The following is a 56509-nucleotide window of genomic DNA, read 5'->3' as shown; positions in this document are numbered from 1 at the left end:
TGCGCTGGCCGGCCTCGCCAACGGCACCCTGGTCTGCTGTCTGCCGGGCTCCACCAACGCCTGCCGCACCGCTTGGGACGGTATTCTCGGCGAGCAGCTTGACGCCAGCCACCGCCCTTGCAATTTCGCTCCGCACCTGAAAAAGGCGGCGCCCTGCGAGAGCCGCGGATGAGCGGCTGCGACAAGCCGGGACTGCTGCCGGTCGAGGACGCCCTGGCGCGCCTGCTGAGCCTGGCGGAGCAGGCGCCGATCCTCGATACCGAGACCCTGTCGCTGAGCGAGGCTGACGGCCGCGTGCTCGCCGAGCCCCTGTTGGCCGGACTGGACTTGCCGCCGTGGCCGAACAGCGCCATGGACGGCTATGCGCTGCGCCAGGCCGACTGGCAGGGCGAGGCGCTGCCGGTCAGCCAGAAGATCTTCGCCGGGCAGGCGGGCGAACCGCTGGTGCCGGGCACCTGCGTGCGCATCTTCACCGGTGCGCCGGTACCCGAGGGCGCCGATTGCGTCGAGATGCAGGAAAACGTCGAAGTGCTGGAGGACGGCCGCGTGCGTTTCCTCGAGGCACTCAAGGCCGGACAGCACGTACGCCCGCAGGGCCAGGAAACCCGCAAGGGGGACTGTGTGCTGCCCGCCGGCACGCGCCTGGGGCCGATCGAGATCGGTCTGGCGGCATCGCTAGGTCATGCCGAATTGAGTGTGCGTCGCCGCCCGCGCGTGGCGCTGCTGTCCACCGGCGATGAATTGGTCGAACCGGGCCAGCCGCTGGCGCTCGGGCAGATCTACAACAGCAACCGGCACCTGCTGCGCACCTGGCTGCAGCGCTTTGGTTGCGAAGTGGTGGACGCCGGCATCCTTCCGGACGACTTGGAGCGCACACGCGCGGCCCTGGCCGGGTTGTCGAATGTTGACCTGATCCTTTCCACCGGCGGCGTTTCCGTCGGCGAGGCGGATTTTCTCGGTGCGGCCCTGCGTGAAGCGGGCGAGCTGGCGCTGTGGAAACTGGCGATCAAGCCGGGCAAGCCACTGACCGTGGGCCAGTATCAGCAGGTGCCGGTGATCGGGCTGCCGGGCAACCCGGCGTCCACCCTGGTGACCTTCGCGCTGCTGGCGCGACCCTACCTGATGCGTCGCCTCGGTATGCAGAAGGTCGAGCCTTTACGCCTGCAGGTGCCAGCTGGCTTCAACTGGACCAAGCCAGGCAATCGCCGCGAGTACCTGCGTGCAAGACTGGAGAACGGCCGTGCTGTGCCTTTCGCCAACCAGAGTTCCGGTGTACTGCGCAGCGCCGCCTGGGCCGAGGGACTGGCAGAAGTGCGCGAGGGAACGACGCTGGTTGAAGGCGATTGGCTGGTCTTCATCCCGTTCAGCGAGTTGCTCGACTAACCGGCCGACCGGTATCAGCCGGAAACAAACGGGGCCGCAGAACGCGGCCCCGTTTGTTCTTGCGGGTTCCTCCACCAGGGCTCAGGCGATATCGGTCGTTGCAAACCCAGTTGCCGTGTTCACCCCGGTCAGCACGATCAAGCTGTCGCCACTGTCCACCGAGTTGCTGTGGTTCTCGTCGATGACCAGCCACCCATTGCCCGTGCCCGCAGCGTTCCAGGCCATGTAAGAACCGCTGGTTGCCGTGCCCGTCGCCATCGATGCGTTTGCGGCGGCGACGAAGGCATTGAAGTCGGACAACGAGGAACCATTGGCAATGGTGACGTTGCCCGCAGCCAGCGAGGTGACGATGGTGTCGTTCGCCGAGTTGAAGTCGCCAATGGTATCCGCGGTTGCCAGGGTGATGCCGGTGTTGCCGGTGGAAAACACGAAAGAGTCGTTGTCCTTGCCGCCGAACAGCAGGTCGATGCCGGTGCCGCCATGGATCTCGTCGTTGCCGTCCTGGCCGAACACGGTGTCGTCGCCCGAACCGGCAAGGATGATGTCGACGTTCTGCCGGCCGTAGATGACATCGTCGCCCGAGCTGAAGTCGTACCCCCCGCCGGGTAGGGTTTCCGTCCCGGCGTTGGTGCCAGTGACGACGCTGAAGGTCTCGTTGTAGGTGGCAAGCGTCGCACCGGAACCCTGGCTTGCCTGGACCGTCACCTCGTAGATGGTGCCCGACGCCAGCCCCGTTGTGCTGCTGAGCGCTCCCGCGCTGCTGACGGCGAACAGCCCGCTGGCATCGGTGCTGATGCTTGCCGCGCCCAGGGCGCCGGACTTGGCGCTGAAGAGGCTGAAGGAATAACTGCCACCCGCGTCCGGGTCGGAGCCGGCGGTCACGCTGATGGTGCCGATAGCTCCGTTGTTGCCGGGCACGCCATTGCCCGTGATGAAGGCGTTGGAGGTGTCCGCCGTCAGCGTCAGGTCGCGCGGCGCATCGTTGCCGCCGGTAATGCCGAGGGTGATGGATTGGCTGGCCGAGGTCGCGCCGTCAGCGGAGGCTGTGACGGCATACACCAGGCTTGGATTGCTGCCGGGCTGCAGCGCTTCAATGGCTGCGTCGTTGGCCACGAACTTGTAGGCGCCGCTGGTGCTGTTGAGGTACAGCGTGCCGAAGATGCTGCTGGTGTTCTGCAGGTCATAGTCCAGTTGTCCCGTCGCGCTACTGCCAGCCAGAGCGAAGGTGAAGCTGGAATCGCCATCGCGGCTGGTGACGCTTAGGGTGCCGGTCTTGTCGGTGAAGGTGTCGTCGGCGGCCGTGTCGGTGTAGCTCGCCACCACGGGAGCCACCACCGGTGCATCTTCGGCGCCGTTGAGGTTGATGGTGATGGTCTGGTCGGACGAGGTCGCGTTGTCCGCTGCAGCGGTAACGTGATAGATCGCGCTCGGGTTGTTGCCACTTTCCAGGCCTTCGATGGCCGCGTCGTTCGCAACGAACTTGTACGCGCCCGTGCTGCTGTTCAGGTACAGGGTGCCGTAACCACTGCTGGCGTTCTTCAGGTCATAGTCCAGTTGTCCCGTCGCGCTACTGCCAGCCAGTGCGAAGGTGAAGCTGGAGTCGCCGTCGCGGCTGGTGACGTCCAGGGTGCCGGTCTTGTCGGCGAAGGTGTCGTCGGCGGCCGTATCGAGATAGGACTCCAGCACGGGCGCCACGAGCGGGGCGTCTTCGGCGCCTGCAAAGGTGATGGTGATGGTCTGGTCCGCCGAAGTCACACCGTCGGCAGCAGCGGTGACGTGATAAACCGCGTTGGGAATGCTGCCGCTTTCGAGCGCTTCGATGGCTGCGTCATTGGCGATGAACTTGTAGGCGCCACTGGTGCTGTTCAGGTAGAGCGTGCCGAAGGCACTGCTGGTGTCCTGTCGGTCGTAACCCGATAGCACCGAGTCACTGCTGCCCGACAGGGTGAAGGTGAAGCTGGTGTCACCGTCGCGGCTACTGACGTTGAGCGTACCGGTGGTATCGGCGAAGGTGTCGTCGGCCTCTGTGTCGGCATAACCCGCAACTACCGCCGTCACCTCCGGCGCATCTTCGGCCCCGGTCAGGTTGATGGTCAGGGTCTTGGTGGCGGTTGCATTCGAGTCATCGGTCACCTTGAGCGTGAAGCTTTCGCTGGTGCTTGCCTCCAGCGCTTCGACGGCGGAGTCGTTGGGGACGTACTCGTAGGCGCCACTGGTGTCCAGGTAGAGCGTGCCAAAGTTGCCGACCAGTTTCTGTTGATAGACGTGGCCGTTCACATCGAAGGACCCGGTCGCAGCACTGCTGTCATCGATGGCATAGCTCGCCGTATCGCCGACGTCGCGGTCCGTGCTGGTCAGTTGGCCAGTCACGCTGGTGAAGCTGTCGTTCCCCGAGGTGTCGATGAAGGTGAAGGCGGTCAGCGAGGCGTTGAGCTCGGGGGTATCGTTGACGCCGTTCAGGCTGATGCTGATGGTCTGGGTGGCGCTATCGGCGACGCCATCGGTCGCGCTGACCGTGAAGTCTGCGGTCTGGGTGGTCTTCAGGCCCTCCACCGCGGCATCGTTGGCGACGAACTTGTAGGCCCCGCTGGCGGTATTCAGGTAGAAGGTTCCGTAGTCCGAACTCTTCTGCACGTTGAAGCCGGCACTGTCCCCGGTGCCGCTCGAGGCGCTGGAATCCGCCAGTTTGTAACTCACCGGGTTGCCGTCGGCATCGCTGCCGTGCAGGGTCCCGCTCACGTTCGCAAAGCTGTCGTCCCCCGCGGTATCGGTGACCGTGCCATTGCTGACGGTGGCCAGGGTCGGCGCATGGTTGACGCTCGAGATCAGCGTGCCGCTGGTGTCGACATACTTGCCCTCGCCACTGGTCGAGCTGTCGCTGGTGACCCGCACGCCAATGGTCAGCAGTGTGGGATTGGCCAGCAGTGCGCTGATGGATTCCGGCAGGTCGAGCGTCGCCAGGGAGAACGACATCGACTCGCCGGCGGTGAGGAAGCTGGCCTTGTTCGTGCCCGTAGAGCCAAGCCCGGTGCTGGAAACCTTGTAGACGTCATCCCAGGTAATACCGGTGCCGTTCATGTTGAGGCTGTTATCGGATTTGGCCAGGGTAACCGTCCCCTCGGCACTCTTGTCGCCGTCCGAGAACCAGAGGGCGTTGAGATCCAGATAGCCGGATGTGCAGGTCACCGTGAAGCCGGTGCCGTCGAAAACGATCTTGAATTGCAGGCCGGATGCAACCGAACCGAAATCCCACTGATACGACTCGCCCATGATTTATCCCTCAGTTCAGAGCTGACACGCCTCGGACAACCTCTATATCAAGCTCGCGGTCAATCAGTCCCTGAGTCGGGAGCCTGCGGGTTCTGGGGCAGGAGCCTTTGATGCCGCCAGAGGGCGGCAGGCGTGTCGAGCGATGGCGCCAGTGCAGGGCGACCTTGCGTCACCCGGAGTTCCGTGCACCGAACGATGCCAAGGCTCGTTGAAACCTCCCATCCATGCATCCATCAGGTCGTTGTTATCTTGATTCTCCGCTCGCTCCAGACCTTCTGGGAGGCACGGGATGTTCGAAGTCCCGAACCTGAACAGGTCTGTACTGACTTCAGACGGTAGCTCAATGCCATCAGGGTGCTCGTCGTTTCGACAGGGATTTGACGAAAGCGAGGGGGGAATCCGACAGATGGTGAAAAGCGTCAATATCCAAACGCCATGTGCTTTGGCGCGGGCAGCTGCGCAGTGAAAAACGCCGGTCTCAGACCGGCGTTTTCTTGTGCTGCTGGCGATATTCGCCGGGCGTCTGGTCCGTCCAGCCCTTGAAGCTGCGATGGAAGGAGCGCGACTCGGTGAAGCCCAGGTACTGGGCGATGTCCTGGATCGGCAGGTCGCTGTGCACCAGGTAGTGTTTGGCGAGTTCCTGGCGCAGTTCGTCGAGGATCTGCTGGTAACTGGCGCCGGCCTGCTGCAGGTGGCGTTGCAGGGTGCGCACGGTCATGTCGAAGCGTTCGGCGACGCGCTCCTTGCGCGGCAGGCCGTCCTTGAGCAGCAGTCGCAGGGCGTTCTTCACCCGCAGCGGCAGCGGCTCGTCGTCGTCCAGTTCGGCCATCAGCGCCAGGGCGTGTTCTTCCAGGGTGCGCAGCAGATTGGCGTCGGCCTGGCGCAGCGGGTAGCTGAGCAACTGCAGGGGTACCAGCAGGGCGCTGAAGGGTTGCTCGAAACGCACCGGGCAGCCGAACAGTTGCTCGTACTCGGCAACATCGGCGCCCTCGGGCTGCGCGTGCTCGAACCAGACTTCCTGCGGCGAGCCATCGGTGTCGGCGATCCAGCGCGCATAGAGCAGCCAGGATGCCAGCACGTTTTCCACCATGTGCCGGCGGATCTGCGCCGCCTCGTGACGGCAGTTCCAGATCAGCTTGATGTGGTCCGTGCCCGGTTCCAGGCGGCTGACGCCCATGTCGCCGACCAGCTTCTCGTAGGGAATGATGCGGCCCATGGCTTCGCCCAGGTTGGCGCAGTTCATGGTGATGTAGCCCAGCACGCTCCAGGAGCCTGGCTGCACGAAGCGTGCGGAGTGCAGGCCGAACAACGGATCGCCGGAGTGCGCGCAAAGGTGCTGCAGCAGGCGTTCGTGGGCCTCGCTCGGCAGACGCTGGCTGTTGTCGCTCAGTTGCGAGCGTTCCAGGCCGGCAGCCTTGAGGGCAGCGTCCTGGTCCATGCCGAGGGACTCGGCGTGGCGCAGGTATTTCAGCAGTGCGGGGACGGAGGTGTAGCCCAGGGAATGCATGGCGTGAGTTCTTGTTCTTCGGTGTCTCGATCGGCAACTGCGCCTGTCTTGATCCGACAGTGACAGGGCAGGGCGGCTGGCTAGTATAGGCAGCCATCAAGCGGCACCGGAATAGCTATCGAAATGGCAGACAGAGACCTGGATAAAAGGAGCGGGCATGCGACGCTGGAACGGCTGGGGTGAAGAAACGACGGTGGTCGAACTGCCCGATAACGGGCGTGGGTTCCTCGCCGAACTGGTGGGCCCGGGCCTGACGCTGCCGGACGCGACGCTGGAGCAGGTACTGGCCAAGGTGCCGGCCTCGCGCCTGCCCGAGCATCCGCTGGTGGTGCGCGAAGCCCGGGACCGCCTGCTGCACGCTCGCGGCCAGAGCCTGCCGGACTGGCTGGCGATGCGCGAAGGCGACTTCGGCGTGTTCCCCGACGGCGTGGCCTACCCGCAGACCGCCGAGCAGATCCGTGAGCTACTGAAGTTCGCCGAGCTCTGGGACTGCCTGGTGATCCCCTATGGCGGCGGCACCTCGGTGGCCGGTCACATCAACCCGCCGGTGTCCGACAAGGCGGTGCTCACGGTTTCCCTGGAGCACATGAACCGCCTGCTGGAATTGGACGAGCAGAGCCTGATCGCCACCTTCGGCCCCGGCGCCAACGGGCCGCAAGTAGAAAGCCAGCTGCGCGCCCGGGGCTATACCCTCGGTCACTTCCCGCAGTCCTGGGAGCTCTCCACCCTCGGTGGCTGGGTCGCCAGCCGTTCCAGTGGCCAGCAGTCGCTGCGCTACGGGCGCATCGAGCAGCTGTTCGCCGGCGGTTCGCTGGAAACCTTCGCCGGTACCCTGGAAATTCCGACCTTCCCGGCCTCCTCGGCGGGGCCTGATCTGCGCGAGATGGTGATGGGCTCCGAAGGTCGTTTCGGCATTCTCTCGTCGGTGAAGGTGCGGGTCACGCGCATCGCCGAGGACGAGCGTTTCTACGCGGTTTTCCTGCCGTCCTGGGAGCAGGCGCTGGAAGGCATCCGCACCCTGGTGCAGGCGCGCGTACCGCTCTCCATGCTGCGCCTGTCCAATGCCGTGGAAACCACCACCCAGCTTGCACTGGCAGGTCATCCGGGGCAGATCGCCTGGCTGGAGCGCTACCTGAAACTGCGCGGCGCGGCCGAGGGCAAATGCATGCTGACCTTCGGCGTCACCGGCGACCGCGCCCAGAACGCGACCTCGCTGCGTGCTGCGCGGCGCCTTCTCAAGGCCTTTGGCGGCGTGTTCACCGGCACCCTGTTGGGCAGGAAATGGGCGCAGAACCGCTTCCGCTTTCCTTACCTGCGCGAAGCGCTGTGGGAGAACGGCTACGTGGTCGACACCCTGGAAACCGCCACCGACTGGTCCAACGTCGACAACCTGCTGAACCGTATCGAAGCCAGCCTGCGTGAGGGCCTGGCCGCCGAAGGCGAGCGCGTGCATGTGTTCACCCACCTGTCGCATGTCTATGGCGAAGGCTCGAGCATCTATACCACCTATGTGTTCCGCCCGGCGGCCAGCTATGCGCAGACGCACGAGCGCTGGCGCAAGCTCAAGCACGCTGCCAGCCAGACCATCGCCAACCACCGCGGAACCATCAGCCACCAGCACGGCGTGGGCAAGGACCACGCGCCCTATCTGCCGGTGGAGAAGGGCCCGCTGGGCATGGCGGCGATCCAGGCGCTGGCCGGGCATTTCGACCCGTCCGGCCGGCTGAACCCCGGCACGCTGCTGCAGGACTGAGACGATGCCTGCCTGGAATGCAGCCTGGCGTGCCGAGGCGTTGCCGGAACTGGCGGCGCGCGACTGGGACCTGATCGTGGTCGGCGGCGGCATCACTGGCGCCGGCATCCTGCGCGAGGCGGCGCGGCGCGGCTGGCGCTGCCTGCTGATCGAGCAGCGCGACTTCGCCTGGGGTACCTCCAGCCGCTCGTCGAAGATGGTCCACGGCGGCTTGCGCTACATCGCCAAGGGCCAGTTCGGCCTGACCCGCGACTCGGTGCGCGAGCGCCAGCGCCTGCTGGGCGAGGCACCGGGGCTGGTCGATCCGCTGAGCTTCATCATGCCGCACTACCAGGGCGGCTTCCCCGGCCCGCGGGTGTTCGGCGCCCTGCTCTGGCTCTACGACGCGCTCGCGGGGCGGCGAAACCATCTGTTCCATCGCCTGGAAGAATTGCGCTACCTGGCGCCGGGGCTGAAGGAAAACCGCCTGCTGGGCGGCACCCGTTTCGAGGACGCGGTCACCGACGATGCACGCCTGGTGATGCGTGTGCTGGGCGAAGCGCGTGCCGAAGGCGGCGAAGCCCTGAACGGCTTGAAAGTGATCGAACTGGACCGCCGCGATGGTCGCATTCAGGGACTGGTCGCCGAGGACAGCGAGAGCGGCCAGCGCTTCAGTATCCGCGCCCGCGCCGTGGCCCTGGCCACCGGCGCCTGGGCCGATGCCTTGCGGCAGAAGCAAGGCAGCGAGCACATCCGCCCGCTGCGCGGCAGCCACCTGTTGCTGCCGGCCTGGCGCTTGCCGGTCGCCCACGCCTTCAGCTTCATGCACGGTCAGGACAAGCGTCCGGTGTTCGTCTTCCCCTGGGAGGGCGCGACCGTGGTCGGCACCACCGACCTCGACCATCGCGACACGCTGGACGATGATGCCGCCATCAGCCGCGAGGAAGTGGACTACCTGCTGGCGGCCTGCGCGCAGCAGTTCCCGTCTGCCCGGATCAGCTCGGCAGATGTGCTCTCCACCTGGGCCGGGGTGCGTCCGGTGGTCAGCGATGGCGCCCCAGTGCTCAGGCCGTCGGACGAGAAGCGCGAACATGCGCTGTGGGTCGAGCCCGGCTGCGTGACCCTGGCCGGCGGCAAGCTGACCACCTTCCGCCTGCTGGCGCTGGAAGTCCTGGCGGCCTGCGCGCCGATGCTGGAGCGCCCGCTGGAACCCGCCGGCGAGCAGGTCTTCGAACCGGTGGCAGACATCGACTTGCCAGGACTCACTGCGCCACAGAAGCGACGCCTGAGCGGTCGCCATGGCCGCGCGCTGCCGGAGCTGGCGAGGGCAATCAGAACCCTGGGCAGCGCATGCATCGGCAACACCGATTGTCTCTGGGCCGAGCTGGCTAGGGCGGCGGAAGGCGAACTGGTGTTGCACCTGGACGACCTGTTGCTGCGCCGTACCCGTATCGGCCTGCTGCTGGCCGATGGCGCAGCCGCCGAGCTGCCGAAGATCCGCGCACTGTGCCAGCCACGCCTGGGCTGGGACGACACGCGCTGGAAACGTGAGGAACAGGACTATCTGGCCTTGTGGCGTCGCTGCTACAGCCTGCCGCACTGACCGCGGCCCCATTGAACGAGAGCCCCATGGATAACAACAACTACCTGCTGGCCATCGACAACGGCACCCAGAGCGTGCGCGCGCTGCTCTTCGATCTCCAGGGCAACCTGGTGGGCAAGGGCAAGGTCGAGCTGGAAGCCTATTTCTCCTCGCAGCCCGGTTGGGCCGAGCAGCACCCGGAGTACTACTGGGAGCAGCTGGGCGAGGCCTGCAAGCGCCTGTGGGCCAGCGTGGACATCGACCGCAGGCGCATCCGTGGCGTCTCGCTGACGACCCAGCGCGGTACCGTGATCCACGTCGACGAAGCGGGTCGGGCCCTGCGCCCGGCGATCATCTGGCTGGACCAGCGCCGCGCCGAGCCGGGCGAATCGATCAAGGGCCCCTGGGGGTGGCTGTTCAAGCTGGTGGGCGCGCAGGGCGCGGTGGATTACTTCCGTACCCAGGCCGAAGTGAACTGGATCGCCCAGCAGCAGCCGGACATCCACCAGCGCACGCACAAGGTGCTGCTGCTCTCCGGCTTCCTCACCCAGCGTCTGTGCGGACGCTACGTGGATTCGGTGGCCTGCAGCGTTGCCTACCTGCCGTTCGACTACAAGAAGCTGCAATGGGCCGCGCCGCGCGACTGGAAGTGGCAGGCGCTGGACGTGCGCCGCGAGCAGCTGCCGGAGCTGTTCAAGCCCGGCGAGAAACTGGGCGAGATCACTGCCCAAGCCAGCCGCCTGACCGGCATTCCCGAAGGCCTGCCGCTGATCGCCGCCGGCGCCGACAAAGCCTGCGAAGTGCTCGGCGCCGGCGCCATCGATCCGACCGTGGCCTGCCTGTCCTACGGCACCACCGCGACCATCAACACCACCCGTTCACGCTATCTGGAGACCATCCCGCTGATCCCGCCGTACCCCGCGGCGATCCCCGATCACTTCAACACCGAGGTGATGATCTACCGCGGTTTCTGGATGGTCAGCTGGTTCAAGCGCGAGTTCGGCCTGCGCGAGATGCAACGCGCGCAGGAACTCGGCGTCGAGCCGGAAAAACTCTTTGACGAACTGGTCGACAGCGTGCCCGCCGGCTCCATGGGCCTGATGCTGCAACCCTACTGGACGCCGGGCATCCGCGAGCCGGGGCTGGAAGCCAAGGGCTCGATCATCGGCTTCGGTGACGTGCACACCCGCGCGCACATCTACCGCGCCATCCTCGAAGGCCTGGCCTACGCGTTGCGCCAGGGCAAGGAGCGTATCGAGAAGCGCTCCGGCACCCGCATCCAGCGCCTGCGCGTGGCCGGTGGCGGCTCGCAGAGCGATGCGGCGATGCAGCTCACCGCCGACATCTTCGGCCTGCCGGCAGAGCGTCCGCATGTCTACGAAGCTTCCGGCCTGGGTGCAGCCATCGATTGTGCGGTGGGGCTCGGCCTCTATCCGGACTTTACCCACGCCATCGCCGCCATGACCCGCGTCGGCGATGTCTTCCATCCGCGCCCCGAGGCGCAGCGCACCTACGAGCGGCTGTACAGCGAGGTCTACCAGCGCATGTACAAGCAGCTCAAGCCGCTGTACCAGAGCATTCGCGAGATCACCGGCTACCCGGCCTGATCCGCCGTTGAAGGTTGGCGAAATTTTCCCGCGCTACTCTGGGTCCATTAGTTGACGCTCAATGGATCACTCGCGAGGAAGCCGACCATGATGCAACCCAAGGCCCTATTGATCCTGCATGGCAAGCAAGCCGCCAACGAGGAGGTGCGCGCCGCTGTGCTGGCTGCGCGCGAGGCGGGGCAAACGCTCGACGTGAGGGTGACCTGGGAGGCGGGCGACGCCCGGCGCCTGGTGGAGGAGGGCTTGGCAGCGGGCTATACGACGCTGATTGCCGGCGGTGGAGACGGCACCGTGCGCGATGTCGCCGAGGCGTTGGCCCAGGCCGGTGGCAAGGCCAGCCTGGCGATCCTGCCGCTGGGCACCGCCAACGACTTCGCCCGTGCCGCCGGCGTGCCGCTGGAGCCAGCCGCTGCGCTGGCCCTGCTGGAGGTGCCGGCGCGGCCCATCGACCTGGGCGAGGTGGACGGGCAGATGTTCCTCAACATGGCCACCGGCGGCTTCGGCTCCAAGGTCACGGCCAATACTCCGGAAGACCTGAAGAAGCTGCTCGGCGGCGCGGCCTACCTGCTCACCGGCCTGACGCGCTTCTCCGAGGTGCATGCAGCGCAGGGCCGCTTCAGCGGCCCGGATTTCAGCTGGGAAGGGGAATTCCTCGCGCTGGGCATCGGCAACGGACGGCAGGCGGGCGGCGGACATGTGCTCTGTCCCCAGGCGGCAGCGGACGATGGATTGCTCGATGTGAGCATCCTGCCGACGCCGCAGGACATGGTCGGCACCCTCGGCGCGCTGCTGGGCGGTGGGCTTGGTACCCAGGACCTGTTCGTCCGTGCGCGCCTGCCGTGGATAGAGGTCGAGGCGCACGAGGGCCTGGACGTCAATCTCGACGGCGAGCCGCTGGAGGGGCCCAGGCTGCGCTTCGAGGTGCGCCCTGCGGCGATTTCCATGCATCTGCCAGCGGACTCGCCCTTGCTCTCGTCGACCCAGCGGCTCATGGGCGCGAACAGCTGATCGGCCTGGCCGTGACAGAGTAAGTCGTGCATGATGGCTCCGGGCCGGTATCTTGTTTCCAAACGGATGGCCGATAGCTTTCCCGCACGACTCATTCCGAATCTGGAGCAGGCATGGCCGGTATTCTCGACACTGTCGATCAACGCACCCAACTGGTAGGCGAGAACCGCCTGGAAATCCTGGTCTTCCGCCTGGCCGGGCGGCAGCAGTTCGCGATCAACGTGTTCAAGGTGCAGGAAGTGCTGCAACTGCCGCGCCTGACACTGATCCCGCAGCGCCACCCGATGATCTGCGGGGTGATCAACCTGCGCGGCCAGACCCTGCCGGTGATCGACCTGTCCCGCGCCATCGGCATGCGTGCGCTGACTCCGGATGCCAACAGCACCATCATCGTCACCGAGTACAACCGTTCGGTGCAGGCCTTCCTGGTGGGCGGGGTAGAGCGCATCCTCAACCTCAACTGGGAGTCGATCCAGCCGCCGCCCGGTGGCGCGGGCCGCCAGCACTACCTGACCGCGATCACCAAGGTGGAAGACCGCCTGGTGGAAATCATCGACGTGGAAAAGGTGCTCGCCGAGATCGTGCCGATGAACACCCGCGTCTCCAGCGACCGCCTGGACGACAAGCTGCTCAGCCAGACCCGTGGCCGCGAAGTGCTGGTGGTGGATGACTCCAGCGTGGCCATCTCCCAACTGCGCGACACACTCGGCCAGCTTGGCTTGCGTCTGCATGTTGCGACTGACGGCCTGCGCGCGCTGCAGCAGCTCAAGCGCTGGGCGGACGAAGGCAACGACATGGAAGAGAAGCTGCTGATGGTCTTCACCGACGCCGAGATGCCGGAAATGGACGGCTACCGGCTGACCACCGAGATCCGCAGCGACCCGCGCCTGCGAGACCTCTACGTGGTGCTGCACACCTCGCTGTCGGGCAGCTTCAACGATGCCATGGTGAAGAAGGTCGGCTGCGACGACTTCCTCTCCAAGTTCCAGCCGGACCAGTTGGTGGAAGTGGTGCGTCGGCGGTTGCAGAAAGTCCCCGCCTGATCCTCGCTCCTACAGGGAACAGCCGCTCCCGCTCTTGTAGGGGCAAGTCTCTTCTTCTGAAAGTTCGTGCCTGTATTCCCTCTCCCTGAAGGGAGAGGGAATGGGATCGCGGCCGGCTGAAACTGCAGCGTCACCCCGCTCGGACGGCTCCCTCTCCCTTCAGGGAGAGGGCGGGGGAGAGGGGCTCCCAGCGCAGATGTTTCCAGATTGGAGCGGAGCTTCTCCGCGAAGTCCCTTCTTCCTGCTCCGTCAGTGTCAGGCGTCTGTCTGGGCGACCCATGCCCGCCACCGCAATGCCCATTGCTAGTCGCACGTCCCACGCCGTATAAGGTCGCTTTCGCCTGCATGAAAGGACGCTTCCCATGTACAGCCTGAGCGCGCTCTACCGCTACCCGGTCAAATCCACCGCTTACGAGCCGCTGGAGTCCGTCCGCCTGGACGCGCTGGGCCTGGCAGGGGACCGACGCTGGCTGGTGGTAGAGGCCTCCAATGGCCGCTTCCTCACTCAGCGCCTGCTGCCGCAGATGGGCCGCATCGAGGCGCGCTGGCAGGACGATTTCGCCGCCCTGCGCCTGCGCGCGCCCGGCATGGATGACCTGCTGGTGAATGTGCCCGGCCGCGACGACAACCTGCGCGGCGTACTCATCTGGCGCGACATGCTGCAGGTGCCGGATGCCGGCGAAGCCGCCGCCCAGTGGCTGAGCACCTTCCTCGGTCGCGACGTGCGCCTGGTGCAGATGCCCGAGCAGCGCGCCCGGCAGGTCGACACCGCCTACGCCGAGCCCGGCGAGCGTGTGCATTTCGCCGACGGCTTCCCGCTGTTGCTGATCGGCCAGGGTTCGCTGGATGACCTGTCGGCCAAGGTCGGACGCCCGCTGGAGATGCTGCGCTTCCGCCCCAATCTGGTGGTCACTGGCGCCGAGCCTTTCGCCGAAGATGGCTGGAAGCGTATCCGCATCGGCGACGTCACCTTCAAGGTGGCCAAGCCCTGCTCGCGCTGCATCCTCACCACCATCGACCCGCATACCGGCGAGCGCGATGCCGCCCGCGAGCCGCTGGCGACCCTGCTGGGCTATCGCAACGTCAATGGCGAAGCGCTGTTCGGCCAGAACCTCATTGCCCTGAACAGCGGCGAGCTGAGTGTGGGCATGGACGTGGAAGTCCTGGAGTAGGTCCCGCCATCGGGACGCTACAGGTACTCAAGGCATACACCGTTCGTGAGTGTATGCCCTCTGCGCTTTACAGCTTGGCGTCGACGCAACCGGTGCTCTGGCACTCGCGCTCACGCTCGCGCAGGACCGCCAGGCGCTCATTGGTCTTGTCCACCGCGCACTGCAGGTTGACGAAGTAACCGCCGTCGCGCTCGTAGCTGCACTGGGCGTCGCGGTCCTTGATCCAGGCGATCTGGCTCTTCTTCAGCGCAGCCTTCTGGCCGTCGTTGAGCATCTTGCGCAGGGTGCCGAATTCATTGTTCAGCTCGCGGTCCACCTGGGCGTATTCGGTGCTCAGGCAGTACACGCTGTCGAAGGCGTTGCGCGGCTTCTCGCAGGCGGCCAGAACGAGGTCGGTGCTCAGCAGGCCGGCGGCGAGGACGGTGACGGAAAGCAGGGTCTTGCGCATGGGAATTTCCTTTTCCTTGAAGGGATGAAGACCGTCCGGCGGGTGCCGGGCGGGGGAGTGGATCAGAGTTCGTCGAAGAAGCGTTCGTGCCAGTCGACGATGGGCTGCGGTGCGTTGAGCTTCTGCCCGTAGATCACCGCGTAGGACAGCACATTCTGCACGTAGGAGCGGGTCTCATCGAACGGAATGGTCTCGACCCAGACGTCGAAGGCCAGGTGACGCGCATCCTTCAGCCACTGCCGTACGCGGCCGGGACCGGCGTTGTAGGCGGCGGTGGCGAGCACGCGGTTGCCGTTGAACTGGCCGTGCACCTGGCTCAGGTACGCGGCGCCGAGCTGGATGTTCACATCCGGCACGATCAATTGCTGCGGCGAGGCCAACGGGATACCGAATTTCTTCGAGGTTTCCTTGGCGGTGGCCGGCATCAGTTGCATCAGGCCGGTGGCGCCAACGCCGGAGCGCGCGTCGGACATGAAGGCGCTTTCCTGGCGGGTGATGGCGAATACCCAGCTGGAGTGCAGGCCTCGGTTGCGCGCCTCGCGCACCAGGGTGTTGCGGTAGGCCATGGGGAAGCGAATATCCAGGTCGTCCCAGTACTTGGCCTGGCTGATCGCGCGGATGGCCGGGAAGTACCACTGCATGTCGTAGGCGATCTTCGCCTGGGCCAGCAGCTCGTCGTGGCTCAGGTGGCGGGCAGCGTGGTACCACTCGCGGCGGGCGTTGATGATCTCGCCGCGGGCGTAGAACTCCAGGGCGCGGCGGGTGCTCGGCGCATTGCGCACGCGCTGCATCGTCGCCGCGTCCAGCGATACCGGGCGATTGTTCAGCTGGTAGGGGGCGTTGATCCGGTCGGCGGCAAGGAAACCATAGAAATCACGTTCGCCGGCCACCGGCTGGTACAGGTTGATGGCCTGCTTGTTCTGCGGCTGCGCCAGTTGCAGCGAGCGCGCCTGCCAGTATTTCCAGCGGTTGGTCTCGGCCAGCGACGGTGGCAGGGCGCGGGTCAGCTCATAGGCGTCTTCCCAACGGCCCAGCCGCAGCAACAGGCGCAGGCGCCATTCGGTGACGGTGTCGTCGCGCAGTTGCGGGTCGTACTTGACCATCATCGGCAGTGCGCGTGGGTCGTAGCGGCGCGCCAGACTCAGGCCGATCTCGCGGGCGATGGAGACTTTCTCGTCGCTGGAGAAGGGCAGCACCGAGCTGTAGTAGTCCAGCAGGTTGATGGCTTTTTCCGGGTCCTGCTTGGCCAGGCGGCGCAGACCGAGGCCGACCACGTCGGCGGTGGCGTGGTCGCGGGCGCCGAAACGCGTGGCCTGGCTCAGCTGCGAAGGGTTCTGCGCGACGTTGACCATCAACGCGCCCTGGCTGCCGAGGGTCGGCAGGCGCTTGGAGAGTACCGTGGCGAGGCTGTAGTTGCCTTTTTCGGCAGCCAGCTTCAGGCGTTTCCAGACCTTCTCCTCGGTAAGTTGGCCGTCGGCCTGCCACAGGGCGAAGGTAGTGTCGCAGGCATCGGGCTGCGGCTTGCCCACCAGCCAGAGCTTCTCGGCGGTGGCGTAGCCGTCGGCCTTGTTGCCATGGCCCAACAGATACTGGCCGTAGAGGCAGTCCAGTTCGGTGAAGTTCATCTTCGGGTCGTAATAACGGACGAAGGTGTTCCAGTCACCGCGGTCGGCGAGCTGGCGCATCCAGCGCAGCTTCAGCCAGTTGATCTGCGGCAGGTCGCCGTGTTGCTCGATGAACCGCTCGATCTCGGCGTTGCTGGCGCTTTTCAAACGGCTGGTCAGTTCGTCGTAGGCCAGGTACGGCTGCAGGGGATAATCGGCCAACGCCGACTGGTAGCTGAAGTACGGGCCGCTGTCGCCGCGCGCAAGGGCCTTCTGCGCCTCGTCGTACATCTGGCGCTGCTGGGGCAGGGACGCTGCGTTGGCTGTCGAGGCGGACAGGCTGAGGATCAGGCAGGAAAACAGGGAGAAAAGGCGACCGCGCATGGCTCTTCCGGGAAGATGATCGGTGGGCGCTGGAGGGCGCGCGCCCGCTGCCGGGTAGCTTAGCCTGTTGCGCGCAGGGGGTGAAAGCGCCACCAGGGCTGCCCGGCTCAAAGAGGGACGAATGTCTCGCCCTGGCACTTTGTCTGCACCCCTCTGACTTTTCCGCGCTTTCCCTTAAACTGCGCGCCCTGTTTGTGGAGATACCCAATGACCCTGCTCAAGTTAACCGACGTGTCCCTTGCCTTTGGCACCACTCCGCTGCTGGATAAGGTGTCCTGGCAGATCGGTCGCGGTGAGCGGGTCTGCATCATCGGCCGCAACGGCACCGGCAAGTCGAGCATGCTCAAGCTGGTCAAGGGCGAGCAGAAGCCCGATGACGGCGACATCTGGCGCGCGCCCTCGCTGAAGATCGGCGAGTTGCCGCAGGAATTGCCGCGCGCCGACGACCGTACCGTCTACGACGTGGTCGCCGAGGGCCTTGCCGAAGTCGGCGAGCTGCTGGCGCAGTACCACCACCTGAGCATGCACATCGAAAGCGAAGAGGACCTGAACAAGCTGGCGCGCGTCCAGCAGGACCTCGAAGCCCGCGACGGCTGGCGCCTCGGCCAGCTGGTGGATACCACCCTGAGCCGCCTGCAGCTGCCGGCGGACAAGACCCTCGCCGAGCTCTCCGGTGGCTGGCGCCGCCGCGTGCTGCTGGCCCAGGCGCTGGTGGCCGAGCCCGACCTGCTGCTGCTGGACGAACCGACCAACCACCTGGACATCGGTGCCATCGCCTGGCTGGAAAACGCTCTGGCGGATTTCCCCGGTGCCGTGCTGTTCATCACCCACGACCGCTCCTTCCTGCAGGCCGTGGCCACCCGCATCCTCGAACTGGACCGCGGCCACCTGATCGACTGGAACGGCGACTACGCCAGCTTCCTCGTGCATAAAGAGCAGGAGCTGGCGGCGGAAGAAGCGGCCAACGCACTGTTCGACAAGCGTCTTGCCCAGGAGGAAGTGTGGATTCGCCAGGGCATCAAGGCCCGTCGTACCCGTAACGAAGGCCGGGTGCGCGCGCTGAAGGCGATGCGTAACGAGCGTGCCGAACGCCGTGAGCGCCAGGGCAAGGCCAGCTTCCAGATGGAGACGGCCGAGAAGTCCGGCAAGCAGGTGATAGTCGTCGAGAAAGCCGGCTTCGCCCATCCGGGCGGCCCGGCGCTGATCCGTGATTTCTCCCTGGTGCTGCAGCGCGGTGACCGCATCGGCCTGCTCGGCGCCAACGGCACCGGCAAGACCACGCTGCTCAAACTGCTGCTGGGCGACCTGCAGCCGACTTCCGGCAGCGTCAAGGAAGGCACCCGACTGGAAGTGGCTTATTTCGACCAGCTGCGTCACCAGCTGGAGCCGGAAAAGACCGTTATCGACAACATTTCCGAAGGTCGCGAATTCATCACCATCAACGGGCAGAATCGCCACGTCCTCAGCTACCTGGGCGACTTCCTGTTCTCGCCGCAGCGCGCCCGTACCCCGGTGAAAGCGCTCTCCGGTGGCGAGCGGGCACGCCTGTTGCTGGCTAAGTTGTTCAGCAAGCCGGCCAACCTGCTGGTGCTGGACGAACCGACCAACGACCTGGACGTGGAAACCCTGGAGCTGCTGGAAGAGGTGCTGCTGACCTTCGACGGCACCGTACTGATGGTCAGCCACGACCGGGCCTTCCTCGACAACGTGGTGACCAGCACCCTGGTGTTCGAAGGCGAGGGGCGCGTGCGCGAATTCGTCGGCGGTTACCAGGACTGGCTGCGTCAGGGCGGCTCGCCCAAGTTGCTGGGCGTGGGTGAGGAGAAGGCCGACAAGCCTGCTGCTGCCCCCGCTCCCGAACAACCGGCGGTTGTGAGTGCGCCGGTGGAAGCCGCGCCGAAGAAGAAACTGAGCTACAAGCTGCAACGTGAACTGGAAGCCATCCCCGGGCAGATCGACGCACTGGAGGCAGAAATGGCCGCGCTGCAGGCAGAAACAGCGGCGCCGAATTTCTACCAGCGTCCGCCAAGCGAGGCGCAGGCGGTTCTGGATCGCCTGGGGTCGCTGCAAGGGGAGTTGGACCAACTGATCGAGCGCTGGGCCGAACTGGAAGAGTGATCCGTTCGGTCCGGTGATGTGCCCGTGCGTATCGCTGATCAAAGACTGTTGGGGACGGCCGAATGGCAATCGAGTACCGCATCACCCTGGATGATGAGCACGAGTTCAGTTACCGCATCGAGCTGGAGCGTCAGTACGACGCCCAGATAGCCGCCCAGACGCCACGCTGGACGCGCCTGGAGAACAACCGTTGCAGCAATTGCCCGCTGAACCCGGCGCAGCATAGCCACTGCCCGGCGGCGGTGGATCTGCACCGGGTGATCGAGGACTTCCGTGGTTTGCCGGCCTTCAAGAAGGTCACGGTGCAGGTGCGCACGCCTGAGCGCGAATACATCAAGCATGCGGGGCTGGAAGAGGGGCTGCGCGCGCTGCTCGGCGTGATCATGGCCACCAGCGCCTGCCCGCTGCTGGGCCGGCTCAAGCCGATGGCGCAGCAGCACCTGCCGTTCGCCAGCAACCAGGAGTTCATCCTGCGCGCGGTGTCGCTTTACCTGATGCGGCAGTATTTCAATTTCCGCGAGGGACGCCATGCGGACTGGGAGCTGAAGGGACTGGTAAAACAATTCCAGCAGTTGCAGCTGGTGAACCAGGCGTTCTGGCAGCGGATTCACGAGACCTGCGACGGAGACTCGAACCTGAAGGCCTTCCTCAGCTTCTTCTCCATGGCGTCGAGCATGAGCTATTCGCTGGAGGCGCAGTTGCAGAAGGTGCGGCCGTTGCTGATGAGCGGGGACATGCTCGGCGCCTGAAACGAAGCGGGCCCCTCGGGGCCCGCTGTCTGCTTGGGTTGGCTCAGCCGGTTTTCTGCAGGCGTACGGCGAGGACATCGCAGGGCGCACCGTGCAGCACGTCGTTGGCGGTGGAGCCCAGCAACAGGGCGAGACCGTGGCGGCCGTGGCTGCCGACGACGATCAGGTCGCAGTCCTGCTCATCGGCGAGACGGTGGATTTCCTGGCGCGGCTGGCCATAGACCAGGTGGCACTGGGAGCTGGTGATCTCGGCGTAGGTGAGGGTGAACTGGTGCAGGCGCTCCTTGGCCTGGTCGAATTGCTGCTGCTGCAACATCGACAGGTCCATCGGCACGTCGCCGCCGAAGGCCATGGCCATGGGCTCGACCACATGCACCGCCGAGAGCCGGGCATCGTTGGCCTTGGCCAGCGCGACCGCCCGTTTCATCACCGGATCGCATTCTTCGGTTAGGTCGACGGCGACCAGAATGTGTTGGTAGGGCATGAGCGTCTCCTCCGGGGGACTCGTTAGTAAACAGTATGGCCCCAATGGCCGTGCTTGACCTGTTTGACCGGTATAACCGATATGACTACCTGGATGGTAATTCTTCTCATCGCTCTGGTGCTAAGCCCGCTGACCTGGCTGATCCCGTCGCGCGGCCAGCGCGGGCAAATGAACCTGCGCCTGCAGGCGCGCCGCCTGGGTCTGGCCATGCAGATGGCGCAGCAGGAATGGCCGCACTGGCTGGAACGGCAGCCGCCGCGCCAGTGCGCGCAATACCATCGCGCCCGCGGCAAGAGCCGCGATGTCTGGTGCTACTGGCAGAGCGAACCAGGCGTCTGGCTGGACCGCTGGCGAGAAGCGAGCGCACCCGCCGAGCTGGCGCAGGCGCTGGCCCGCCTGCCGAAGGATGTCTACCTGGTCGAGGCGACGCCGCAGTTTCTCGCGCTGTACTGGGGCGAGCGCGGCGACAGTAGCGACCTCGAGCGGGTCGCCAGCTTCCTCAAGCAGCATGCGTGAGGCGATCAGCTCTGTTGCGCGGCATAGAGCCCGGAGACTTTCTCCAGGTCTTCGATGATGCGGTCGGAGTATTTGTTGATCAGGAAGGGCACGCTGTTCTGGTTGTAGTTCTGCAGCGACTTCTCGATGTAGCGCCACTTGATCGCCACGCCGCGTAGTTCCTGACCGATCTCCGGCGTGGTCTGCGGCGCCTGTTGCAGCTTCACCAGGTTGATCGCGAAGCGGTTGGCCAGGTCGTCCAGCGGGCGCTCCTCGCCGCCGCCGAAGAAGCTCGCGCCCACCGAAGCATTGCGCGAGGCGTAGTCCACCGCGATGTCCTGCATCAACAGGCTCTGCTCGCGGGTCTGCTGGGTCAGCGGCGGAACCTTGCTGCCGCTTTCCTCCTGAATCTTCATGTAGAGCTGCTCGGCGGTCTCCAGCAGCTTGCGGTTCTGCGCCGCGAGGTCGGCCACCGGCTGCAGATCGGTATAGCCGCTGCTGTCCAGCGCGCCGGTAAGCGTATGCAACTGGGTCGCATAGGCCTTCCACTCATCCTGCAACTCGGCTTTGAGCTTCTTCGATTCGTTGCCGGGCATTTCCCCGAGCTTGCCCAAGGCGCCGGCGGCGCTCTGCGACGAGGCCTCGACCATCTTGGCGTACTTCTGGTCGCCCTCCATCGCGTTGAACATGAAGAAGTCGCCGAGGCTGCGCTGGGCGGCGAGGCGCGTCTGGTGGACGTTGAGCAGGTCGCTGGCGGCGTCGGCGACAGCGATGAGGGGCAGGGCGGTGAGCGCGAGCGCAGACAGCAGACGCACGAGCGGACGGCTGGGCATCGTTCCAACTCCTTGGAGCCATGGGCTTCTTGTTGTTTTGTATTGCACAGGTTCCAGGCGTCTGCCGGCGTTGGCAGAAGGCAGATCGCCATTGCGCCCGACTCTAGCGCGGGCCATGGGGTTTGAACAGAGGGATTCAGGACGGCGGTGCCAGATGACAATTGTCACGATAGGCGTGGTGAATAGGGCATCAGGGCTGCGCTGAATGCTCCGGGCCAGACGCCCCGGCCGCTTTGCGACTGTTACGTCTCGCCGATTGACAAGCATTGGCTTTTGCTAGAAGGTGGGCGCACCCAAATCAAACGGGCGTATGAATCGATCATTTGCCACGTGCGAAGGATCCAACATAACGCCCCGGCTATCGCGTCGGCGGGTGTGCCGCAAGCTTTGGGACTAACCTCGGCACTGCCGAACGGTCCCGATACACGGTGTCCGACGTGTGATTTCAAGCTTCCCTAGCGTGGAGATCAGTTGATGATTTACCAAGGTAAAGCCATCACGGTTAAGGCTCTTGAGAGCGGCATCGTCGAACTGAATTTCGACCTCAAGGGCGAGTCCGTCAACAAGTTCAACCGACTCACCCTGAATGAACTGCGCCAAGCAGTCGATACCATCAAGGCCGATGCGTCCGTCAAGGGCGTGATCGTGACCAGCGGCAAGGGCGTGTTCATCGTCGGCGCCGACATCACCGAGTTCGTCGACAACTTCAAGCTGCCTGACGAAGAGCTGCTGGCCGGCAACCTCGAAGCCAACAAGATCTTCAGCGACTTCGAAGACCTGAACGTTCCGACCGTAGCCGCGATCAATGGCATCGCCCTGGGCGGCGGTCTGGAAATGTGCCTGGCTGCCGACTTCCGTGTCATGAGTGCCACCGCCAAGGTCGGCCTGCCGGAAGTGAAACTGGGCATCTACCCGGGCTTTGGCGGCACCGTGCGCCTGCCGCGTATCATCGGCTGCGACAACGCCGTCGAGTGGATCGCCTCGGGCAAGGAAAACAAGGCTGAAGACGCGCTGAAAGTCGGCGCCGTCGACGCCGTCGTGGCGCCGGAGCAGCTGCAAGCCGCCGCCCTGGACCTGGTCAAGCGCGCCATCGCCGGCGAGCTGGACCACAAGGCCCGCCGTCAGCCGAAGCTGGAAAAGCTCAAACTGAATGCCATCGAGCAGATGATGGCCTTCGAAACCGCCAAGGGCTTCGTTGCTGGCCAGGCCGGCCCGAACTACCCGGCTCCGGTCGAAGCCATCAAGTCGATCCAGAAAGCCGCCAACTTCGGCCGTGACAAGGCGCTGGAAATCGAAGCCCAGGGCTTCGTGAAACTGGCCAAGACCTCGGTTGCGCAGAGCCTGATCGGCCTGTTCCTCAACGACCAGGACCTGAAGAAGAAGGCCAAGCAGTACGACGAGATCGCCAAGGATGTGAAACTGGCGGCCGTTCTGGGCGCTGGCATCATGGGTGGCGGCATCGCCTACCAGTCCGCCTCCAAGGGCACTCCGATCCTGATGAAGGATATCCGCGAAGAGGGTATCCAGATGGGTCTGAACGAAGCCGCGAAGCTGCTGGGCAAGCGCGTCGAAAAAGGCCGCATGACCCCGGCCAAGATGGCCGAGGCGCTGAACGCCATTCGCCCGACCATGTCCTACGGCGACTTCGGCAACGTCGACATCGTCGTCGAAGCCGTGGTCGAGAACCCGAAGGTCAAGCAGATCGTTCTGGCCGAAGTTGAGGGCGTGGTGAAGGAAGATGCGATCCTCGCGTCCAACACCTCCACCATTTCCATCAGCCTGCTGGCCAAGGCCCTGAAGCGTCCGCAGAACTTCGTCGGCATGCACTTCTTCAACCCGGTGCACATGATGCCGCTGGTGGAAGTCATCCGTGGCGAGAAGTCCAGCGAAGAAGCCGTCGCCACCACCGTGGCCTACGCCAAGAAGATGGGCAAGAACCCCATCGTGGTGAATGACTGCCCCGGCTTCCTGGTCAACCGTGTGCTGTTCCCGTACTTCGGCGGCTTCTCCAAGCTGCTGGGCTTCGGTGTGGACTTCGTACGCATCGACAAGATCATGGAGAAGTTCGGCTGGCCCATGGGCCCGGCCTACCTGTCCGACGTGGTCGGCATAGACACCGGCCACCATGGCCGCGACGTGATGGCTGAAGGCTTCCCGGACCGCATGGCCGTGGAAGGCAAGACCGCTGTTGACGTGATGTACGACGCCAACCGCCTGGGCCAGAAGAACGGCAAGGGCTTCTACGCCTACGAGACCGACAAGCGCGGCAAGCCGAAGAAAGTCACCGATCCGCAGGCTTATGAGCTGCTGAAGTCCATCGTCACCGAGCAGCGCGAGCTGACTGACGAGGACATCATCAACTACATGATGATCCCGCTGTGCCTGGAAACCGTGCGCTGCCTGGAAGACGGCATCGTCGAGACCGCTGCCGAGGCCGACATGGGCCTGATCTACGGCATCGGCTTCCCTCCCTTCCGTGGCGGTGCCCTGCGTTACATCGACTCCATCGGTGTGGCCGAATTCGTCGCCCTGGCCGACAAGTACGCCGACCTGGGTGCGCTGTACCACCCGACCGCGAAGCTGCGTGAAATGGCCAAGAACGGCCAGAAGTTCTTCGGTTGAGTGCGCAACGAATAGAGCGAGAGTGAATTTATGAGCCTGAATCCGAGAGACGCCGTCATTGTCGACTTCGGCCGCACCCCGATGGGCCGTTCGAAGGGTGGCATGCACCGCAACACCCGCGCGGAGACCATGTCCGCGCACCTGATCAGCAAAGTCCTGGAGCGCAACCCGAAGATCGACCCGGCGGAAGTCGAGGACGTGATCTGGGGCTGCGTGAACCAGACCCTGGAGCAGGGCTGGAACATCGCGCGCATGGCGTCGCTGATGACCCAGATTCCGCACACCAGCGCCGGCCAGACCGTCAGCCGTCTGTGCGGCTCGTCCATGAGCGCCCTGCACACCGCCGTGCAGGCGATCCAGACCGGCAACGGCGACGTCTTCGTCATCGGCGGCGTGGAGCACATGGGCCACGTCGGCATGATGCACGGCGTCGATCCGAACCCGCACCTGTCGCTGTACGCCGCCAAGGCGTCCGGCATGATGGGCCTGACCGCCGAAATGCTGGGCAAGATGCATGGCATCACCCGCGAGGCGCAGGACAAGTTCGGCGTGCGCTCGCACCAGCTGGCCTGGAAAGCCACCCAGGAAGGCAAATTCAAAGACGAAATCATCCCGATGGAAGGCTATGACGAGAATGGCTTCCTGAAGGTGTTCGACTTCGACGAAACCATCCGCCCGGACACCACCCTGGAAAGCCTCGCTGCCCTGAAGCCGGCGTTCAACCCGAAAGGCGGCACCGTGACTGCGGGTACTTCCTCGCAGATCACCGACGGCGCTTCCTGCATGATCGTCATGAGCGCCCAGCGCGCCCAGGACCTCGGCGTGCAGCCGATGGCCGTGGTCCGTGCCATGGCCGTTGCGGGCGTTGATCCGGCGATCATGGGCTATGGCCCGGTTCCGTCGACCAACAAGGCGCTCAAGCGTGCCGGCCTGACCATCAACGACATCGACTTCTTCGAGCTCAACGAAGCCTTCGCCGCACAGGCCCTGCCGGTGCTGGAGGACCTCAAGATCCTCGACAAGATGGAAGAGAAGGTCAACCTGCACGGCGGCGCCATCGCCCTGGGTCACCCGTTCGGCTGCTCCGGTGCGCGTATCTCCGGCACCCTGCTGAACGTGATGAAGCAGAACGGCGGTACCCTGGGCGTGTCCACCATGTGCGTGGGTCTCGGCCAGGGCATCACCACCGTCTTCGAACGCGTCTAAGCTTTCGTCGATGGGAGAGCCGGGGCCTTGTGCCCCGGCTTTCGTTTTTGTCGGGTGGGGATTGCCCGACGACCTTGCAATGAGCACAATCGCCGCCTTTTGGCCGGCCAAGGGGAACCGACATGCGCTTGCAGCCCGGACTGTATCGACACTACAAGGGACAGCAGTACCGCGTGCTCGGCGTCGCCCGGCATTCGGAGACCGAGGAAGAGGTGGTGATCTACCAGGCGCTGTATGGTGAATTCGGCCTCTGGGTACGCCCGCTGAGCATGTTCACCGAAGCGGTGGAAGTGAACGGCGAACGGCTTCCGCGCTTCGCCCTGGTGAGCGCCGAAGACGATCCGCTGGGTCTTGCAACCGGCCCGTCCGGCGAAACCCAAGCTTGACCTTGGCGCGACCGCCACTATATATAGCGGTGCCGCTCCTAGCTCCTCCCTCCTTATAAATTCATCTTTTCGACGCAGGAATCTTCCGATCCATGGGTAAATCGCTGGTCATCGTGGAATCACCGGCCAAGGCCAAGACCATCAACAAGTACCTGGGCAACCAGTACGTGGTGAAGTCGAGCATCGGCCACATCCGCGACCTGCCCACCAGTGGCTCGTCCGCGTCGAAGGAGCCTGCGGCGAAAGCGCGCAAGACGGCTTCCGAAGCGCCGGCCCTGTCGCCCAAGGAGAAGGCCAAACGCCAGCTCGTCACCCGCATGGGCGTCGACCCGGAGCATGGCTGGAAGGCCAAGTACGAGATCCTGCCCGGAAAGGAAAAGGTGATCGAGGAACTGCGCCGCCTGGCCAAGGATGCCGACACCATCTATCTCGCAACCGACTTGGACCGCGAAGGGGAGGCCATTGCCTGGCATCTGCGCGAAGCCATCGGCGGCGACGACTCGCGCTACAAGCGCGTGGTCTTCAACGAAATCACCAAGAAGGCCATCCAGGAGGCCTTCTCCCAGCCCGGCGAGCTGGATATCAACCGCGTGAATGCCCAGCAGGCGCGCCGCTTCCTCGACCGCGTGGTGGGCTACATGGTTTCGCCGCTGCTGTGGGCCAAGATCGCCCGCGGCCTGTCCGCCGGCCGCGTGCAGTCGGTGGCGGTGAAGCTGGTGGTCGAGCGCGAGCGCGAAATCCGCGCCTTTATCCCGGAAGAGTACTGGGAAGTCCATGCCGATCTCGGCACGCCGAAAAACGACAAGGTCCGCTTCGAAGTGGTGCGCGAGAAGGGCGAAGCCTTCAAGCCGCTGAATGAGGCCCAGGCCACTGCTGCCCTGGAGAAGCTCAAGGCCTCCAGCTACAGCATCGCCAAGCGCGAAGACAAGCCGACTTCCAGCAAGCCTTCGGCGCCGTTCATCACCTCCACCCTGCAGCAGGCCGCGAGCAACCGCCTGGGCTTCGGCGTGAAGAAGACCATGATGATGGCCCAGCGTCTCTATGAGGCCGGCTACATCACCTATATGCGTACCGACTCGACCAACCTGTCGGCCGACGCCATCGACATGGTGCGCGGCTTCATCGACAGCGAGTTCGGCAAGAAGTACCTGCCGGCCAAGCCGAATTTCTACTCCAGCAAGGAAGGCGCCCAGGAAGCGCACGAAGCGATTCGTCCTTCCGACGTCAACCTGCGTCCGACCCAGCTGTCGGGCATGGAGCGCGACGCCGAGCGCCTGTACGACCTGATCTGGCGCCAGTTCGTAGCCTGCCAGATGCCGCCGGCCGAGTACCTGTCCACCACCGTCAGCGCCGCTGCCGGTGACTTCGAGCTGCGCGCCAAGGGCCGCATCCTCAAGTTCGATGGCTACACCAAGGTGCTGCCGCAGCAGAGCAAGCCGGGCGAGGACGACGTGCTGCCGGAAATGAACCAGGGCGATGCGATGAAGCTGCTCAAGCTCGACCCGAGCCAGCACTTCACCAAGCCGCCGGCGCGCTTCTCCGAAGCCAGCCTGGTCAAGGAGCTGGAAAAGCGCGGCATCGGCCGTCCGTCCACCTACGCGGCGATCATCTCCACCATCCAGGAGCGTGGCTACGTCACCACCCACAACCGCCGTTTCTACGCGGAAAAGATGGGTGACATCGTCACCGACCGCCTCAACGAGAGCTTCTCCAACCTCATGGACTACGGCTTCACCGCCGGCATGGAAGAGAACCTCGATGACGTGGCCCAGGGTGAGCGCGACTGGAAAAACGTGCTGGACGAGTTCTACGGCGACTTCCGCAAGAAGCTCGACCTGGCCGAAGCCTCCAACGATGGCATGCGCGCCAACCAGCCGACCCTGACCGACATCCCCTGCCGCGAGTGCGGCCGGCCGATGATGATCCGTACCGCCTCCACCGGCGTATTCCTCGGCTGCTCGGGCTATAGCCTGCCGCCGAAAGAGCGCTGCAAGGCGACCGTGAACCTGATTCCGGGCGACGAGATCGCCGCGGATGACGAGGGCGAATCCGAATCCCGCGTACTGCGTGGCAAGCACCGCTGCCCGATCTGCAGCACCGCGATGGACGCCTACCTGGTCGACGAAAAGCGCAAGCTGCACATCTGCGGCAACAACCCCGATTGCGCCGGCTACGAGATCGAGGAAGGCCAGTACCGCATCAAGGGTTACGAAGGCCCCAGCCTGGAGTGCGACAAGTGCGGCAGTGAAATGCAGCTCAAGACCGGCCGCTTCGGCAAGTTCTTTGGCTGCACCAACCCGACCTGCAAGAACACCCGCAAGTTGCTGAAGAATGGCGAGCCTGCGCCGCCGAAGATGGACGCCATCCGCATGCCGGAACTCAAGTGCGAGAAGGTGGACGACATCTACGTACTGCGTGACGGCGCTTCCGGCCTGTTCCTGGCCGCCAGCCAGTTCCCGAAGAACCGCGAGACCCGCGCTCCGCTGGTGGCCGAGCTGCTGCCGCACAAGGAGGAGCTGGATCCGAAGTACCATTTCCTGCTGTCCGCTCCGGCGAAAGACCCGGATGGCCGCCCGGCGGTGATCCGCTTCAGCCGCAAGACCAAGGAGCAGTACGTGCAGTCCGAAGTCGACGGCAAGCCCACCGGCTGGCGTGCGTTCTTCGACGGCGGCAAGTGGAAGGTCGAAGACAAGCGCTGATGGAAGGCGCGTCCCGCCAAGGCGGGGCGCGCTTATACTGCCGAAGTCGACTGCAGAGGGCCCGGTCATGGCGAACGAACTCTATACCCGCACCAACCAGAAGCTGTTCTTCGCCGGCCTTGCTCTGGAAGCCTGGCGCAACGCTGAAACCGCGCGTGCGATGAATGCCCAGGCGCGCATCCAGGCCGAGCGCGAAGCGGCGCTGTTCCATCTCTACGGAGCGGTGCTGGGCGTGGCTCATGAGATCGCCGGTTACTACCGCCTACCCCAGGCCGGTGCGCCGCGCGTCGATATGCTGCTCAATGCCGAGGTGCTGGCTGCAGCTCCAAGCCCGGAGCTGGCGGAGATGGTCGAACTGGCGCAATCGCCGGAGGCCTGGTTGGGGCGCCTGCTGGCGGCCTATGCCGCGCTGTTCCAGCCGCCGACCGAGCCGAAGAAAGCCAAGGTCGATCCGACCCAACCGTTGATCCAGGCGGTGAATGTCGACGACGAGGCGCCGGCCGAACTGGGCAATGATGAGCTGGAAGCCTGGCGTAAAGCCCTGAAGGACCTAGTGCTGCGTTTCCGCGCTTCGCTCACCGAGCTCTGATTCGCGCATCACTGTGCGCCGGCCTTCCGGTCGGTCCATGCAAGCTTTGGCTAGGGTGTAGCGGATGTGGCTGTTACACTACGCGTTCTGCTGTGGAGAACGTCGCTATGCCAACCTCATTTCTGGAAATTGTCGAGCTGCCTGACGGGCGTATCGTGCTGCGTCGTGCGGACGAGGAGGAGGCGCTGGTAACCCTGGAGTTTTCCGCCGATGCCAAGGGATTCCTGCAGGGGCAGCACATCGAGATCGCCAAGGCGATGTTCAATGTCGGTGTACAGATGGCCGGTCGTCTTGCAGAAGGCGGCGACATGAGCATGGACGAAGAAGGTCCGCGCGTCCTGCACTGAGTTCTGCTGTTTCGCTTCGCCGCGCTCGCGGCGAAGCTCCTCGATCAGATCATCCCAGACGAATATTCAGGCTCTGCGCCTGGCCGGCAAAGGCGGCGCGGGATAGCTGCGTGCGCGCCTTCGGGCTGAGGTTCAGCCAGCTCACTACGGTGTGGCTGTTGCCCAGGCGAAGCGCCTCGCAGGCCAGGGCCTGGGCGGATGCCTGATCGCGAGCGGGCAGCAGCAGGATGCCCTGACGGTTCAGGCCGGCCTTGCGCAGCCAGTCCGGGGTCAGGCTGGATGGCGGGGCGATCAGTGTCAGCCAGCGCGAGTCGCTTTCCTCGCTCAGTTCGCGGAGCATCGGCGCCAGCAACATCAGGCACTGGCCGGGGAGGCCGCGCAGGGCGATCTCGCTGAATGTGCTTTCGTCGGCGACGGGCTCTTCTTCCAATAGCTCCGGGAGCAAGGGAGCAGTACCGCTTGCCCAGAGTGCTTCCTGGAACAGCGGGAGTTGCGGCAGGTTCTGCGGCTGCGGGTACTGCATGGATGTCTCCTGTTCAGCGGCGGATCACGCCGACGCTCAAGCCTTCGATGACCAGTTCCTGTTCCTTGAGATCGACCTCGATGGGGGCGAACTCCGGGTTCTCGGCGAGCAACCAGACCTTGCTGCCTTCACGCTTGAAGCGCTTCACCGTGACCTCTTCACCCAGGCGGGCAACGACGATCTGGCCATTGCGCGCCTCACGGGTCACATGCACGGCGAGCAGGTCGCCATCCATGATGCCGACATCCTTCATGCTCTGGCCGCGTACGCGCAGCAGGTAGTCGGCCGGCGGGTTGAAGAAGGTGGGGTTGATCCGGCAGGTGTCGTCGACGTTCTGTTCGGCGAGGATCGGCGCGCCGGCGGCGACGCGGCCGATAATCGGCAGTTCGTCGTCATTGGCGGCGGCCTTGGGCTCGAAGCCGGGAATGCGGATGCCGCGGGAGGCGCCTGGGGTCATCTCGATGGCGCCTTTGCGGGCGAGGGCTTTCAGGTGCTCCTCGGCGGCGTTGGGCGACTTGAAGCCGAGTTCCTGGGCGATTTCCGCGCGGGTAGGCGGGTAGCCGTTCGCTTCCAGGCAGCGTTTGATGAAGGCGAGGATCTCGGCTTGGCGCGGCGTGAGCTTCAGCATGTCCATACTCTGGCTTTTTATACAGTGACTGGAATTATATACAGTGATGGCCGGCTGGCAATGCTTTTATTGGTCGCGGCTGTCGGTGGAGCGTTCGCGCATGTAACCTTTTGATCTTGGCAGGCGTCTTGCTGTACAGAAGGTGTCTCGTCGCATTGCCATGATATTGGTAACAATCCATCGCACTTTGCTTGACAATACAAGACGCTGAAACGTATGTTTCAAACAAGTGTTTGTCAGGCGGAGTAGCCATGGCCCAGTCGGAAACCGTCGAACGCATCCTGGATGCTGCGGAACAGCTGTTCGCGGAGAAAGGCTTCGCCGAAACCTCCCTGCGTCTGATCACCAGCAAGGCGGGGGTGAACCTCGCGGCGGTGAACTATCACTTCGGCTCGAAGAAGGCGCTGATCCAGGCGGTCTTCTCGCGCTTCCTCGGTCCGTTCTGCGCCAGCCTCGAAAAGGAGCTGGATCGCCGCCAGGCCAAGCCCGATGCGCCGCGCGCAACCCTCGAAGAGCTGCTGGAGCTGCTCGTGGTCCAGGCCATGGCGGTGAAGCCGCGCAGCGGCAACGACCTGTCCATCTTCATGCGCTTGCTGGGCCTGGCGTTCAGCCAGAGCCAGGGGCACCTGCGCAAATACCTCGAAGAGGTCTACGGCAAGGTATTCCGCCGCTACATGCTGCTGGTCCATGAATCCGCGCCGCGCCTGCCGCCGCTGGAGCTGTTCTGGCGGGTGCACTTCATGCTGGGTACTGCGGTGTTCAGCATGTCCGGCATCAAGGCGCTGCGCGCCATGGCCGAAAACGATTTCGGCGTGAACACTTCCATCGAGCAGGTAATGCGCCTGATGGTGCCGTTCCTTGCTGCCGGCATGCGCGCGGATAGCGGTGTGAGCGATCCATCGCTGGCCGGTGCCCAGCTCAAGCCACGCACCAAGTCGAGCGCCGCACAGGCTCCCGCCAAGGTCTGATGCGGGCCCGGCTTCGCGCTGGGCTGCGCCGGCCCGATCGGCTACAGTAGCCGGCCATGGCCGATCTTGATCTTCTCCATATCTCCCTTGCTGACCAGATGCTCTACGGTTTTGCCGCTGGGCGTCTTGCCGTGCGTGTTCCGGTATCCAGCGCCGCCAACGGCGCGGGGGAGCGCAACGGATCCGGCTGCACGCCGTGCGGTTTGCATCAGGTCCGTGCACGTATTGGCGAGGATTTGCCCAAAGGTGCGGTCCTGAGGGGGCGACGCTGGACCGGCGAGACGTGGACGGCCGAGCTTCACGAGGCCTTTCCCGGCCGCGACTGGATCCTCTCGCGCATCCTCTGGCTCAGCGGCTGCGAGCCGGGGCGCAACCGGATGGGGGAGGTCGATACTTTCCGCCGCTACATCTACCTGCACGGCGCGCCCGACTGCGAGCCCATGGGCGTGCCGCTGTCCCACGGCTGTATCCGCCTGCGCAATGACGACCTGCTGGAACTCTTCCCGCGGGTGCCGCTCCATTGCCGGGTCCGAATCGAAGAGGCCGCCTGTCCCGATTGGCAGGCGGCGCAACTGAATTGAAAGGAATGCACATGCAAGGCTCCCTGATGCTCGACATCGGCGGCACCTGGCTGACCGCCGAGGACCGCCAGATCCTGCGCCACCCGGAAGTCGGTGGCCTGATCATCTTCGCCCGCAACATCGAATCGCCGCGCCAGGTGCGCGAGCTGATGACGTCCATTCGCGCGGTGCGTCCCGACCTGCTGCTGGCGGTGGACCAGGAAGGCGGTCGCGTACAACGCCTGCGCCAGGGTTTTCTGCGCCTGCCGGCGATGCGTGCCATCGCTGACAATGCCAATGCCGAGCGGCTGGCCGAGCAATGTGGCTGGTTGATGGCAACCGAAGTGCTGGCGGTTGGGCTCGACCTGAGCTTTGCCCCGGTGCTGGATCTGGATCATCAACGCAGCGCCGTAGTTGGCAGCCGCGCGTTCGAAGGCAATCCAGAGCGTGCCGTCACACTGGCGGGTGCGTTCATCCGCGGCATGCGCGCCGCCGGCATGGCTTCCACCGGCAAACACTTCCCCGGCCACGGCTGGGCCGAAGTCGATTCCCATGTCGGCATTCCGGAGGACGAGCGTACGCTGGAGCAGATCCGAGCCGTGGACCTGGTGCCGTTCCAGCGCTTGTCCGGCGAGCTGGATGCGCTGATGCCGGCCCATGTGATCTACCCGCAGGTCGATCCGAACCCCGCCGGCTTCTCTCGCCGCTGGTTGCAGGACATCCTGCGCGGCGAGCTGGGCTTCGACGGCGTGATCTTCAGTGATGACCTGTCCATGGCCGGAGCCCACGTGGTCGGGGATGCCGCCAACCGCATCGAGGCCGCGCTGAGCGCCGGTTGCGACATGGGCCTGGTGTGCAACGACCGCGCCTCCGCCGAGCTGGCCCTGGGCGCCCTGCAGCGCCTCAAGGTGACTGCCCCACAGCGCCTGCAGCGCATGCGCGCCAAGGCCTGGCCGGGCACCGAATACAAGCAGCTGCCGCGCTGGCAACAAGCCGTCGGCGAACTGCGCGCCGCTCAACTGATCGACTAAGGATTTGCCATGACTGTCTACGCCATCATCGGCGGCACCGGCCTGACCCAGCTCGAAGGGTTGACCCTGAAGGACGCCATCGAGCTGGACACGCCTTACGGCGCGCCTTCGGCGGCCATCCAGCGCGGCGCGTTCGCTGGCCGCGAGGTGCTCTTCCTTGCCCGTCACGGCCATCCGCATCGCTTCCCGCCGCACCAGGTGAACTATCGCGCCAACCTCTGGGCGCTGAAGCAGGCCGGGGCCGAAGCCATCCTGGCGGTGAACGCGGTGGGTGGCATCCACGCGGCCATGGGTAGCGGCCATCTCTGCGTGCCGCACCAGATCGTGGATTACACCTGGGGCCGCGAGCACACCTATTTCGCCGGTGACATCGAGCATGTCACTCACATCGACTTCAGCCATCCCTATGACGAGGCGCTGCGGGTCAAGCTGATCGCCGCCCTGCAGGGGCTGGGCTATGCGTACAGCAGTCATGGCGTCTATGCCGCGACCCAGGGGCCGCGCCTGGAAACCGTGGCGGAAGTTGCCAAGCTGGAACGCGACGGTTGCGACATCATCGGCATGACCGGCATGCCCGAAGCCGCGCTGGCTCGTGAGCTGGACCTGCCTTATGCCTGTCTGTCGTTGGTGGTGAACCCGGCGGCGGGCAAGTCCAGCGGTATCATCACCATGGCCGAGATCGAGCAGGCGCTGCACGAAGGCATCGGCAAGGTGCGCGAGGTGCTGGGGCGCGTGTTGGTGAGCTGATGGAGGACTTGTAGGAGCGAGCAAGCTCGCTCCTACAAAAAACAAAAGCCCGGCGAGTGCCGGGCTTTTTTCATTATTGCGCGGGCTGCGCCGGCGGCGGGGCGTCGAAACCACCGTCTGCCGGGGCGGCCGGGGCTGGCTGCTGCGACGCGTCCGGGCCGGTGGGCGCTTCGTCTTCCATGCCGGGCGGCGGCGCGGAAGCAGGCTTGGCGTTGAGCGGAGTCACCTTGATCAGCATGCCCAGGCTAGGATGGTCGAGGTAGGTGAGCACGCTGTTCTTCAGGCTGGCCTCCTGGACCATGTGCTGGCTGGCGGCAAGCAGGCCATCCTGGCCGAACTGGTTGATCCAGAAGTCGGTCTGGGTGTTCACGAAGCGTTGCTGGCTGAGGGCGACGGTGCCTTCCACCGGGAAGTGGCCGTCACGCTTGTCGCCTTCACTCAGGGAAACCCGCACCGGGTTGGCATCGATTTCCTGGCGCCAGGCCTTGTGCATCAGGACCTGGAACCCTTCGTTCTGCTTGAGCTTGGCCACCTGGGCGTCCATTGCTGTGGGGCGCGAACTGTCCGGCCCGGGCGGTTGCGCGCCCTTGGCCCAGTCGTCCGGGGCGGGGCGGCTGGCGAACACGGGGTCGCCGGACTGCTGGAAGAGAATCAGCTCCACCTGGTAGGGCTCGGCGAAGGCGGCGGGCGACAGAAGCGCCAGCGACAGCAGCAAGGGTTGGAACAGGCGCATGCACAGGGTCCTTAGTGAGTCTGTGGCGTGAGGCGCTCAAGGAGTGCCTCCAGCGTATTGAACCGTTCTTCCGGGCGCTCCATGGGCACCTGGAACTTGAAGAGGGTGGCCCCTTCGAATTTGTACCGATTGGGTTGGCTCTGGATCATCTTGATCAGCACCAGCGGGTCGACGCAGGTATCGGCGGCGAATTCTACCCGGCCTCCCTGCGGGCCGGCATCTACCTTCACGATCCCGAGCTTCTCTGCCTGCAGTTTCAGCAAAGTCAGACGAATCAGGTTCTTCGCCGGGTCAGGCAGTAGGCCGAAGCGGTCGATCATTTCCACCTGCAGCTCGCGCAGGCCGTCTTCGTCGGCGGCATTGGCGATGCGCTTGTAGAGGATCAGGCGGGCGTGGACGTCCGGCAGGTAATCCTCGGGGATCAGTGCCGGTACGCGCAGATTGATGTCCGGCCCCCCGCCCAGCGGCTGTTCCAGATTCGGCTGCTCGCCCTTGCGGATGGCCTTCACCGCGCGTTCGAGCATTTCCATGTAGAGGGTGAAGCCCACCGCCTGGATCTGCCCGCTCTGGCCGTCGCCGAGCAGTTCGCCGGCGCCGCGGATTTCCAGGTCATGGGTCGCCAGCACGAAGCCGGCACCGAGGTCCTGGGCGTTGGCGATGGCTTCCAGGCGCTTCTCGGCGTCCGGGGTCATCTGCTTGCGCGGCGGGGTGAGCAGGTAGGCGTAGGCCTGGTGGTGGCTGCGGCCGACGCGTCCGCGCAGCTGGTGCAGCTGGGCCAGGCCGAACTTGTCGGCGCGCTCGATGAGGATGGTGTTGGCGCTGGGTACGTCGATGCCGGTCTCGATGATGGTCGAGGCCACCAGCACGTTGAAGCGCTTGTGGTAGAAGTCGCTCATCACCCGTTCCAGGTCGCGCTCGTTCATCTGCCCGTGGCCAATGCCGATGCGCGCCTCGGGAACCAGTTCCGCCAGGTCGCGGGCGCACTTCTCGATGGTCTTCACTTCGTTGTGCAGGAAGTACACCTGGCCGCCGCGCAGCAGTTCGCGCAGCAGGGCTTCCTTGATCACCGATTTCTGTTCTTCCATGACGAAGGTGCGCACGGAGAGACGTCGCGCCGGCGGCGTGGCGATGATCGACAGGTCGCGCATGCCGGCCACGGCCATGTTGAGCGTGCGCGGGATAGGCGTGGCGGTGAGGGTGAGGATGTCCACCTCGCTGCGCAGCGCCTTGAGCTGCTCCTTCTGGCGCACGCCGAAGCGGTGCTCCTCGTCGATGATGACCAGGCCCAGGTTCTTGAACCTGACGTCGTCCTGCAGCAGCTTGTGGGTGCCGATGACGATGTCGACCTTGCCTTCGGCCAGCTGCGCCACGGCGCCTTCGACTTCCTTGGCGGACTTGAAACGGCTCATCACCTCGACGCTCACCGGCCAATCGGCGAAGCGGTCGCGGAAGCTATTGTAGTGCTGTTGGGCGAGGAGGGTGGTCGGCACCAGCACGGCGACCTGCTTGCCGCTGTGCACCGCGACGAAGGCGGCGCGCATGGCGACTTCGGTCTTGCCGAAGCCCACGTCGCCGCAGACCAGCCGGTCCATCGGCTTTTCCGAGAGCATGTCGGCTACCACCGCTTCGATGGCGGTCTGCTGGTCCGGGGTTTCCTCGAAAGGGAAGCCGGCGGAGAAGGTGGCGTAGTCGGCCTGCGGGTCTTTGAACGCGTAGCCCTTGCGCGCGGCGCGGCGGGCGTAGATGTCGAGCAGCTCGGCGGCGACGTCGCGGACCTGTTCGGCGGCCTTGCGCTTGGCTTTCTGCCAGGTTTCCGAGCCCAACTTGTGCAGTGGTGCCAGGGCGTCGTCGCTGCCGGTATAGCGGGCGATCAGGTGCAGGTTGGCCACCGGCACGTAGAGCTTGGCTTCGTCGGCGTATTCCAGGGCGAGGAATTCGGCGTTCTGGCCGTCGATTTCCAGGGTGATCAGGCCCATGTAGCGGCCGACGCCGTGGTCGATGTGCACTACCGGCGCGCCTTCGCGCAGCTCGGTGAGGTTCTTGATGACGTTCTCGCCGCCATCGCGGGTTTTCTCGCGGCGCCGGCGCTGCATGACACGCTGGCCGAACAGTGGGCTTTCGGCCACCAGGGCGATGCCCGGCTGGCCCTTGTCGCCGTTCAGCAGCAGGCCTTCGTCCATCGGTGCGATGGTGATCGCCAGACGGTCCCTGTGGTACAGGAAACCCGGCCAGCCCTCGACTTCCACCGGGCGCAGCTTCAGCCGCGCCAGAAGCTCAAGCAGTACCTCGCGGCGGCCGGCGGACTCGGCGGTGAAGAGGATGCGCCCGTCGAACTGCTCGATGAACTGGCGCAGGCGCGCCAGCGGTTCGCTGGCCTTGGCCTCGATGGCCAGTTCCGGCAGCGCTTCGGCGGGGAAGCGTTCGCGGCCGACACCGGTCTCGATCGGTTCCGGGCTGACCACCACGCGCGGCCAGTTCTTCAGGCGGGCGAAGCAGTCTTCCACCGGCAGGAAGACTTCGGCCGGCGGCAGCAGCGGGCGTTCCGGGTCGTAGCGGCGATCTTCGTAGCGGTTGCGCACGTCCGTCCAGAACTGCTCGGCGGCGGTCTCGATGCCCGGCAGGGAGAACACCTGGGTGTCCTGTGGCAGGTAGTCGAACAGCGTCGAAGTCTCGCCCTCTTCGAAGAACAGCGGGATGTAGTACTCGATACCGGCGGGTGTCAGGCCACTGGCGAGGTCCTGATAGATCGGGCAGCGGCGGTAGTCGACATCGAAACGCTCGCGGAAGCGGCCACGGAAACCGGTCACCGCTTCCTTGCGCAGCGGGAACTCGCGCGCCGGCAGCAGGCGGATGCTCTCCACCTTGTCGATGGAACGCTGGGTTTCCGGATCAAACGTACGAAGGGTCTCGATTTCGTCGTCGAACAGGTCGATGCGGTAGGGCAGTTCGCTGCCCATAGGGAACAGGTCGATCAGCGCTCCGCGCACGGCGAACTCGCCGTGTTCGTAGACGGTGTCCACACAGCGGTAGCCGGCGGCCTCGAAGCGGCTGCGCATCTGCTCGACGTCGAGTTTCTGGCCGACGTCCAATACCAGGCTGCTGCCGAGCAGGAACTTGGCCGGCGCCAGCCGGTGCAGGGCGGTGGTAATGGGCACCACCAGCACGCCGCGGCGCAGTTCGGGCAGTTGATACAGAGTGGCGACGCGCTGGGAGATGATGTCCTGGTGCGGCGAGAAGACGTCGTAGGGCAGGGTTTCCCAGTCGGGCAGCTGCAGCACCGGCAGGTCCGGCGCGAAGAAGCGCAGCTCCTGCTCCAGGCGCTCGGCGCTCTGGCTGTCGGCGGTCAGCAACAGCGTGAAACGCTTCGCCGGCCCAGCCGCTTCGGCGATGGCCAGGCTCAGGGCGGCTCCAGGGAGGTTGCCCCAGGATTGCTTGCCGGCCGCGGTCGGCAAGGTAGGAATACGTAATACGGACACGGGCAGTCGTGGCTCCGGTCGAGGAATTTGACCCATCGGATTGTAACTATCCCGATTGACGGATGTCAGTCATACGACCGCTGCGGATTGCCGGCGATTGTTCGCGCCGTCATAATGTAGCCCCTTTTTTCTTCTCCTACATGTGGAAGGTATTGCCCGTGACCCAGAAGCCCGACCAGTGTCTCGGTGAGTGGATCGATCGTGAAGCCCTCGCGGAAGCCATGATTCCGCTGATCGGTCAGCTGTACCGTAACAACAACGTGGTGACCTCGATCTACGGCCGTGGCCTGATCAACCGTTCGGTGATCGCGATCCTCAAAGCGCACCGCTTCGCCCGTCACCGCCTGGCCGAAGAAGGCGGGCTGTCGGTTCACGACACTTTCCCGATCCTCAAGGCGATGAGCGAGCTCAAGCTGGGCGCCGCCTCGGTAGACCTGGGCAAGATGGTTGCCAAGTTCAAGACCGAAGGTAATGGCCGCAGCATCGAGCAGTTCACCAAGGACGAGCTGGCCGACGTGGTCGGCAAGCAGAACGGCGGGGCCCGCGAAGGCACCGACGTCGTCCTGTACGGCTTCGGTCGGATCGGCCGCCTGCTGGCACGCATCCTCATCGAGAAGACCGGCGGCGGCGACGGCCTGCGCCTGCGCGCCATCGTCGTCCGCAAGGGCGCCGACAACGATCTGGTCAAGCGCGCCAGCCTGCTGCGCCGCGACTCCGTGCACGGTCCGTTCGATGGCACCATCACCATCGATGAAGAGCACAACACGATCACTGCCAACGGCAACCTGATCCAGGTGATCTACTCCAACGACCCGGCGTCGATCGACTACACCCAGTACGGCATCAAGAAAGCCCTGCTGGTCGACAACACTGGCAAGTGGCGTGACGCCGAAGGCCTGGGCCAGCACCTGAAGTGCCCGGGCATCGATCGCGTGATCCTGACCGCTCCGGGCAAGGGTGCGCTGAAGAACGTCGTGCATGGCATCAACCATGGCGACATCACTGCTGACGACAAGATCGTTTCCGCCGCGTCCTGCACCACCAACGCCATCGTGCCGGTGCTGAAGGCGGTCAACGACCAGTACGGCATCGTCAACGGCCACGTCGAAACCGTTCACTCGTTCACCAACGACCAGAACCTGATCGACAACTTCCACAAGGGCAGCCGTCGCGGCCGCGCCGCGCCGCTGAACATGGTCATCACCGAGACTGGCGCCGCTACCGCCGCAGCCAAGGCTCTGCCGGTGCTCAAGGGCAAGCTGACCGGCAACGCCATCCGCGTTCCGACGCCGAACGTCTCTATGGCCATCCTCAACCTGAATCTGGAAAAGGCCACCACCCGCGAAGAGATCAACGAGTACCTGCGCCAGATGGCCATGCACTCGGACCTGCAGAAGCAGATCGACTTCGTCGCTTCCCAGGAAGTGGTTTCCACCGACTTCGTCGGCTCCCGCCATGCGGGCGTGGTTGATGCCGAGGCGACCATCGCCAACGACAACCGCGTCGTCCTCTACGTGTGGTACGACAACGAGTTCGGCTACAGCTGCCAGGTCGTCCGCGTGATGGAAGACATGGCTGGCGTCAACCCGCCGGCTTTCCCGCGCTGATTCAGGCGGATCAGGAAAACGGGAGCTCTCGGGCTCCCGTTTTTCGTTAGTGGCACCCCCATAAAACATCAATAAAATCTGCCAATTCCCGAACCTGGAAAGACTTCAAATGGATGGACAACATCTGCATGAAGGCGAGCTGAAGCGCGGCCTGAAGAACCGCCATATCCAGCTGATCGCCCTCGGCGGCGCCATCGGTACCGGCCTGTTCCTGGGCTCTGCCGGCGTCCTGCAATCCGCCGGCCCGTCGATGATCCTCGGCTACGCCATCGGCGGCTTCATCGCCTTCCTGATCATGCGCCAGCTGGGCGAGATGATCGTCGAGGAGCCCGTTGCCGGCTCCTTCAGCCATTTCGCGCACAAATACTGGGGCGGTTTCGCCGGCTTCATGTCCGGCTGGAACTATTGGGTGCTCTACATTCTGGTGGGCATGTCGGAGCTGACCGCGGTCGGCAAGTACATCCAGTTCTGGTGGCCGAATTTCCCGACCTGGGCGACGGCAGCGGTGTTCTTCGTCCTGATCAACGCCATCAACCTGTTCAACGTGAAGGCGTTCGGCGAGACCGAGTTCTGGTTCGCGATCATCAAGGTCGTTGCCATCATCGGCATGATCCTGCTGGGCGTCTGGCTGCTGGTCAGCGGTGCCGGCGGTCCGCAGGCCTCGGTGAGCAATCTGTGGACCCATGGCGGCTTCTTCCCCAATGGCTGGAAGGGGCTGATCATGGTCCTGGCGATCATCATGTTCTCCTTCGGAGGCCTGGAACTGGTCGGTATCACCGCCGCCGAAGCCGCCGAGCCGAAGAAGGTGATTCCCAAGGCGATCAACCAGGTCATCTACCGGATCCTGATCTTCTATATCGGAGCCCTGGCCGTTCTGCTCTCGCTGTACCCCTGGGATGCCCTGCTGCAGAGCATCAACAGCGCCGGCGATCCCTACAGCGGCAGTCCGTTCGTGAAGGTCTTCTCGTTGCTGGGCAGCGAGTATGCGGCGCACATCCTGAACTTCGTGGTGCTCACCGCCGCGCTGTCGGTCTATAACAGCTGCGTGTACTGCAACAGCCGCATGCTCTTCGGCCTAGCCGAACAGGGCGATGCGCCGCGTGCCTTCGCCAAGGTCGATGACCGTGGCGTGCCGCTGCTGGCCATCGGTGTCTCGGCCTTCATTACCCTGGCCTGCGTGGTGGTCAACTACGTGATCCCGCACCAGGCGCTGGAGCTGCTGATGTCGCTGGTGGTCGCCGCGCTGGTGATCAACTGGGCGATGATCAGCCTGGCCCATATGAAGTTCCGCAAGGCCATGTCGGCCAAGGGTGTGCAGCCGTTCTTCCGCGCGCTGTGGTACCCCTTCGGCAACTGGCTGTGCCTGGCCTTCGTGGTCTTCATCCTCGGCATCATGCTGCAGATCCCGGGCATCGACGTGTCGGTGTACGCCATCCCGGTGTGGATAGTACTGATGGGGGTGTGCTACCTGTTCAAGCGCAAGACCCCGGCCAAGGCCAACGCCTGAGCCGATTGAGAAACGGGAGCTTCGGCTCCCGTTTTATTTGGGTAATGCACCTTTGCCAGAGTGGCAACAGTGGCGCCGGCTGCTTGCGGTAGAATGCCCGGCGCCGCGCACCTGGCGGCTGATGGAGATGACCTTGTCCCGTGCAAGCCTGTTGATAGTGCTGGTTCTGGCAGCCCTGAGCGGCTGCGGGCAATCCGTCGAGCGCTTCGGCGGGCCGACCATGGGCAGCAGCTACACGGTGCAGTTCGTGCCGACTGGCAAGTCGCCGGATTCAGCCAAGCTCAAGGCCGAGGTCGACGCGATCCTGGCGAGCCTGGAAGAGCAGTTCTCCACCTACCGCGACGACTCCGAGGTGTCCCGCTTCAACGCCTTGCCCGCCGGCGCCTGCATGGCCTTGCCGGCGGACATGCTGACGCTCTGGCGCTACGGCGAACAGCTTTCCCTGCAGAGTGGCGGCGCCTTCGACCTCAGCGTCGAGCCGCTGATGAACCTCTGGGGCTTTGGCCCGCAGTCGCGCAGCGAGAAGGTGCCCGATGCCGCTGCGCTGGAGCGCGAGCGAGCCCGCGTCGGCCATCAGCATCTGCGTCTGGACGGTGATCAGTTGTGCAAGGACGTCGACGCGCAGCTGGACTTCGACAGCATCGTCGCCGGCTACGCGGTGGATCAGGTCAGTGCGCGTCTGGCCGATTTGGGCCTGACCGATTACCTGGTGGAAATCACCGGAGAACTCAAGGCCGTGGGCCACAAGCCCGATGGCACGCCCTGGCGCATCGCCCTGGAAGTGCCCAGCGGCGAGCGCGAGCGGCAGGTGGAGCGCTCGGTGGCGCTGGACGGCATCGGCCTGTCCACCTCCGGCGACTACCGCAACTATTTCGAAGAGGGGGGGCAGCGCTATTCGCACACCTTCGATCCGCGCACCGGTGCGCCGGTGCGCCATGCGCTGGCGGCGGTCACCGTGGCGGAAGGCCAGGCGCTGCGCGCCGATGGTCTGTCGACCCTGCTGATGGTGCTGGGGCCGGAGGAGGGCTATACCTTTGCCGAGCGCAATGGGCTGGCGGCGTTCTTTATCGTGCGCCAGGGCGAGGGTTTCGTGACCCGCGCGACGACGCGTTTCGAAGCGCTGTTTCCGTCGCCCGAATGAAAGCTTCGGCGGGCATGATGGCACTCGCAACGGTGGCAACGGCATGTAGTGGCGGCAAAATTCGCCTACCTGCCGACCAAGCGCTAATGTGCAGCCTTTTGCCGCAGGGCTAAGCTGCGCCAATGATTTCGATCCGCCTCGGCGCATGTGGTGCCGGGGTTCTGCCGGGAGCACCAAGCGAGCGTCCCGGCCTGTTCTGAAGGAGTACGCATGGCTGTCTACAACTACGACGTGGTGATTCTCGGCACGGGCCCGGCAGGCGAGGGGGCAGCGATGAACGCCTCCAAGTACGGGCGCAAGCTGGCGGTGGTGGACAGCCGTCGCGTGGTCGGCGGCAACTGCACGCACCTGGGTACCATCCCGTCCAAGGCGCTGCGTCACTCGGTGAAGCAGATCATCGAGTTCAACACCAACCCGATGTTCCGCCAGATCGGCGAGCCGCGCTGGTTCTCCTTCCCGGACGTGCTGAAAAGCGCCGAGCGGGTGATCTCCAAGCAGGTTTCCTCGCGCACCGGCTACTACGCGCGCAACCGCATCGACATGTTCAACGGCACCGCCAGTTTCGTCGATGAACGCACCGTTGAAGTCGTCACCCCCAGCGGCGCCGTCGAGCGCCTGGTGGCCGACCAGTTCGTCATCGCCACCGGTTCGCGCCCGTATCGCCCCTCGGACATCAACTTCAACCACCCGCGCGTCTACGACAGCGACACCATCCTGTCCCTGAGCCACACTCCGCGCCGCCTGATCATCTACGGAGCCGGCGTGATCGGCTGCGAGTACGCCTCGATCTTCAGTGGCTTGGGTGTGCTGGTAGACCTGATCGACACCCGCGACCAACTGCTGAGCTTCCTCGACGACGAAATCTCCGACGCGCTGAGCTACCACCTGCGCAACAACAACGTGCTGATCCGTCACAACGAGGATTACGAGCGCGTCGAGGGCTTGGACAACGGGGTGATCCTGCATCTGAAGTCGGGCAAGAAGATCAAGGCAGACGCCCTGCTGTGGTGCAATGGCCGCACCGGCAACACCGACCGCCTGGGCCTGGAGAACATCGGCATCAAGGTCAACAGCCGTGGCCAGATCGAGACGGATGAGAACTACCGGACCTCGGTGTCGAACATCTACGCCGCGGGTGACGTGATCGGCTGGCCGAGCCTGGCCAGCGCTGCCTACGACCAGGGGCGTTCGGCCGCCGGCAACATCGTCGAGCACGATGGCTGGCGCTTCGTGAACGACGTGCCGACCGGCATCTACACCATTCCGGAGATCAGCTCCATCGGCAAGAACGAGCAGGAGCTGACCGTGGCGAAGATTCCCTACGAAGTGGGCAAGGCCTTCTTCAAGGGCATGGCTCGCGCGCAGATCTCCAACGAGCCGGTGGGCATGCTGAAGATCCTGTTCCACCGCGACACCCTGGAAATCCTCGGGGTGCACTGTTTCGGCGACCAGGCCTCGGAGATCGTCCACATCGGCCAGGCGATCATGAATCAGCCGGGCGAGCTGAACACCCTGAAGTACTTCGTCAACACCACCTTCAACTATCCGACCATGGCCGAAGCCTACCGCGTTGCGGCGTTCGACGGCCTGAACCGGATTTTTTGAAATACCCCGACCGGCGGCCTGAGCCGGTCGGGGGGAACCTGCTCAGCGATTCCCGATCGTGGCAGTGGCCAAACCGGGAAAGTCTGTGATCAGGCTATCCACGCCAAAATCGGCGAGCCGGCGCATCAGTGCCGGCTCGTTGACCGTCCAGACCGACACATGCAGTCCCTGCTTCTGCGCTTTCAGCAAGCGCTCCGGGGTGCACAGCATCCAGTTCAGCGCCAGCAGGTCACAGCCGTAATGCGCGGCGACCTTCAATGGGTCGAGCCAGGCGTATTCCGCCACCAGCCCGCGCGACAGTTCCGGCGCCAGCTCCTCCAGTGCGCGCAGCACGGTGCGTGAACTCGAGGTCACGGTGATCCGGTCGCGCAGGCCGAAACGGCCCACCAATTGGTGGATCGCTTGCACCGTGCGGCTGGCACGATCCTTCGATGCGCTTTTCACCTCCAGCTGCCAGTGCTCGAACTCGCAGCGCTCGAACAGTTCCGCCAGGCGCGGGATGGGGCAGGGGCGCACCCAGCCCGGACCGCCGTCGCGGGCGTCCATGCTCACCAGATCGTCCGCCAGTTGCTCGGATACCTTGCCGCGCCGGCCGGTGGTGCGCTTGAGCGTCGGGTCGTGAATCACCATCAGCTCGCCATCCCTGGACAGGTGCAGGTCCAGTTCACAGCGTTTCACGCCATGTTCCAGGCAGCGCAGGAAGCTGTTCAGGGTGTTTTCCGGTGCTTCGCCTTTGGCGCCGCGATGGCCATAGATCAGAGTCACTGGGGCTCCTTGGGAGTCGGTGGGAGGTCTTTGAGGTATTGCGAGCGGTGCTGGCGGACGGCATCGACCACCACCCCGCTTTCGAAATAGACGCTGAATTCGCGGTAGTCCCAGCGCGAGATAGGCGGTTTGCCCACCGCCGGGTGCTCTTCGTCCGGCAGGCCAAAGCGCTCCAGCACGGCCTTCTGGCTCTCGCCTCGGGCCGGCAGCACGATGTGCGGGTCGCCCTGGGCGCCCACGGGTATCGAGAGGGTATCCGCCAGCAGTGGCAGCGGAGTGACAAGGCTCAACAGGAGCAGCAGATGGCGCATGGATTTCCCTGGGGTCATTCTTCGCGGGCCTTGGCCTGACGACGTTCCGATGCCTGGCGCTGAAGGATGTGGCGGGCCAGCAACTGGCGCGGGGCATCGCCGAGCATCTCGAATTCGGTGCCGATCTCGTAATCCCCCTCGGTCTGCTGCTGGCAGTGGGTGACCTTGGCACGCAGCAGCAGGCCCAGGCCGTGGGGCAGCAGGACGATCTTCATCGCCAGGTCCTGGCCGACAGGCAGTGGCTGCGCGTCGCGGAAATCGATGCCGCCTTCGGACAGCGTCACCTTGCGTGCCGGGCCGATCTCGCTGAGCAGGCTCTGGGTCAGGGCCTGGGCGATCAGGTCGATGCGCTTGTTCATCACCTTCAGGTAGCTGGCCAGCGGGCGGTCGCGCTCATTGATATGCCGCAGCAGGTGTTGCGACTCGAAGTCGGTCAGGTGCAGGTCGCTGAGCAGATTGAACAGCGCGGAATCATCCTGAAGCACTTCTTGCGACTGGATTTCGTCCTCGCGCAGCGGGCGAAATTCCAATGCGAGCGTGTCTTCAATACGATAGTATTCGCGGCGGTCATCCGCGTCTGGAGTGGACATGGCGAACCCACGGCGGCAGTGATGGTCTGAGTGTAAAGCCGCCTGCCGAGCCTCGCCACACGGAAGTCGCACGCCAGATGGAACTGACGCCCGACGCACTCTTCACCTTCTCATTCGGCCCCACATGTTCAGACCCCTTTCCGTCTACATCGGAACGCGCTACACACGCGCCAAACGCCGCAGCCACTTCGTTTCCTTCATCTCGCTCACCTCCATGATCGGCCTCGCGCTGGGCGTCGTGGTGATGATCGTGGTGCTCTCGGTGATGAACGGCTTCGACCACGAGATGCGCACCCGCGTGCTGGGCATGGTGCCCCACGCCACGGTCGAGTCCTACCAGCCCATCTCCGACTGGCAGGGTATCGCCGGGCAGATCAAGACCCAGCACCCCAATGTGCTGGAGGTCGCACCCTTCATCCAGATGCAGGGCCTTCTCAGCGCCGGCGGCACGGTGCAGAAGGTGCTGATCAACGCCGTGGACCCGAACGAGGAGAGCAAGGTCTCGATCATCGACCAGTTCTTCCAGGAGGGCTCGCTCTCGAGCCTCAAGCCTGGCGAGTTCGGCATCCTGATCGGCGACAAGGCGGCGAAGAACCTCGGCGTGAAGCTGGGGGACAAGGTCACCTTCATCGCCCCGGAAGTCTCGGTCACCCCGGCGGGCATGTTCCCGCGCATGAAACGCTTTACCGTTGTGGGAACCTTCCACGTCGGCGCCGGTGAGCTGGACGGCTACGTCGCCATGGTCCACATCGACGACGCAGCCCGCATGCGCCGTCTCAAGGAAGGCCAGGTCGAAGGGCTGCGCCTGAAGCTCGACGATCTGTTCCAGGCACCGCGTACCGCCTGGGAAATCGCCCGAACCCTGAAGGGCAACGACTATTTTGCCCGCGACTGGACCCGCAGCCACGGCAACCTGTACCAGGCGATCCGCATGGAAAAATCCATGATTGGCCTGTTGCTGCTGCTGATTGTCGCGGTCGCCGCGTTCAACATCATTTCCACCCTGGTCATGGTCGTCACCGACAAGAAGGCCGACATCGCCATCCTGCGCACCCTGGGCGCCACGCCGGGGCAGATCATGGCGACATTCATGGTGCAGGGCACGGTGATCGGCGTCATCGGCACCTTCATCGGCGGCGTGCTGGGCATCCTCGCGGCGCTCAACGTCAGCTCCGCCATCGCCCTGCTGGAGCGCCTGCTGGGCCACAAATTCCTCAACGCGGACGTCTATTTCATCGATTACCTGCCTTCGCAACTAATGAGCGAGGACGTGATCCTGGTGTGCAGCGCCGCGCTGATCCTGAGTTTCTTCGCCACCCTGTATCCGGCCTGGCGTGCGGCCCGCACCCAGCCCGCGGAGGCCCTGCGTTATGAGTAAGCCGACCCCCAACGACCAGGCCGTCCTGAGTTGCCGCGACCTCGGCAAGCGCTACGAGGAAGGCCCGCAATCGGTCGAGGTGCTCTCCGGCGTGCAGCTGGAGCTGCTGCCCGGCGAGCGCGTCGCCATCGTCGGAAGCTCCGGCTCGGGCAAAAGTACGTTGCTGAATATGCTCGGCGGCCTCGACACCCCCAGCACCGGCAGCGTCTGGCTGGCCGGTGAGCAACTGTCGGCGCTGAACGAGAAGCAGCGCGGCCTGCTGCGCAACCGCGCGCTGGGCTTCGTCTACCAGTTCCACCACCTGCTGCCCGAGTTCACCGCCCTGGAGAACGTCTGCATGCCGCTGCTGATCGGCAAGACGCCGATCCCCGAGGCGCGTCAGCGTGCCACCGCGCTGCTGGAGCGCGTGGGTCTGGGCCATCGCCTGAGCCACAAGCCGTCCGAGCTGTCCGGTGGTGAGCGCCAGCGCGTGGCCATTGCCCGCGCCCTGGTCAACACGCCGAAGCTGGTACTGCTCGACGAGCCCACCGGCAACCTCGACCAGCACACCGCCCACGGTATCCAGGAGCTGATGCTGGAACTGTCGCAATCCCTGCGTACCGCCTTCCTGGTGGTGACCCACGACACCCACCTCGCCCAGCAGATGGACCGTGTGCTGCGCCTGGAGGAGGGCCGGCTGGTCGCCGCCTGAGGGATAACGGAATGTTCAGACCCCTGTCCGTCTTCATCGGCACCCGCTACACCCGTGCCAAGCGACGCAACCATTACATCTCGTTCATCTCCCTGACCTCGATGATCGGACTTGCCCTGGGCGTGCTGGCGATGATCGTGGTGCTCTCGGTAATGAATGGCTTCCAGAAGGAAATGCGCTCGCGCATCCTCGGCATGGTCCCCCATGCCGTGCTGCAGCAAACCAGCGGCCCGCTGGACGACTGGCAGCGCGTCGCCGAGGTAGCGAAGCAGAACCCGAAGATCGTCGGCGCGGTACCCTACACCGAAGTCGACGGCATGCTCTCCTACAAGGGCATGATGCAGCCCATCGAGGTCGATGGCGTCGATCCGGCGCTGGAAACCCAGGTGTCGATCATCGGCCAGCACATGGTTCGCGGCAGCCTCGATGACCTCAAGGCCACCGAGTTCGGCGTGGTCATCGGTGAGATCACCGCGCGGCGTTTCCACGTCAACGTCGGTGACAGCCTGCTGCTGATCGTTCCAGAGCCGAGCACCGCGCCCGGCGGCATCACCCCGCGCATGCAGCGCCTGAACGTGGTCGGCATCTTCAAGGTCGGTGCCGAACTGGACAGCACCCTCGCGCTGATCCACGTGGACGACGCGGCGAGCCTGATGCGCTGGCAGCCTGGCCAGGTGCAGAGCGTGCGCATCGCCCTGAAGGACCTGTTCCAGGCGCCGGACGTCGGTGCCGCCATCGCCAGGCAACTCGGCGAAGGCTACCGCTCGGTGGACTGGACCCATACCCAGGGCAGCCTGTTCAGCGCGATGAAGATGGAAAAGACCATGATCGGCCTGCTGCTGCTGCTGATCGTCGCGGTTGCCGCCTTCAACATTATCGCCACCCTGATCATGGTGGTGGCCGACAAGCGCGCGGACATCGCCATCCTGCGCACCCTGGGCGCCACGCCGAAACAGATCATGGCGATCTTCATGGTGCAGGGCACGGTGATCGGCCTGATCGGCACCGTCATCGGCTGCGTGCTCGGCGTGCTGGCGGCGTACAACGTCACCGCCATCGTCTCGACCCTGGAGCGCGTCGCCGGCACCCACGTGTTCAACTCGGACATCTACTTCATCAACTACCTGCCTTCCGATCCGCAGGTCAGCGATATCGTGCTGATCTGCGTCGCGGCGCTCTCCATGAGCTTCCTCGCCACGCTCTATCCAGCCTGGCGCGCGGCCTCGACCCAGCCGGCGGAATCGCTGCGTTACGAGTGATCGCCGGCCTAGGAAAAAGCCGCCCCTCGGGGCGGCTTTTTCGTTTCAGAGACCTTGTTGCAGATTGCGTAGCGCCCGGCGACGCCGCCAGCTGCGGCCGATCCACCAGCGCCAGTAACCTTCGGTGGCCAGGTAGCCGAGCAGGCCCACCAGGATGCCGCAGATCACCGAGCCCAGCAGGAAGGGCTGCCAGAGCATCGCCAGTTCGCCGCTGATCCATTCCCAGGTCAGGTGGTCGGGCAGGGCGCGGGCCGGGATGCCCATGACCCAGGCGCCCATCTTGTAGGTGCAATAGAAGACGGGCGGCATGGTGATCGGATTGGTCAGCCAGACCAGCCCCACCGAAATCGGCAGGTTGGCCCTTACCCACACGGCCAGGGAGGCGGCCAGCAGCATCTGCAACGGGATCGGAATGAACGCGGCGAACAGCCCCATGCCCATGGCGCGGGACACGGAGCGGCGATTCAGGTGCCAGAGGTTGGGCGACTGGATCAGCGGTCCGAGAAAGCGCAGGCCCTTGTGGTTCCTGATGCTCTCCGGATCCGGCATGTAGCGCTTGAAGATTCGGCGCGGCATGGAGGAAATCTCTGGCAGACGGACGACGCACCATTATGCCTAGCTAGGTGACAGTCATTCGTTGCCAACTATGTCCGTGTGTAACCGCCGACGCTCAAACGGATCGGCGGTTGTACCGCAGGCCAGGAGTCGCTCCGTTGCCTCGTACAGGGATGTTCGCGCTGGCCCTGGGTTTGCTGGCGCTGCGCTGGATGCCGGTGCTTCCACCTGGCTGCATCTTGCTGGTTCTCGCGTTGTCCGCGTTGCCTCTGTTACTGACTCGCGGCTACTTCATCGGCCTGTTTCTGCTCGGTTTCGCCTGGGCCTGCCTGTCGGCGCAGTGGGCACTGGATGACCGCCTGGCGCCGGAACTGGACGGCCGCACGCTGTGGCTGGAGGGCAGGGTGGAGGGCCTGCCGGATCGCTCCGGCCCCTCGGTGCGCTTCCTGCTCGCCGACGTCTCCAGCCCCCGCGCCAAGGTCCCTGCCACGCTGCGCCTGTCCTGGTTTGGTGGGCCGCCGGTGGAAGGCGGCGAACGCTGGCGATTGGCGGTGAAACTCAAGCGTCCCCACGGCATGGCCAATGGTGCAGGGTTCGATTACGAGGCCTGGCTCACCGCGCAGCGTATCGGTGCCACCGGCAGCATAAAGGACGGGCAGCGTCTGGAGGTCTCGAGTGGCCCCGGCGCCTGGCGTGAGGCTTGGCGACAGCGTTTGCTGGCGGTCGACGCTCACGGCCGCTCAGGTGCACTGGCCGCGCTGGTGCTGGGTGATGCCTCCGGGCTGACCACGGCGGACTGGCAGGTCCTGCAGGACACCGGCACCCTGCACCTGATGGTGATCTCCGGCTCGCACATCTCGCTGCTGGCCGGCCTGCTCTATGCGTTGGTTGCCGGGCTGGCCCGCTTCGGCTGCTGGCCGGTGCGCCTGCCGTGGCTGCCCTGTGCCTGTCTGCTGGCCGCCGCCGGCGCTTGGGCGTACAGCCTGATGGCGGGGTTCGACGTGCCGCTGCAGCGCGCCTGCGTCATGGTGTCCATTGTCCTGTTATGGCGCCTGCGCTATCGCCATCGAGGCCTGTGGGCGCCCTTGCTCGGTGCCTTGCTGGCGGTGCTGGTAGCCGAACCGCTGGTGGTGCTGTTGCCGGGCTTCTGGCTGTCGTATGCGGCGGTGGCGTTGTTGATCTTCGGGTTCTCGGGGCGGCTGGGGCGCTGGAACGGCTGGCGGACCTGGCTGCGCGCGCAATGGCTGATGGCGGTCGGGTTGCTGCCGGCATCCATTGCCCTGGGTTTGCCGCTGAGCGTTTCCGGTGTGGTCGCCAACCTGATCGCGGTGCCCTGGGTGGAATTGATCGTAGTGCCGTTGGCCCTGCTGGGGAGCCTGGCGCTTGGGCTTCCCTGGCTGGGCGAGGCGCTGCTCTGGGTATCGGGCGGTGTGCTGGAACTGCTGTTCCGCCTGCTCGGCTGGATGGCTGAGCTGGCGCCGGCCTGGCAACCGGTAGCGGCGCCGACCTGGGCGGTGGCATTGGCGATGCTGGGGGCGCTCCTGTTGCTTGCTCCGGCTGGCGTGCCCTTGCGGTCGTTGGGGCTGGCGATGTTCCTGCCGGTGTTCTGGCCGACGGTCCTGCTGCCCGCGCCCGGCATGGCTGAGATCCGCGTACTGGACGTGGGGCAGGGGCTTTCGGTGTTGATCCGCACTCGCAGCCAGGTCTGGCTCTACGACACTGGGGCGCGCAATGGCGATTTCGACATCGGCGAGCGCGTCGTCGTGCCGACGCTGCGCAGCCTGGGAATCGGTCGTCTGGACATGTTGATGCTCAGCCATGCGGACAACGACCATGCCGGCGGCGCCATGGCGGTGAAGCGCTCGCTGCGGCCAATGCAAGTCATCAGTGGCGAGCCGGAGCGACTGGCGCCCGAATTGCAAGCACGGCCCTGTCGGATCGAGCAGTGGCAGATTGATGGCGTTCGCCTTGCCAGCTGGGCGTGGGCAAGTGCCAGGGAAAGCAACGACCGCTCCTGCGCGCTGGAAATCCAAGCCAACGGCGAGCGAATCCTGCTCACCGGCGACCTGCCGCAGCCCGCCGAGCTGGCCTGGCTGGCGGCACATCCGGACGAGCACATCGACTGGTTGCTGGCCGGGCACCATGGCAGCCGCAGCTCCTCCGGTCCGGCTTTCCTGCGAGCGATCGGGCCGTCGACGGCGATCATCTCCCGCGGCGCCAACAACCCTTATGGCCATCCGCACCCGTCGGTCGTCGAGCGCTTCCGCGCGCTGGGCATCCGGATTCAGGATACGGCGGAGCAGGGCGCGCTGACCCTGACGCTCGGTGCCTATGGCGAGGTCCGGGGAGTGCGGGAAGGTGCACATTTCTGGCAGGAAAATTGACCCTCGGGCGGTCGGCTCGCCACGGCCCCTGTGCTAGAGTGGCGCCACTTTTTTTCAGGGGATTCACCACTGTGTGGGAACTGGTCAAAGCTGGCGGCTGGATGATGCTGCCGATCTTGCTGAGCTCCGTCGCTGCCATGGCGATCGTCGCCGAACGTCTCTGGACCCTGCGCTTGAGCCGCGTGGCGCCGCCGCAGCTGCTCGGTCAGGTATGGAAGCAGATCAAGGACAAGAAGATGAACAGCCAGGCCCTGAAGGACCTGCGCGCGTCGTCCCCGCTGGGTGAAATCCTCGCCGCCGGCCTGGCCAACTCCAAGCATGGTCGCGAGATCATGAAGGAGTGCATCGAGGAGGCCGCCTCCCGCGTCATCCACGAGTTGGAGCGCTACCTCAACGCCCTGGGCACCATCGCCGCCATGGCGCCGCTGCTCGGCCTGCTGGGGACCGTGTTCGGCATGATTCAGATATTCAGCGCCTTCATGGGCGATGGCATGGCCAACGCGCCGATGCTCGCCGGCGGTATCTCCAAGGCCCTCATCACCACTGCGGCCGGCCTGATCGTGGCGATCCCGGCAGTGTTCTTCCACCGTTACCTGCTGCGCCGCGTCGATGAACTGGTCATCGCCATGGAACAGGAGGCCATCAAGCTGGTGGAAGTGACCCAGGGCGATCGCGAAGTCGACTTCGTCGAGGAAGGCAAAGCGTGAAATTCCGCCGCAGAGCGGGCGGAGCGGCCCGCGAGGACGTCTTCATCAACCTGGCGTCGCTGATCGACGTGATCTTCGTACTGTTGCTGTTCTTCGTGGTCGCCACCTCCTTCACCAAGCCCTCGCAGCTCAAGGTCGAGTTGCCCGAGGCGGTCAGCGGCACGCCGCCGGAAGCGACCGAGATCAAGCAGCTGGAAATCTCCATCAGCGTCGAGGGGCACTACGCGCTCAACGGCCAGAGTCTGGCGCGCGACGACCTGGAAAACCTGATGAATGCCATGCAGCGTGAATCCGCTGGCGACAACAGCCTGCCGGTAGTGATCACTGCCGATGGCAAGGTGGACTACCAGTCCGTGGTCACCGCGATGGATGCTGCCGGCAAGCTGGGCTTCACCCATCTGCGCATCACCACCATCGAGTCCCGGGCGGACAAGAAGACCCCCTGATGGCGTTCTCCGACCGCCTGCTCGACGCCTGGTACAAGGGCCACCCGGCCCTGGCCCTGCTCAGGCCGCTTGAACTGCTCTACCGGCGTGTAGCCCGGCGCCGCCGGCAGGACTTCCTCTCCGGTGCCAAGCCGGCCTACCGCGCTCCGGTACCGATCATCGTGGTGGGCAACATCACCGTGGGCGGCACCGGCAAGACGCCGATGATCCTCTGGCTGATCGAACACTGCCGCGCCCGTGGGCTGAAGGTCGGCGTGGTCAGTCGCGGTTATGGCGCCAGGCCGCCACAGACTCCCTGGCGCGTGCGCGCCGAACAGTCGGCGGCGCAAGCGGGTGATGAGCCGCTGATGATCGTGCGCCGCAGCGGTGTACCACTGATGATCGACCCGGACCGCTCCAGCGCCGTGCGCGCGTTGCTGGCCGAGGAGCCGCTGGACCTGATCCTCTGCGACGATGGCCTGCAACACTACCGCTTGGCCCGTGACCTTGAGCTGGTGCTGATCGACGCTGCCCGTGGCTTGGGCAACCGCCGCTGCCTGCCCGCCGGGCCGCTGCGCGAACCGGCCGAGCGGCTGGCCGAAGTCGACGCCGTGCTGCACAACGGCGCGCCGTCCGATCCGCCCGGCGCCTTCTCTTTCGTCCTGCGACCTTCTGTCCTGGTCAACCTGGCCAGCGGCGAGCGTCGGGGTGTCGCGCACTTCCCCGCCGGTCAGTCGCTGCACGCGCTGGCCGGGATCGGCAACCCGCAGCGTTTCTTCGCAACGCTCGAGGCGCTAAACTGGCGGCCGATTCCGCATCCCTTCCCCGACCATGCGGCCTATACCGCCGAGCAGCTGCGCTTCACGCCGGAACTGCCGCTGGTCATGACCGAGAAGGACGCGGTGAAATGCCGGCCCTTCGCCGCGCCCGACTGGTGGTACCTCGCCGTCGAAGCGCAGCCGTCACCGGCCTTCGTCGCCTGGTTCGACGCCCAGCTCGAGCGCCTGCTCGCCCGCTGATCCGCCGTCGTCCCGCTCAATATTCCTAGCTCAAGGAACGCACCATGGACCCGAAACTCCTCGATATCCTCGCCTGTCCGCTGTGCAAGGGCCCGCTCAAGCTCACCGACGACAAGTCCGAGCTGATCTGCAAGGCCGACGGCCTGGCCTACCCGGTGCGCGACGGCATTCCGGTCATGCTGGAAGGCGAGGCGCGTACCCTGAACGTCGACGAGCGTCTGGACAAGTAACGTCATGACCCAGGCCTACACTGTCGTCATTCCTGCCCGCTACGCCTCCACCCGTCTACCCGGCAAGCCGCTGCAGGACATCGCCGGCAAGCCGATGATCCAGCACGTCTGGGCGCAGGCCGGCAAAAGCTCGGCTACCCAGGTCGTGGTTGCCACCGATGACCAGCGTATCGTCGATGCCTGTCAGGGCTTCGGCGCCCAGGTGGTGCTGACCCGCGCCGAGCACAACTCCGGCACCGACCGCCTGGCGGAAGTGGCTGATGCGCTGGGCCTGGCCGACGACGCCATCGTGGTCAACGTGCAGGGTGACGAGCCGCTGGTGCCGCCGTCGATCATCGATCAGGTCGCTGCCAACCTCGCGGCCCACCCGGAGGCTGGCATCGCCACCCTGTGCGAGGAAATCCACGACCCGGCCGCGCTGTTCAACCCGAATATCGTCAAGGTGGTCAGCGACAAGAATGGCCTGGCGCTGACCTTCAGCCGCGCCACGCTGCCCTGGGCGCGCGACGCCTTTGCCGTGGACCGCGAAAGCCTGCCGGCCAACGTGCCGTACCGTCGCCACATCGGTATCTACGCCTACCGTGCGCGCTTCCTGCGCGATTTCGTGGCCTGGGGCCCGTGCTGGCTGGAAGACACCGAGTGTCTGGAGCAGCTGCGTGCGCTTTGGCACGGCGTGCGTATTCACGTGGCTGATGCCCTGGAAGCTCCGCAGGCCGGCGTCGACACCCCGGAAGACCTGGAGCGCGTGCGGCGCATCCTGGGGGCTTGATGAAGGTCCTGTTCGTCTGCCTGGGCAATATCTGCCGTTCGCCCACGGCCGAAGGCGTGCTCCGCCACAAGGTTCGCGCAGCGGGCCTTGAAGATCGCATCGAGATCGACTCGGCTGGCACTGGCGATTGGCACGTCGGCAAGGCGCCGGACGCACGCACTCGCGCCGCCGCGTTGCGCCGTGGCTATGATCTGTCGAGCCTGCGGGCACGTCAGGTCTGCGTCGCCGACTTCTCCCGCTATGACCTGATCCTGGCCATGGACAACGCCAACCTGCGCGATCTCAAGCATCTGCGCGGCAGCGGCGCAAAGGCGGAGCTGGACCTGTTCCTGCGTCGCTATGAGCTGGAGATCGACGAAGTCCCCGACCCGTACTACGGCGATGAGGATGGTTTCGAGAGGGTGCTGGACCTGGTGGAAAGGGCCTGCGATGGCCTGCTGACGGAAGTGAAGGGGCGCCTGTGACGCTGCAACTGCAAGAACGCATTTCCCTCAAGCCCTACAACACCTTCGGTGTCGAGGTCACGGCGCGCTGGTTTGCCCAGGCTCATGACGATGCCGAAGTGCGCGCCGGTATAGCCGCCGCTGCGGAAAAAGGTCTGCCGCTGATGGTGATTGGCGGCGGCAGCAACCTCCTGCTGACCCGTGACGTCGAGGCACTGGTCTTGCGCATGGCTTCCCGTGGTGTGCGTGTCGTCAGTGATGATGGCGAGCGCGTGGTGGTCGAGGCTCAGGCCGGTGAGGTGTGGGACGACTTTGTGCGCTGGACCCTGGCGCAGGGTGTGGGCGGTCTGGAAAACCTGAGCCTGATCCCTGGCACTGTGGGTGCCGCGCCCATGCAGAACATCGGTGCTTATGGCGTCGAGATCAAGGATGTGTTCGCCGGTCTGACCGCGCTGGATCGCCAGACTGGCGAGCTGCATGAGTTCGGTCTGGAAGACTGCGCGTTTGCCTACCGCGACAGTCGCCTCAAGCGCGAACCGGGTCGCTGGTTGATCCTGCGGGTGCGCTTTGCTCTGAGTCGCGCGGCGAAACTGCACCTGGACTACGGCCCGGTACGCCAGCGCCTGGCGGAGGAGGGCGTGACTGCGCCGACGCCGGCCGATGTCTCGCGAGTGATCTGTGCCATCCGCCGCGAGAAGCTTCCGGACCCGACGGTGCTTGGCAATGCCGGTAGTTTCTTCAAGAACCCGGTGGTTTCGGTGGGCCAGGCCGACGTGCTGCGCCAGCACTACAGCGACCTGGTGGCCTATCCGCAGGGTGATGGGCAGATGAAACTCGCTGCCGGCTGGCTGATCGACAAGGCTGGTTGGAAAGGTTTCCGCGACGGTGCTGCCGGGGTGCATGCGCAGCAGGCGCTGGTGCTGGTGAACTACGGCGGCGCCACGGGCGCGCAACTGCATGGTCTGGCGCAGCGCATTCAAGGCGACATCCAGCAGCGCTTTGGCGTAGAGCTGGAGATGGAGCCGAATCTCTACTGAGGTTGCTGCAGTCGTGAAGAAGGGATGCCGAGGCATCCTTTTTTTTGTCCCCTTTCCACGCACAAGGCAGCTTTTGTAGGAGCGAGCTTGCTCGCAATCCTCCCAGAGTTGTAGAGCCCAAATGATCGTAGGAGCAACTGTCTTTTACTCGA

The 56509-nt window shown here is 64.9% G+C and carries 49 protein-coding genes and 1 pseudogene (1 of these 50 cut by a window edge); 36 read left to right on the top strand and 14 right to left on the bottom strand.

Features of this window, described 5'->3' with window-relative positions; translation table 11 throughout:
* Both moaB and glp read left to right on the top strand, forming a co-directional pair.
* Positions 1-172 carry the end of a molybdenum cofactor biosynthesis protein B gene (moaB, locus tag C167_RS0116055; protein WP_017519304.1) on the top strand. It extends 368 nt beyond the left edge of the window, so the window shows 172 of its 540 coding nt (coding positions 369-540); the start codon falls outside the window, past its left edge; the stop codon is at positions 170-172.
* The gene (glp, locus tag C167_RS0116050) at positions 169-1383 is read left to right on the top strand and encodes a gephyrin-like molybdotransferase Glp (RefSeq protein WP_017519303.1); all 1215 of its coding nucleotides are present in this window, start codon (positions 169-171) and stop codon (positions 1381-1383) included. The genes moaB and glp overlap by 4 nt, the downstream gene beginning before the upstream one ends.
* Before the next feature lie 81 nt (positions 1384-1464).
* Here glp and C167_RS0116045 read toward each other — a convergent pair whose 3' ends face one another.
* Complete coding sequence (locus C167_RS0116045) at positions 1465-4653, bottom strand: beta strand repeat-containing protein (protein WP_017519302.1); 3189 nt, start codon at positions 4651-4653, stop codon at positions 1465-1467.
* Between the two features lie 478 nt (positions 4654-5131).
* On the bottom strand, positions 5132-6160 hold the full coding sequence (locus C167_RS0116040) for an AraC family transcriptional regulator (protein WP_017519301.1): 1029 nt from the start codon (positions 6158-6160) through the stop codon (positions 5132-5134).
* Positions 6161-6317: 157 nt separating this feature from the next.
* Here C167_RS0116040 and C167_RS0116035 point away from each other — a divergent pair, with 157 nt between their 5' ends.
* The 6 genes from C167_RS0116035 (at position 6318) to C167_RS0116010 (ending at position 14304) form a co-directional block, all read left to right on the top strand.
* Complete coding sequence (locus C167_RS0116035; protein WP_017519300.1) at positions 6318-7913, top strand: FAD-binding oxidoreductase; 1596 nt, start codon at positions 6318-6320, stop codon at positions 7911-7913.
* A gap of 4 nt (positions 7914-7917) precedes the next feature.
* Positions 7918-9495 carry a glycerol-3-phosphate dehydrogenase/oxidase gene (locus C167_RS0116030; RefSeq protein WP_017519299.1) on the top strand — a complete coding sequence of 526 codons (1578 nt, stop codon included), beginning with the start codon at positions 7918-7920 and terminating at the stop codon, positions 9493-9495.
* A 26-nt stretch (positions 9496-9521) separates the two neighbouring features.
* Positions 9522-11081 carry an FGGY-family carbohydrate kinase gene (locus C167_RS0116025; RefSeq protein WP_017519298.1) on the top strand — a complete coding sequence of 520 codons (1560 nt, stop codon included), beginning with the start codon at positions 9522-9524 and terminating at the stop codon, positions 11079-11081.
* Positions 11082-11168: 87 nt separating this feature from the next.
* A complete protein-coding gene (yegS, locus tag C167_RS0116020) occupies positions 11169-12089 on the top strand; it encodes a lipid kinase YegS (RefSeq protein ID WP_017519297.1) in 921 nt (306 codons plus the stop codon).
* 113 nt (positions 12090-12202) lie between these two features.
* Positions 12203-13132 (top strand): chemotaxis protein CheV, encoded by a 930-nt coding sequence (locus C167_RS0116015; protein WP_017519296.1) that lies wholly within the window; start codon positions 12203-12205, stop codon positions 13130-13132.
* Between the two features lie 362 nt (positions 13133-13494).
* The gene (locus C167_RS0116010) at positions 13495-14304 is read left to right on the top strand and encodes an MOSC domain-containing protein (RefSeq protein WP_017519295.1); all 810 of its coding nucleotides are present in this window, start codon (positions 13495-13497) and stop codon (positions 14302-14304) included.
* A 67-nt stretch (positions 14305-14371) separates the two neighbouring features.
* On the opposite strand, the gene C167_RS0116005 is transcribed toward C167_RS0116010, so the two are convergent.
* On the bottom strand, positions 14372-14752 hold the full coding sequence (locus C167_RS0116005) for a lysozyme inhibitor LprI family protein (RefSeq protein ID WP_017519294.1): 381 nt from the start codon (positions 14750-14752) through the stop codon (positions 14372-14374).
* Positions 14753-14814: 62 nt separating this feature from the next.
* On the bottom strand, positions 14815-16740 hold the full coding sequence (locus tag C167_RS0116000) for a transglycosylase SLT domain-containing protein (protein WP_017519293.1): 1926 nt from the start codon (positions 16738-16740) through the stop codon (positions 14815-14817).
* Between the two features lie 207 nt (positions 16741-16947).
* Between C167_RS0116000 and C167_RS0115995 the strand changes: the two genes are divergently transcribed.
* The gene (locus C167_RS0115995; protein WP_017519292.1) at positions 16948-18858 is read left to right on the top strand and encodes an ATP-binding cassette domain-containing protein; all 1911 of its coding nucleotides are present in this window, start codon (positions 16948-16950) and stop codon (positions 18856-18858) included.
* A 62-nt stretch (positions 18859-18920) separates the two neighbouring features.
* Positions 18921-19607, top strand: coding sequence for a DUF6901 family protein (locus C167_RS0115990; protein WP_017519291.1), 687 nt, complete (start codon positions 18921-18923; stop codon positions 19605-19607).
* Between the two features lie 43 nt (positions 19608-19650).
* Here C167_RS0115990 and C167_RS0115985 read toward each other — a convergent pair whose 3' ends face one another.
* Positions 19651-20091 (bottom strand): universal stress protein, encoded by a 441-nt coding sequence (locus tag C167_RS0115985; protein ID WP_017519290.1) that lies wholly within the window; start codon positions 20089-20091, stop codon positions 19651-19653.
* An 81-nt stretch (positions 20092-20172) separates the two neighbouring features.
* On the opposite strand from C167_RS0115985, the gene C167_RS0115980 reads away from it, so the two are divergent.
* The gene (locus C167_RS0115980; RefSeq protein ID WP_026079099.1) at positions 20173-20607 is read left to right on the top strand and encodes a hypothetical protein; all 435 of its coding nucleotides are present in this window, start codon (positions 20173-20175) and stop codon (positions 20605-20607) included.
* Between the two features lie 5 nt (positions 20608-20612).
* Here the strand turns inward: C167_RS0115980 and C167_RS0115975 are convergent, their stop codons facing one another.
* Positions 20613-21419, bottom strand: coding sequence for a hypothetical protein (locus tag C167_RS0115975; RefSeq protein WP_017519288.1), 807 nt, complete (start codon positions 21417-21419; stop codon positions 20613-20615).
* Between the two features lie 474 nt (positions 21420-21893).
* Between C167_RS0115975 and fadB the strand changes: the two genes are divergently transcribed.
* The 6 genes from fadB to C167_RS0115945 all read left to right on the top strand — a co-directional run bounded on the left by fadB (position 21894) and on the right by C167_RS0115945 (position 29268).
* Positions 21894-24041, top strand: coding sequence for a fatty acid oxidation complex subunit alpha FadB (fadB, locus tag C167_RS0115970; RefSeq protein ID WP_017519287.1), 2148 nt, complete (start codon positions 21894-21896; stop codon positions 24039-24041).
* Positions 24042-24071: 30 nt separating this feature from the next.
* Positions 24072-25247 carry an acetyl-CoA C-acyltransferase FadA gene (gene fadA, locus C167_RS0115965; RefSeq protein WP_017519286.1) on the top strand — a complete coding sequence of 392 codons (1176 nt, stop codon included), beginning with the start codon at positions 24072-24074 and terminating at the stop codon, positions 25245-25247.
* Between the two features lie 122 nt (positions 25248-25369).
* Complete coding sequence (locus C167_RS0115960; RefSeq protein ID WP_017519285.1) at positions 25370-25633, top strand: DUF1653 domain-containing protein; 264 nt, start codon at positions 25370-25372, stop codon at positions 25631-25633.
* A 92-nt stretch (positions 25634-25725) separates the two neighbouring features.
* Positions 25726-28332, top strand: coding sequence for a type I DNA topoisomerase (topA, locus tag C167_RS0115955; RefSeq protein WP_017519284.1), 2607 nt, complete (start codon positions 25726-25728; stop codon positions 28330-28332).
* Positions 28333-28399: 67 nt separating this feature from the next.
* The gene (locus tag C167_RS0115950; protein ID WP_017519283.1) at positions 28400-28921 is read left to right on the top strand and encodes a DUF6586 family protein; all 522 of its coding nucleotides are present in this window, start codon (positions 28400-28402) and stop codon (positions 28919-28921) included.
* A 107-nt stretch (positions 28922-29028) separates the two neighbouring features.
* Positions 29029-29268, top strand: a complete 240-nt coding sequence (locus tag C167_RS0115945; protein ID WP_017519282.1) for a hypothetical protein — start codon at positions 29029-29031, stop codon at positions 29266-29268.
* 49 nt (positions 29269-29317) lie between these two features.
* Here C167_RS0115945 and sulA read toward each other — a convergent pair whose 3' ends face one another.
* Positions 29318-29791, bottom strand: coding sequence for an SOS-induced cell division inhibitor SulA (gene sulA / locus C167_RS0115940; RefSeq protein ID WP_017519281.1), 474 nt, complete (start codon positions 29789-29791; stop codon positions 29318-29320).
* A gap of 13 nt (positions 29792-29804) precedes the next feature.
* Positions 29805-30419 (bottom strand): transcriptional repressor LexA, encoded by a 615-nt coding sequence (gene lexA / locus C167_RS0115935; RefSeq protein ID WP_026079098.1) that lies wholly within the window; start codon positions 30417-30419, stop codon positions 29805-29807.
* Between the two features lie 251 nt (positions 30420-30670).
* Between lexA and C167_RS0115930 the strand changes: the two genes are divergently transcribed.
* The 4 genes from C167_RS0115930 to C167_RS0115915 are packed head-to-tail and all read left to right on the top strand — an operon-like array spanning position 30671 to position 33725.
* A complete protein-coding gene (locus C167_RS0115930; RefSeq protein ID WP_017519280.1) occupies positions 30671-31387 on the top strand; it encodes a TetR/AcrR family transcriptional regulator in 717 nt (238 codons plus the stop codon).
* 56 nt (positions 31388-31443) lie between these two features.
* Positions 31444-31968: a L,D-transpeptidase gene (locus C167_RS0115925; RefSeq protein WP_017519279.1), complete on the top strand. Its 525-nt coding sequence runs from the start codon at positions 31444-31446 to the stop codon at positions 31966-31968.
* 11 nt (positions 31969-31979) lie between these two features.
* Positions 31980-32978, top strand: a complete 999-nt coding sequence (gene nagZ, locus C167_RS0115920; protein WP_017519278.1) for a beta-N-acetylhexosaminidase — start codon at positions 31980-31982, stop codon at positions 32976-32978.
* 9 nt (positions 32979-32987) lie between these two features.
* Positions 32988-33725 carry an S-methyl-5'-thioinosine phosphorylase gene (locus C167_RS0115915; protein WP_017519277.1) on the top strand — a complete coding sequence of 246 codons (738 nt, stop codon included), beginning with the start codon at positions 32988-32990 and terminating at the stop codon, positions 33723-33725.
* A gap of 73 nt (positions 33726-33798) precedes the next feature.
* Here C167_RS0115915 and C167_RS0115910 read toward each other — a convergent pair whose 3' ends face one another.
* Together C167_RS0115910 and mfd are read right to left on the bottom strand one after the other, a co-directional pair.
* On the bottom strand, positions 33799-34458 hold the full coding sequence (locus C167_RS0115910; RefSeq protein WP_017519276.1) for a CsiV family protein: 660 nt from the start codon (positions 34456-34458) through the stop codon (positions 33799-33801).
* An 11-nt stretch (positions 34459-34469) separates the two neighbouring features.
* Entirely contained in the window at positions 34470-37934 is a 3465-nt protein-coding gene (mfd, locus tag C167_RS0115905; RefSeq protein ID WP_026079097.1) for a transcription-repair coupling factor, read from the bottom strand.
* A 140-nt stretch (positions 37935-38074) separates the two neighbouring features.
* Between mfd and C167_RS0115900 the strand changes: the two genes are divergently transcribed.
* From C167_RS0115900 to sthA, 4 genes and pseudogenes are all read left to right on the top strand, one after another.
* Positions 38075-39541: a glyceraldehyde-3-phosphate dehydrogenase gene (locus tag C167_RS0115900; protein ID WP_026079096.1), complete on the top strand. Its 1467-nt coding sequence runs from the start codon at positions 38075-38077 to the stop codon at positions 39539-39541.
* Between the two features lie 109 nt (positions 39542-39650).
* A pseudogene (locus C167_RS0115895) lies at positions 39651-41018 on the top strand (amino acid permease); the annotation flags it as partial.
* 157 nt (positions 41019-41175) lie between these two features.
* Positions 41176-42189 (top strand): FAD:protein FMN transferase, encoded by a 1014-nt coding sequence (locus tag C167_RS0115890; RefSeq protein WP_017519272.1) that lies wholly within the window; start codon positions 41176-41178, stop codon positions 42187-42189.
* Positions 42190-42399: 210 nt separating this feature from the next.
* The gene (sthA, locus tag C167_RS0115885; protein ID WP_017519271.1) at positions 42400-43794 is read left to right on the top strand and encodes a Si-specific NAD(P)(+) transhydrogenase; all 1395 of its coding nucleotides are present in this window, start codon (positions 42400-42402) and stop codon (positions 43792-43794) included.
* 42 nt (positions 43795-43836) lie between these two features.
* Here the strand turns inward: sthA and C167_RS0115880 are convergent, their stop codons facing one another.
* From C167_RS0115880 to C167_RS0115870, 3 genes are read right to left on the bottom strand one after another with little or no spacing between them, the layout of a single operon-like run.
* Positions 43837-44559 carry a glycerophosphodiester phosphodiesterase gene (locus tag C167_RS0115880; RefSeq protein ID WP_017519270.1) on the bottom strand — a complete coding sequence of 241 codons (723 nt, stop codon included), beginning with the start codon at positions 44557-44559 and terminating at the stop codon, positions 43837-43839.
* Positions 44556-44870: a hypothetical protein gene (locus C167_RS0115875; protein WP_017519269.1), complete on the bottom strand. Its 315-nt coding sequence runs from the start codon at positions 44868-44870 to the stop codon at positions 44556-44558. The genes C167_RS0115880 and C167_RS0115875 overlap by 4 nt, the downstream gene beginning before the upstream one ends.
* Before the next feature lie 14 nt (positions 44871-44884).
* A complete protein-coding gene (locus C167_RS0115870; RefSeq protein WP_026079094.1) occupies positions 44885-45460 on the bottom strand; it encodes a PilZ domain-containing protein in 576 nt (191 codons plus the stop codon).
* Between the two features lie 124 nt (positions 45461-45584).
* Between C167_RS0115870 and C167_RS0115865 the strand changes: the two genes are divergently transcribed.
* Genes C167_RS0115865 through C167_RS0115855 form a run of 3 tightly spaced genes read left to right on the top strand, consistent with a single transcriptional unit; the run spans position 45585 to position 48788 of the window.
* Positions 45585-46838 (top strand): lipoprotein-releasing ABC transporter permease subunit, encoded by a 1254-nt coding sequence (locus tag C167_RS0115865; RefSeq protein ID WP_017519267.1) that lies wholly within the window; start codon positions 45585-45587, stop codon positions 46836-46838.
* Positions 46831-47529: a lipoprotein-releasing ABC transporter ATP-binding protein LolD gene (lolD, locus tag C167_RS0115860; protein ID WP_017519266.1), complete on the top strand. Its 699-nt coding sequence runs from the start codon at positions 46831-46833 to the stop codon at positions 47527-47529. Before C167_RS0115865 ends, lolD begins: the two co-directional genes overlap by 8 nt.
* An 11-nt stretch (positions 47530-47540) precedes the next feature.
* Positions 47541-48788, top strand: coding sequence for a lipoprotein-releasing ABC transporter permease subunit (locus tag C167_RS0115855; protein WP_017519265.1), 1248 nt, complete (start codon positions 47541-47543; stop codon positions 48786-48788).
* A 45-nt stretch (positions 48789-48833) separates the two neighbouring features.
* Here the strand turns inward: C167_RS0115855 and C167_RS0115850 are convergent, their stop codons facing one another.
* Positions 48834-49364: a DUF2062 domain-containing protein gene (locus tag C167_RS0115850; RefSeq protein ID WP_017519264.1), complete on the bottom strand. Its 531-nt coding sequence runs from the start codon at positions 49362-49364 to the stop codon at positions 48834-48836.
* Between the two features lie 152 nt (positions 49365-49516).
* Here C167_RS0115850 and C167_RS0115845 point away from each other — a divergent pair, with 152 nt between their 5' ends.
* The 8 genes from C167_RS0115845 to murB all read left to right on the top strand — a co-directional run bounded on the left by C167_RS0115845 (position 49517) and on the right by murB (position 56357).
* Positions 49517-51727 carry a DNA internalization-related competence protein ComEC/Rec2 gene (locus C167_RS0115845; RefSeq protein ID WP_017519263.1) on the top strand — a complete coding sequence of 737 codons (2211 nt, stop codon included), beginning with the start codon at positions 49517-49519 and terminating at the stop codon, positions 51725-51727.
* Positions 51728-51798: 71 nt separating this feature from the next.
* Positions 51799-52434, top strand: coding sequence for a MotA/TolQ/ExbB proton channel family protein (locus C167_RS0115840; RefSeq protein WP_017519262.1), 636 nt, complete (start codon positions 51799-51801; stop codon positions 52432-52434).
* Positions 52431-52880, top strand: coding sequence for an ExbD/TolR family protein (locus C167_RS0115835; protein ID WP_017519261.1), 450 nt, complete (start codon positions 52431-52433; stop codon positions 52878-52880). Before C167_RS0115840 ends, C167_RS0115835 begins: the two co-directional genes overlap by 4 nt.
* On the top strand, positions 52880-53878 hold the full coding sequence (gene lpxK, locus C167_RS0115830) for a tetraacyldisaccharide 4'-kinase (protein ID WP_017519260.1): 999 nt from the start codon (positions 52880-52882) through the stop codon (positions 53876-53878). Before C167_RS0115835 ends, lpxK begins: the two co-directional genes overlap by 1 nt.
* Positions 53879-53922: 44 nt before the next feature.
* Positions 53923-54108: a Trm112 family protein gene (locus tag C167_RS0115825; protein WP_009621404.1), complete on the top strand. Its 186-nt coding sequence runs from the start codon at positions 53923-53925 to the stop codon at positions 54106-54108.
* Between the two features lie 4 nt (positions 54109-54112).
* A complete protein-coding gene (kdsB, locus tag C167_RS0115820) occupies positions 54113-54877 on the top strand; it encodes a 3-deoxy-manno-octulosonate cytidylyltransferase (protein ID WP_017519259.1) in 765 nt (254 codons plus the stop codon).
* Complete coding sequence (locus C167_RS0115815) at positions 54877-55341, top strand: low molecular weight protein-tyrosine-phosphatase (protein WP_017519258.1); 465 nt, start codon at positions 54877-54879, stop codon at positions 55339-55341. The genes kdsB and C167_RS0115815 overlap by 1 nt, the downstream gene beginning before the upstream one ends.
* Positions 55338-56357 (top strand): UDP-N-acetylmuramate dehydrogenase, encoded by a 1020-nt coding sequence (murB, locus tag C167_RS0115810; RefSeq protein ID WP_017519257.1) that lies wholly within the window; start codon positions 55338-55340, stop codon positions 56355-56357. Before C167_RS0115815 ends, murB begins: the two co-directional genes overlap by 4 nt.
* Positions 56358-56509 lie beyond the last annotated feature (152 nt).

It is taken from the genome of Pseudomonas nitroreducens TX1 (genome assembly GCF_000313755.1).
GTDB lineage: Bacteria > Pseudomonadota > Gammaproteobacteria > Pseudomonadales > Pseudomonadaceae > Pseudomonas > Pseudomonas nitroreducens_A.
The sequence above is the reverse complement of the archived record's forward strand: the minus strand, read 5'-3'. Positions and strand labels throughout refer to the sequence as shown.

Excerpts from the sequence above, each read along its gene's own strand:
- glp (WP_017519303.1), top strand. The coding sequence starts at position 169 with ATGAGCGGCTGCGACAAGCCGGGACTGCTGCCGGTCGAGGACGCCCTG.
- C167_RS0116045 (WP_017519302.1), bottom strand. The coding sequence starts at position 4,653 with ATGGGCGAGTCGTATCAGTGGGATTTCGGTTCGGTTGCATCCGGCCTG.
- C167_RS0116040 (WP_017519301.1), bottom strand. The coding sequence starts at position 6,160 with ATGCATTCCCTGGGCTACACCTCCGTCCCCGCACTGCTGAAATACCTG.
- C167_RS0116035 (WP_017519300.1), top strand. The coding sequence starts at position 6,318 with ATGCGACGCTGGAACGGCTGGGGTGAAGAAACGACGGTGGTCGAACTG.
- C167_RS0116030 (WP_017519299.1), top strand. The coding sequence starts at position 7,918 with ATGCCTGCCTGGAATGCAGCCTGGCGTGCCGAGGCGTTGCCGGAACTG.
- C167_RS0116025 (WP_017519298.1), top strand. The coding sequence starts at position 9,522 with ATGGATAACAACAACTACCTGCTGGCCATCGACAACGGCACCCAGAGC.
- yegS (WP_017519297.1), top strand. The coding sequence starts at position 11,169 with ATGATGCAACCCAAGGCCCTATTGATCCTGCATGGCAAGCAAGCCGCC.
- C167_RS0116015 (WP_017519296.1), top strand. The coding sequence starts at position 12,203 with ATGGCCGGTATTCTCGACACTGTCGATCAACGCACCCAACTGGTAGGC.
- C167_RS0116010 (WP_017519295.1), top strand. The coding sequence starts at position 13,495 with ATGTACAGCCTGAGCGCGCTCTACCGCTACCCGGTCAAATCCACCGCT.
- C167_RS0116005 (WP_017519294.1), bottom strand. The coding sequence starts at position 14,752 with ATGCGCAAGACCCTGCTTTCCGTCACCGTCCTCGCCGCCGGCCTGCTG.
- C167_RS0116000 (WP_017519293.1), bottom strand. The coding sequence starts at position 16,740 with ATGCGCGGTCGCCTTTTCTCCCTGTTTTCCTGCCTGATCCTCAGCCTG.
- C167_RS0115995 (WP_017519292.1), top strand. The coding sequence starts at position 16,948 with ATGACCCTGCTCAAGTTAACCGACGTGTCCCTTGCCTTTGGCACCACT.
- C167_RS0115990 (WP_017519291.1), top strand. The coding sequence starts at position 18,921 with ATGGCAATCGAGTACCGCATCACCCTGGATGATGAGCACGAGTTCAGT.
- C167_RS0115985 (WP_017519290.1), bottom strand. The coding sequence starts at position 20,091 with ATGCCCTACCAACACATTCTGGTCGCCGTCGACCTAACCGAAGAATGC.
- C167_RS0115980 (WP_026079099.1), top strand. The coding sequence starts at position 20,173 with ATGACTACCTGGATGGTAATTCTTCTCATCGCTCTGGTGCTAAGCCCG.
- C167_RS0115975 (WP_017519288.1), bottom strand. The coding sequence starts at position 21,419 with ATGCCCAGCCGTCCGCTCGTGCGTCTGCTGTCTGCGCTCGCGCTCACC.
- fadB (WP_017519287.1), top strand. The coding sequence starts at position 21,894 with ATGATTTACCAAGGTAAAGCCATCACGGTTAAGGCTCTTGAGAGCGGC.
- fadA (WP_017519286.1), top strand. The coding sequence starts at position 24,072 with ATGAGCCTGAATCCGAGAGACGCCGTCATTGTCGACTTCGGCCGCACC.
- C167_RS0115960 (WP_017519285.1), top strand. The coding sequence starts at position 25,370 with ATGCGCTTGCAGCCCGGACTGTATCGACACTACAAGGGACAGCAGTAC.
- topA (WP_017519284.1), top strand. The coding sequence starts at position 25,726 with ATGGGTAAATCGCTGGTCATCGTGGAATCACCGGCCAAGGCCAAGACC.
- C167_RS0115950 (WP_017519283.1), top strand. The coding sequence starts at position 28,400 with ATGGCGAACGAACTCTATACCCGCACCAACCAGAAGCTGTTCTTCGCC.
- C167_RS0115945 (WP_017519282.1), top strand. The coding sequence starts at position 29,029 with ATGCCAACCTCATTTCTGGAAATTGTCGAGCTGCCTGACGGGCGTATC.
- sulA (WP_017519281.1), bottom strand. The coding sequence starts at position 29,791 with ATGCAGTACCCGCAGCCGCAGAACCTGCCGCAACTCCCGCTGTTCCAG.
- lexA (WP_026079098.1), bottom strand. The coding sequence starts at position 30,419 with ATGCTGAAGCTCACGCCGCGCCAAGCCGAGATCCTCGCCTTCATCAAA.
- C167_RS0115930 (WP_017519280.1), top strand. The coding sequence starts at position 30,671 with ATGGCCCAGTCGGAAACCGTCGAACGCATCCTGGATGCTGCGGAACAG.
- C167_RS0115925 (WP_017519279.1), top strand. The coding sequence starts at position 31,444 with ATGGCCGATCTTGATCTTCTCCATATCTCCCTTGCTGACCAGATGCTC.
- nagZ (WP_017519278.1), top strand. The coding sequence starts at position 31,980 with ATGCAAGGCTCCCTGATGCTCGACATCGGCGGCACCTGGCTGACCGCC.
- C167_RS0115915 (WP_017519277.1), top strand. The coding sequence starts at position 32,988 with ATGACTGTCTACGCCATCATCGGCGGCACCGGCCTGACCCAGCTCGAA.
- C167_RS0115910 (WP_017519276.1), bottom strand. The coding sequence starts at position 34,458 with ATGCGCCTGTTCCAACCCTTGCTGCTGTCGCTGGCGCTTCTGTCGCCC.
- C167_RS0115900 (WP_026079096.1), top strand. The coding sequence starts at position 38,075 with ATGTGGAAGGTATTGCCCGTGACCCAGAAGCCCGACCAGTGTCTCGGT.
- C167_RS0115890 (WP_017519272.1), top strand. The coding sequence starts at position 41,176 with ATGACCTTGTCCCGTGCAAGCCTGTTGATAGTGCTGGTTCTGGCAGCC.
- sthA (WP_017519271.1), top strand. The coding sequence starts at position 42,400 with ATGGCTGTCTACAACTACGACGTGGTGATTCTCGGCACGGGCCCGGCA.
- C167_RS0115875 (WP_017519269.1), bottom strand. The coding sequence starts at position 44,870 with ATGCGCCATCTGCTGCTCCTGTTGAGCCTTGTCACTCCGCTGCCACTG.
- C167_RS0115870 (WP_026079094.1), bottom strand. The coding sequence starts at position 45,460 with ATGTCCACTCCAGACGCGGATGACCGCCGCGAATACTATCGTATTGAA.
- C167_RS0115865 (WP_017519267.1), top strand. The coding sequence starts at position 45,585 with ATGTTCAGACCCCTTTCCGTCTACATCGGAACGCGCTACACACGCGCC.
- lolD (WP_017519266.1), top strand. The coding sequence starts at position 46,831 with ATGAGTAAGCCGACCCCCAACGACCAGGCCGTCCTGAGTTGCCGCGAC.
- C167_RS0115855 (WP_017519265.1), top strand. The coding sequence starts at position 47,541 with ATGTTCAGACCCCTGTCCGTCTTCATCGGCACCCGCTACACCCGTGCC.
- C167_RS0115850 (WP_017519264.1), bottom strand. The coding sequence starts at position 49,364 with ATGCCGCGCCGAATCTTCAAGCGCTACATGCCGGATCCGGAGAGCATC.
- C167_RS0115845 (WP_017519263.1), top strand. The coding sequence starts at position 49,517 with ATGTTCGCGCTGGCCCTGGGTTTGCTGGCGCTGCGCTGGATGCCGGTG.
- lpxK (WP_017519260.1), top strand. The coding sequence starts at position 52,880 with ATGGCGTTCTCCGACCGCCTGCTCGACGCCTGGTACAAGGGCCACCCG.
- C167_RS0115825 (WP_009621404.1), top strand. The coding sequence starts at position 53,923 with ATGGACCCGAAACTCCTCGATATCCTCGCCTGTCCGCTGTGCAAGGGC.
- kdsB (WP_017519259.1), top strand. The coding sequence starts at position 54,113 with ATGACCCAGGCCTACACTGTCGTCATTCCTGCCCGCTACGCCTCCACC.
- C167_RS0115815 (WP_017519258.1), top strand. The coding sequence starts at position 54,877 with ATGAAGGTCCTGTTCGTCTGCCTGGGCAATATCTGCCGTTCGCCCACG.